The organism is Leifsonia sp. LS1 (assembly GCF_020521355.1).
Lineage (GTDB): Bacteria > Actinomycetota > Actinomycetes > Actinomycetales > Microbacteriaceae > Leifsonia.
On record NZ_BPER01000005.1, the window covers coordinates 112,791 to 169,491 of the forward strand.

The window sequence follows — 56,701 nt, forward strand, 5'->3', positions numbered from 1 at the left end:
CCGGTACGCGACGCGTCGCGACTGGGGCGAGCCCCACTACGAGCGGATGCTGTACGACAACGCCCTCCTGCTCGACGCCTACGCGACCGCGTGGCTGCAGACCGGCGAGCCCTGGGCGGAGCGCACCGCCGACGGGATCGCGGCCTTCCTGCTGGGAGTACTCCGCCGCCCGGGCGGCGGTTTCGCGTCTGCTCAGGACTCGGAGAGCACCATCGACGGCGCCCGTGTCGAAGGCGAGTACTACCGCCGGTCCCCGGCGGAGCGGGGCTCGCTGGAGGCGCCGCCCGTCGACGCGAAGGTGCTCACCGGGTGGAACGGATTCGCCATCGGGGCGCTGGCCCGCGCGGCGCGCATCCTGAACCGTCCCGCCTGGATCGTCGCCGCGACGGAGGCTGCCTCGCTGCTGCTGGGGCGTCACCGTCGTGCCGACGGCACTCTGGTGCGCGTGTCGCTCGGCGAGCGGATCTCGGCGGCGGAGGCCACCCTGGAGGACTACGGGGCGTTGGCGGACGGGCTGCTCGAGCTGTCCCTCGTCTCCGGTGATCCGGCGTGGGCGGATGCTGCGCGCGATCTCGTCGACCTCTGCCTCGACGCCGGCGGGGCCGCGGGAGGCTCATCTCCGTTCGAGGCACCCGGCGGCGGAGACCCGGTGCTGGCTGCCAGCGGCCTCGCCGTGCGGGTGGATCCGTCCGAGGGCGCGTATCCGTCCGGGCTGTCCTCGCTCGCCGGCGCGGCGCACACGCTCTTCCTCCTCACCGGCGAGCGCCGCTACGAGCGCGCCGCCCGCGAGGGGATGCGGCTGGTCGCGGGCCAGGCCGTCCTCACCCCGAGCGGGTTCGGCGCCGCGCTCGGCCTGATGTCGCGCCTGGCCGCCGACGCGATCCAGCTCGTCGTGGTGCTGCCCGCGGGGGACGACCCGACCGCGCACCCCTCCGGACCGGCCGACCCTGCCGGGCTGCTGCGCGCGGTGCGGACGCATCCGGCACCGGTGGTCGCGATCGTCGGCGAGTCCGCGGCCGCGGCCTTCGCCGACGACGGCTTCGAGCTCTTCGCCGCCCGAACCGCCCACGGCGGCCTGCCCACCGCGTACCTCTGCCACGACTTCGTCTGCAGGCTCCCGGTCACCGACCCGGCCGCGCTCGCCGTCTGAGCCCTGCGGACTCCCGCCACCGTGCGGCGATTCCGGAGGTTTCTCTGCACGGGCGCCCGAACTCCGGAGCAACGGCGAACGCAGCGGCGTGTCGCGCGACATCTCCGGAAACGCCGGCGGGGCGCTATGCGCGCTCGAGCTTGTCGAGCATGCCCCAGACGGCTTCGCTCAGCTCGGGATGCTCCAGGGCGATGCGGCGGAGCACGGTGTACTCGAAGCGCGTGAACACGTCGCGACCGGCGGCGGGATGATGCGCCCGCGACTGCTGCTCGCCGAGATCGAACGCCTCGATGGCACCGGCCCGGAGGGAGATGACGACCTGTTCGTCGACGCTCGGGAGGTCGGGGATGAACTGCCAGGGATCCTCGCCCGCCCGGCAGCGGTGCTCGATGATCGCGGAGAGCTCGTCCTGCGCCTGCTGGCGCAGCACTTCGATACTTCGGGGAACGTATTCGGTCATGGACGACCTCCCTCCGCTGACGGTGGAACCGGCCTCGTCGCCGGTACGGTGCGTTCAGCCTAGACGGCAGCGCCGACCGTCGCGAATCGGGGAGTAACGAGGGGTCTACCGCGCGAGCGGGGGAGCCCTCGCGGCGGGTGCGGCCTCAATCCGTCCGCGACAGGAGGTACGCGTTCAGGTCCGCGGCGAGCGCGGCGTCGACGGGGTACTCGCGGTCGTCGAGCGCGTTGATCGGCGCGGCCTGGCGCACGCTGGAGACGAGCCAGAGCGCGTCGGCGGAGCGCAGCTCGTCGGCGGTGATGCGGCGGTACTCCGTCGGGTACCCGCGGTCTTCGAAGAACGCGAACACGGCGGCCTGCGTGGTACCGGCGAGGATGCCCTGGTCGGTCTGCGGGGTGCGGACGATGCCGTCGGCGAGCAGGACGACGTTCGACGTGGGCCCTTCGAGCGCGTAGCCGTCGGAACTGAGGAAGATCACGTCGTCCGCGCCGCGACGTGCCGCCTCTCGGCCAGCCGCTCGGTTGATCGCGTACGACAGGGTCTTGGCGCCGGCGAGCAGCCACGGCGAGGTCTCGGCGACGTCGTGCGGCCAGCCGCGGTCGAGCGTCACAACGCGGATGCCCCGGCGCTGCCGGGAGAAGTCCTCGCCCTCGTCGACGAACACCCAGCCGCTGGGCCGGCCTTCGCCCTCCACGCCGCGGGTGAGGATGAGCTTGGCGTACAGCTCGCCGTCGCCGCCGTTGCGCGACCGGTAGTCCGCGACTCCGGCGAGCACGGCCTCGCGCCACACAGTCGCGTCCGGCTCGGGAAGGTCGAGGAGCGCCGCCGAGTGGGCCAGTCGTCCGAGGTGCGGTTCGAGCGCCTGCGGGTGCCCGTCGATCACGGCGATCGTCTCGAACACCCCATCGCCGCGCGTGATGCCGAGGTCGGTGATGCGGACCTGCGGTGCGCCGACGTCGGCCAGGGCGTAGCCGGGGTCGCCGGCGGCGGGGTCGACACCGTGCTCGTCCGCCGAGGAGGGACGGGTCGGCGCGGTCACGGTCATGAGGGTCGCACGGGTCATCCATACATTGTCCACCGCTCCGCCGCGAACGACCGCTGCGGCTCGGGACGAGCGCGGTGTTTCGGGACGAGCGCGGGGCGGCGCCGCGCCGCGGACGTCCCGAACGCCAGCGATCGCGCGAGCGCCTCGCGGCCGTGCAGGGCGGGTCAGACGGTCTGCCGGATGCGGAAGCCGTCGTCGCCGTCCGTCGCCGCCTCCGAGACGTCCACGGCCCGCACGTCGGAGCCGGGAGGCCCCTGCCGCAGCCACGCGAGCATGCGGTCGACGCGCTCGTCCTCGCCTTCGACCTCCACCTCGACACTGCCATCGGCCCGGTTGCGCGCCCAGCCGGCGACGCCGAGCGTCTGCGCCTGTTCGCGCGCCGACCAGCGGAAGCCGACGCCCTGCACCGTCCCTGTCACGATCGCTCTCCTGCGGATCACACGCCCATTGTGCTCCTGCTTGAATGGTCCGGTGAGCTCACCCGCCGATCGTGCCGCGTCCGTCGCGGCCCTCCGTTCCGACCTGACCGCGGCCGGCTTCACCGTCGCCGCCCTCACCGACCTGTGGGGCGAGGAGGCGGCCGAGGCGTTGCACCGCGGCCAGCGGGTGCCGGCCGAGCGGGCGCTCGCCCGCCGTGAGCCCTCCGCCCTGGGCACGCTCGCGACGCTGTTCGTCCTGGGGCGCCCCCAGCCGGTCGCCGCGGCGGGCGACGCTCTCCCCGGCCTCGGGATCGACGGCGCGCGGGAGCTCGGACTCCTGCGCGTGGCCGACGGTACGGCGAGCCCGTCCGTGGATCTGCGCCCGTACGCGTTCGTCGACGTGCTCGGCGCGGCGGAGTGGTGGATCGTGTCCGACCTCGGTGAGCTCGCGCTGGGACATGCGCTCCCGGAGGATCATGTGCTCGGCGTCGGCGGGGCCTCGATGACCCTCAGCGGGCTCATGCTCCAGCGTCCGGCGCGCACGGCCCTCGACCTCGGCACCGGTTGCGGCATCCAGGCGCTGCACGCGCGGCGGCACGCCGAACGCGTCGTGGCCACCGACATCTCCGAGCGCGCCCTCGAGCTGGCCGCCCTGAACGCCGACCTCAACGACGTGGACGGCATCGAGTTCCGGCTCGGGAGCATGTTCGAGCCGGTGGCCGGGGAGCGCTTCGACCACATCGTCTCCAACCCGCCGTTCGTCATCACCCCGCGCGCCGACGGCGTGCCCGCCTACGAGTACCGCGACGGCGGGATGGTGGGGGACGCGCTCGTCGCCGCCTTCGTCGCCGGCTGCGGCGAGCACCTCGAGCCGGGCGGTGTCGCCCAACTGCTCGGCAACTGGGAGTACCACGGCTACGCCGACGCGCTCGAGCGCGTGCGTGGCTGGATCGACGCCTCCGCCGTCCCGCTCGACGCGTGGGTCATCGAGCGGGACACCGAAGACGCACCGGGCTACGCCGAGACGTGGATCCGGGACGGCGGGACCAAGCCGGGCACCGACGCCTTCGACCGCCTGCTCGCCGCCTGGCTCGACGACTTCGACGCCCGCGACGTGCGGCAGGTCGGCTTCGGCTACCTGCTGCTGCGCCGCTCCGAGGGCGCGCCGACCCTGCGTCGCTTCGAGCGCATCCACGGCTCCCTGGGCGCGAACGAGGCCGGACTCGGCGTCGCGCTGGACGCGGCGCTGGCGGCCCACGACCTGCAGGTCGCCCTCGACGACGGTGGGCTCGCCACCCTCCGGCTCGCGGTCGCCGGCGACGTGACCGAGGAGCGGCACCTCTGGCCCGGTGCGGACGCGCCGACCGCGATCCTGTTGCGCCAGGGCGGCGGCTTCGGCCGAACGGTCTCGGCGGACACCGGCCTCGCGGCCCTCGTCGGCGCGAGCGACGGCGAGCTGAGCGTCGGGGCGATCGTCGCCGCCCTCGCCCAGTTGCTCGAGGTGGACGAGGGGGCACTGCTGGCCGACCTGCTCCCGGCGGTGCGCGGGATGCTGGTCGACGGCCTCCTCACCGTCCCGGCCCAGGACTGAGGGTCAGCCCGCCGCCTTCTCCAGGAGGGCGGCGATGATCTTCTCGTCGGCGGCGGTCAGCTCGACGACCGCGAACGCCGTCGCCCACATGGTGCCCTCGTCGAGCTGCGCCGGGTCGTTGAAGCCGATCGTCGAGTAGCGCGCCGCGAACTTCGTCGCCGGCTGGAAGAACACGATGTTCTTTCCCTCCTTGGCGTAGGCGGGCATCCCGTACCAGGTCTTCGGCGCGAGGGCGGGCGCGTGCTCGGCGACCAGTTCGTGCAACCGCCGGGCGATCGCCTGCTCCTCCGGGGTCATCTCGGCGATCTTCGCCTCGACCTCGGCGGCGTCGGCGGCGGCCCGCTCCTCCTTCGAGAGCTTCTTCGACGCGCGCTTCGTCGTGATCTCCCGGGCGCGCTCCTTCATGGCGGCGCGCTCCTCGGCGGTGAAGCCGTCGGTGTCGTCCTTGGCGGGGCTCATGGCGTGTCCTCCTGGGGGTTCTGGTGAACCCAGCCTCCCGCATCCCGCTCCCGCACGCTTCTCGATTCCTGCTCACCCCTGCCGATTTGGACCACATGTCCGGTAAAGGCGTGCGAAAACCGACTTTTGGTCCACATCGCGCGATGCGTGGCGTGCTACCGCCCGCCCTCCCGCTTCCGGTGCCGCTGCGCCACCGCCTGCTCGCCGTACGGGTAGACCTCGGCGCGCGGGGCGCTCGCGTCGTCGAGGCGGCGGCGGAGGTCGTCGGGCAGGCGCACGTCGGCGGTGCGGAGGGTGTCGTCCAGCTGGTCGACGGTGCGGGCGCCGAGGATGACGGAGGTGACGCCCGGGCGGTCGGCCAGCCAGCGGAGGGCGACCTGCGCGGAGGTCGCGCCGAGCTCGTCGGCCACGGCCGCGAGGGCATCGACCACCTCCCAGGTGCGCGGGTCGGCGTTGCGGGCGTCCCAGGCCTCCATCCCGCGGGTCGGGTTCTCGCCGAGCCGCGTCGCGCCCGTCGGGCTCTCGTCGCGACGGTACTTGCCGCTGAGCCAGCCGCCGGCGAGGGGCGACCACGGCAGGAGGCCGAGTCCGGCGTCGAGGGCGGCCGGCACGATCTCGTGCTCGATGCCGCGGACGAGGAGGTTGTACTGCGGCTGCAGCGTGACGGGCGGGGACCAACCGTGCTCGGCGGCGATCCGCGCCGCCTTGGTCAGCTGCCAGCCGAGGTAGTTCGAGAAGCCGTAGTAGGAGATCTTCCCGGCCGAGACGGCGTCGTCGAGGAAGCGCAGGGTCTCCTCGAGCGGGGTGAGGCCGTCCCAGGCGTGCAGCTGGTAGAGGTCGATGTGGTCGGCGCCGAGGCGGCGGAGGGAGTCGTCGAGTGCGCGGCGCAGGTGGGTGCGCGAGAGGCCGAGGTCGTTCGGCCCGGCGCCCATGGGGAACCGCCCTTTGGTGGCGAGCACGATCTCGTCGCGGCGGCCGTGGTTGCGGGCGAGCCAGCGGCCGATGATCGATTCCGAGACGCCCGAACTGTAGACGTCCGCGGTGTCGACGAGGGTGCCGCCGCCCTCCAGGAAGTGGTCGAGGAGGGCGTGAGAGGTCGGCTCATCCGCCTCCGCCCCGAACGTCATGGTGCCGAGCGCGAGCTCCGACACCATCGTGCCGCTGTTTCCGAGGTTGCGAAGTTCCATGCGGCCGACGCTAGCCCCGGGCGGCGGCCTCCTCTAGCGTTCACAGGGATGAAGCTGCTGCTGATCTCCGACACCCACCTCCCGAAGCGCGCGCGGGCTCTGCCCGATCAGGTCCTCGAGGCGGTCGACGACGCCGACGTCGTCGTGCACGCGGGCGACTGGGTCGACGAGGCGACGCTCGACCTGCTGGAGGCGGCTCGCGCCGCCTGATCGGCGTGTGGGGCAACAATGACGGTCCGGGGTTGCGGGCGCGGCTGCCGGAGGTCGCGCGCGCAGACCTGGGCGGGCTGCGGTTCGCGGTCGTGCACGAGACCGGAGCGGCACAGGGCAGGGAGGAGCGCGCCGACCGCGCCTACCCGGATGCGGACGTACTCGTCTTCGGCCACTCGCACATCCCGTGGGACACGGTGTCGCCGGGCGGCCTGCGGCTGCTGAACCCGGGATCTCCGACGGACCGCCGCCGCCAGCCCGCGTGCACCTTCCTGACGGCATCCGTCGCGGACGGCCGTCTGGCCGACGTACGGCTGGTCCCGGTCAGGAGGGCGTCGGCACGACCGTGAGCACGCGCTCGATGTATTCGAAGAACGACACCATGAAACCGCGGAGGAACGCCTCGGTGCCCTCGTCGGTGACCGTGCCGTCCTCCTCGATCAAGCCGGGTTTGAGCTGCAGGTAGGCCTCGGGAGCGTTCATCTGGGGCGACTGGAGGAAGCTGAGGACGCTGCGCAGCTGCTGCTGCGCGACCGCCGTGCCGATGGCCCCGGTGGAGGCGCCGATCACGGCGGACGCCTTGCGGGCGATCACGTTCTCGCCGTGCGGGCGGCTCGCCCAGTCGATCGCGTTCTTGAGGGCTCCGGGGATGGAGCGGTTGTACTCCGGTGTCACGAACAGGAGGGCGTCCTGTGCGGCGATGGAGGCCTTGTACTCCAACGCGACCGCAGGGAAGTCGCCGTCGAAGTCCCTGTTGTAGAGCGGGAGGCCGCCGATCTCGATCTCGGTGAACTCCAGCTCGGCGGGTGCCAGACGGATCAGGGCGCGGGCGAGGTGGCGGTTGATCGATCGCGAGGAGAGGCTGCCGACGAAGTAGCCGACGCGATAGGGCGGTTGCAGGACGTTGATCGTTGCCATGGGGCCAGCCTGCACCCGGGCGCGGTGCAGCGGAAGCCCCGCCGATGTCGTCTGAGCGGATCGGAATAGGGCATCTTCCCGATGCTCGGGCACCGCCTTAGCGAGCAGTCTGAGGTGGTCGGAACGAGTGAGAGGGATGGACGGATGGGACTGCTCGAGGAGTACGTGGTCGCCCGGGTGAACGCGGCGGACGACGCCCGGCGGATGGCGGAGCGCGAGGTCCTGCGGCAGCGGCGCGAGCGCGTCGTGGTCGTGCGGTGGAGGGAGGCGCTCCTGGCTCGGCGCACCGTGCGGTCGGCGCGAATCGGCGCGCGACGGTCGGCCGCTCCGGGATCGGCGGCGGGAGCCGCGGAGCCGGTCGCCGAGCCGGCGGCCGGCCCCGTGCGCGACCTCGCGCGCAGCGTGCGGTGACGGTCGTTCCGCCCTCCGCAGAGGAGGTCGCGGGAGGTGCCGGGATGTCGGTGGCGCGTGCCAGCATGAGGGCATGCGATCACCGGCGTCGAGCCCCACGATGATCGGGCGCGAGTCCGATCTCGCAGTGCTGCGCGACGAGCTCGCGACGGTCGCCGCGGGCGGCACCCGGGCCGTCGTGATCGGTGGCGAGGCAGGCATCGGCAAGACGCGCCTGCTGACCGAGTTCCTCGACGAGGTGGAGGGCTCCGCCACAGTGCTCCTGGGCCGCTGCGTCGACCTGGGCAGCGACGGCGCGCCGTATGCGCCGTTCGCCGCGGCGCTGCGCCGGCTGATCGAGCTCGTCGGCGTCGATACCGTGCTGGAGGCCGCGGGGCCGGGATCGGCGGGGCTCTCCGCCCTGCTGCCCGAGCTCGCGGACGACGGCACGCTGCCGCCCCGCACGGGAGCGGAGCGGCTGTACGAGCTGATCACGGTGCTGTTCGAGAATCTGTCGGTGTCGCGGCCGTTGGTGCTCGCGGTCGACGACATCCACTGGGCCGACACCTCCACCCTCGAACTGCTCCGGTTCGTGGTGCGGATGAGCGAGCGCGGGCGGGTGCTGGTGCTGCTCGGCTACCGCAGCGACGAGGTGTCCCGCGGTCACCCGCTGCGGGCCTATCTGGCCGAGCTCGAGCGCACGCGGCGCGTGACCCGCTGGGAGCTCGGCCGGCTCTCGCGCGATCAGGTCGCCGCGCAGCTGGAGCTGTTGCTCGGCTGCGTGCCCGACGCCGCGACCGTCGACCAGGTTAACCGCTTGAGCGAGGGCGTGCCGTTCTTCGTGGAGGAACTCGCCGGCATCGACGGCCTCGCGACCGGTGACGACCTCCCCGAGACGTTGCGGGAGCTCCTCCTCGCCCGCTACGAACGGCTGAGCGCGCCCGCGCAGCGCCTGTTGCGCGTCGTCTCCGCCGGCGGGGTGTGCGTCGAGCACGATCTGCTCACCGCGGTGTTCGACGGCACCCCGGAGCAGCTCGACGACGCCGCGCGGGAGGCGGTCGTCGCCAACGTGCTGGCGGCCGACACCACCGAGTACACCTTCCGCAACGCCCTGGTGCGCGAAGCCGTCCACGCCGATCTGCTGCCGGGGGAGCGCACGCGCTTCCACACCCGGTACGCGGAGGCGCTGGAGGCCGCGGGTCCGCAGCGCTCGGCCATCCAGCTGTCGACGCACTGGATGGCTGCGCACGACCTCCGGCGCGCGTTCACCGCGTCCGTCGAGGCGATGGAGGAGGCCCGGCGGTCGTACGCCTATGCGACCGTCGCGGCGATGGGCGACCGCGCCCTCGAACTGTGGGAGCGCGTGCCGGACGCCGAGGCGCTGGGCGGCATGAGCAGGGTCGATCTCCTGAAGCGCACCGCGTCCGCCCTCCGCAACGCGGGCGACAGCGAGCGCGCCCTCGCTCTCGTGACGGCGGCCCTCGACGACGCGGAGACGCTCGACCCGGTGCAGCACGCCCGGCTGCTGCGCGACAAGGCGCAGTACGTCACCAACCTCAACCGGCCGGGCGGCATCGAGCTGCTGCGGGAGGCGCTGGACGTGCTCCCGACGGGTTCGACCGCTCCGGGCGACGGTCTGCGGCCCCAGCTGCTCGCCGAGCTGGCGGCACGGCTGATGTTGTCGGCCCGCTTCGAGGAGGCCGTGGAGACCGCCTCCCGCGCGATCGACGAGCTCGGCGGCACGGGCGATCTGCGCTTGTCCGTCGCCCACAACATCCGGGGCTGCGCGCTCGTCGCCACCGGCCGCATCGACGAGGGCCTCGCGGAGCTCGAACGTGCCCGGGTGGTCGCCGGCGACGACACCGCCGCCCTGTTGCGGCACGCGGTCAACACATCCGACGCGCTCAACGGGCTGGGCCGCTACGCGGAGGCGGTGGCGATCGCGGAGGCCGGCGCCGCGCGGGCCCGGGCGCGCGGTGTCGAGCGGACGTCGGGCGTGATCCTCTCCTCCAACACGATCGAGCCGCTGCTCGCCCTGGGCGACCTCGCGCGCGCCGAAGCCCTCGTCGACCCGGCGCTGGCCCTCGACCCACCGCCGAGCTTCCGCGCGCACCTCCAGCACATGAAGCTGTCGCTGATGCTCTGGCGCGGAGAGGTCGAACCGGCCGACGCGCTCTACCGGCGCTGGCGCAGCGGGCTGCGACTGCAGGGCGACCTGGAGGTGCAGTCGCAGCTCGACCTCGCGAAGATCGGGGCAGAGATCGCCCTCGCCCGCGGCGAGGTCGACGAGGCCTGGCGCGACGCCGCGATCGTGCTCGCCGACGGTCACCGCGTCATCCCGGCGAAGGATCTGCCCCTCCTCGCCACGGCGGCGCGCGCCCTCGCCGACCGCGCCCTCGCCGACCGTGCCGCAGCGCACACGCCCGGCGCCGAGACGCACGAGCGGTTGCGCGCCGACGCGGTCGCGCTCGAGACGGCGGCCGCCGGTCTGCGGTCGTGGCCGACGGCTCCCGTCTGGACCGCGATGATCACCGCCGAACTCGCCACCGCGCGTGCTGTGCTCGCGCGCCTCGGGGAGGCTGCCCATCCGGCCGCCGACGCTTCTCCGGACCCCGGAGCGACCGACGTCTCGGCGGTCTTCGCACCCGCGGTCGCCGCCTGGAGAGCGGCCGTCGAGGTCGCCTCCTCACCCCTGGCGCCCGCGCATGTACGCCCGCTCGCGCTCTGCCGGGCGGCCCGCACGGCGCTCGCCGCCGGGGACCGCGGCTCGGCGGAGCGGCTCGCTGGAGAGGCGGTCGCCGCCGCCGAAACGCACGGCTACGGACTCATCGCGGCGGCCGCCGCAGCTCTGACGGCACCGCGCGGCCCGCGTGCGCTAGCCGGTCTCTCCGGGCCCGGAGCACCGCTCACCGAGCGCGAAGAGCAGGTGCTCGCTCTGATCGAGCAGGGACTGAGCAACAAGCAGATCGGTGAGCGGCTCTTCATCAGCGCCAAGACGGCGAGCGTGCACGTGTCGAGCATCCTGCGCAAGGTCGGGGCCTCGTCCCGCACCGAGGCGGTCTACCGCGCCGGGCAGGCGGTGCGGTAACAACCGGAAGGCGGCTAGCGTTCGGCGGCGGTCGCGCAGAAGATGCAGAGCTCGGCGGTCGGCCGGGCGCGCAGCCGGTCGACGCCGATGGGGCGCACGCAGGTGGCGCACACGCCGTAGGTGCCGAGGCGGAGGCGCTCGCCGGCGGCTTCCACCGCGGCCAGATCGGCGGCGGCGTCCGCCCGAACGGCCTGCAGCCTGCTCCACTCGGAGCTGAGCGTCGGCCCCTCCGGATCGTGCTCGTCATCGGCGGTGGACTCCGATCGCGACGCTAGCAGCGCGCCCAGCGTCTCCGCGATGTGCTCCGACTCGGCGATGTCGTCGTGCCGTCGGCGGTCCAGCATGGCCGCGAACTCATCGAGCTCCGCCTCGCTCAGTCCGCTCACGCCGTAGAGATCGATCCGGCCCGTATCCGTCCTGGTGTGCATCGACGCACTCCTTTCCCCCCGTGAGAGGGTACCCCCGGCTCCGCCCGTAGGCTCGGAGCCGTGCCTTCCTATCGTGTGATCGTGTCCGTCGGTGCGTTGCGCCCGGGCGTCTCGCCGCAGGCCGTCGAGCCCGCGGCGGCCGCCGCTGCGGGGGAGCGCACCGTGGTCGAGGCGTCGAGCGTCGACATCGTCGCGCAGGAGGCGCGCCTGACCGTGCGATTCGTCGCCGACACCGCAGCCGAGGCGGTGAGCATCGCCGAGCACACCGTCGAGCGCATCGCCGCGCTCGCCGAGCCCACGTCCTGGCGTCTCACCGAGCGCGTCGGCGGTCGCTGGTTCCGCCGGGCATGAGAGCCCGGCGCTGCGGCGTCACGCAGCGGCGGGCAGCGCGCCCTCGATCAGCGCCACGATCGCCGGGTCGTCCGGCTCCGTCGTCGGACGGAACCGGTGCACGGCGCCGTCCGGGGTCACGACGAACTTCTCGAAGTTCCACTTGACCTTGCCAGCTTTGCCCGCTTGATCCGGGTGCGTCGTCAGCTCCGCGTACAGGGGGTGCGCGGAGCGCCCGTTCACCCGCACCTTCTCCATCATCGGGAAGGTCACACCCCACGTGGTCGAGCAGTACTCCTTGATGGCATCGGTCGAGCTCAGCTCCTGCAGGAACTGGTTGCTCGGGAAGCCGATCACGGTGAAGCCGCGATCGCCGTAGGTCTCCTGCAACTGCTCGAGCTTCTCGTACTGCGGGGCCAGTCCGCAGCGGGAGGCGACGTTGACGATGAGGATGACCTTGCCGGAGTAATCGGCCAGCGAGGCGGGAGCGCCGTCGATGGTGGTGAAGGGGATGTCCATGAGGCTCATGATGCGAGCGTAAGACAGTCGCAGGTCTTGCGGGGGCGGGAAGCGGTGTGCACAGCGAAGACACAGCGGCCGTTCGCTCCTCCACGTGGGAGTGCCGATGCGCCTGGACGGCGTCGTACGTCAGCTGCAGCGACGGCAGCGGATCGGGGCCGCGCCGCTGCACGATGCGCACGGACAGGAATTCCATCACGGTCAGCTGCGCGATCGTGCTCGACATGGCAGCGTGACGGTTGCGGGCCTCGCTCGCGCCTGCGACCAGCACGGGGTCGGCGAGCCCACGTTCGTCCGGTCCTGTCCACCGGTCGCCGATGTGCCGAATGTAAACAATGTTCCTCGGAATTGATCCCGAGGTAAATTTGCGTCATGGTGTTTCCTGCCGGTCGGCTCGGATCGGCGGGTGCGACGAAGGAGGCGGCCGTGCGGGTGCTGGCGATCGACATCGGCGGAACGGGGTCCCGTGCGTCGCTCACGGGCGAGGACCAGGTCACCGGTCCGGGGGTGAGCGTCGGGCCGGCGGGCATCCGCGTGGCGCCCCTTCTCGACGACCTGCTGGCCGGACTGCCGGCCGAGGGCGTCGCCCGCGCCGAGACCGTCTCGGTCGGGATGAGCGGGCTGCTCGGGCTGACCCCGCCGGACACGGTGCTCGCCGAGCTGCGCCGCCGCTGGCCGCACGCCCGGATCCTGCTCGCCTCCGACGCCGTCACGGCGGCGGCCGCGGCCCTCGGGCTGGACGGGGGAGCGGTGCTGGCGGTCGGGACGGGCGTCGTCGGGCTCGCGACGGACTTCCACGACGTCTGGCGCCGCGCCGACGGCTGGGGGCACCTGCTCGGCGATGAGGGCGGCGGCGCGTGGATCGGGCTCGCCGGCCTTCGCGCCGCCGTGCGCGAGCATGACGGCCGCCCCGGTGGATCGCCGGTCCTCCTGGATGCCGCAACGCGTGCCCTCGGACCGGTCGGCGGATTCCCCGCGCGGCTCTACACCCGGGACGACCGCGCGGGCGTCCTCGCCTCTTTCGCTCCCGCCGTGGCCGATGCCGCGCGCGATGGCGATCCGATCGCCCTCGCCATCTGGCGGGAGGCCGCGGAGGCGCTGGCGGCGACGGCGGAGGCCCTCCTGGCCGCGCCGGTGCGCCGACGGCTCGCCGTGATCGGCGGTGTGACCGGCGTGGGGGCGCTCCTGCTCGACCCGCTGCGCGAGCGGCTCGAGAGCAGGGTTCCGGACGTCGAGCTGGTGACGCCCGCCGTCCGCCCGCTCGACGGCGCCCTGCTGCTCGCGGGCGCGGGCGAGCTCCCCTCAGGAGGGCATCCGCCGTACCTCACGATCGTGCCCGCCGATCCGCCCACCGGCGGTCGTGCCGCCGACACATCCACCCCGCCCGCGCCGACCACCCCGGCCGACCCCGCAGGAGCCTGACCGTGACCGTCTCGACGAAGGCCATCGACCGCCACGCCAGCGCGCACGACGCCTCCCACTACCTGCTCGTCCCCGCCGAGGTGGCGCGTCCCGGATCCGCACGCGAGGTCGCGGACCTGCTCGTCTCCGCGCGCGAGCGGGGGCTGCCCGTCACCTTCCGCTCGGGAGGCACGAGCCTCTCGGGTCAGGGCGTGACCGCCGGCGTGCTCGCCGACACCCGACACTCCTTCCGCGCGGCCGAGGTGCTCGACGGCGGACGACGCGTGCGGGTGCAGCCCGGTATGACGGTGCGGCAGGTGAACGCCCGGCTCGCCCGGCACGGCCGCAAGCTCGGACCGGACCCGGCGAGCGAGATCGCCTGCACCATCGGCGGTGTCGTCGCCAACAACTCCAGCGGCATGGCCTGCGGCATCGAGCAGAACACGTACCGGACGCTGGAGTCGTTGGTGGTCGTGCTCCCGAGCGGCACCATCCTCGACACCGCCGCTCCCGAGGCCGACGACCTGCTGCGCGCCGCCGAGCCCGCTCTGCACGCCGGGCTGCTGGCGCTGCGCGACCGGGTGCGCTCCGACCCGGCCTCCGTCGCGTCGATCGAGCGCTTCTTCGCGATGAAGAACACCATGGGCTACGGCATCAACGCGTTCCTCGACTTCGACACGGCGGCCGACATCCTGACACACCTGATCGTCGGCAGCGAGGGGACCCTCGGCTTCGTCGCCGAGGCCGTTTTCCGCACCGTCGTCGCCCATCCCGCCGCCACGACGGCGCTGGCCGTGTTCGAGACCCTCGAGCAGGCGACCGCCGCGCTCCCCGCGATCGTCGCGACGGGCGCCGCGACCGTCGAGCTGATGGACTCCACCTCGCTCCGGCTCGCTGCGCGCGCCCACGACGCCCCCGCCGAGCTGCGGGACCTCACCATCGACGACCACGCGGCGTTCCTGGTCGAGTTCCACGGTCCGGACGCCGCGGAGGCCGAGGCCGCCCGTGCGGAGGCTGCGTCCGTGCTCGACGCGCTGCCGCTCAGCCTCCCGATGCGGTTCACCACCGACCCGGCCGAGCGCGCCGCGCTCTGGCACATCCGCAAGGGGCTCTACACGACGGTCGCCGAAGCCCGAGCTCCGGGCACGACCGCGCTGCTGGAGGATGTGGTCGTCCCCGTGCCGACGCTGCTCGCCGCCTGCGCGGGGCTCCGCGAGCTGTTCGCCGCCCACGGGTACGAGGACAGTGTGATCTTCGGCCACGCCAAGGACGGCAACATCCACTTCATGCTGAGCGAGCGGCTCGGCGACCAGGCGGGAGTCGACCGGTACCGCGCCTTCACCGACGACATGGTCGAGCTGATCCTGGGCCTCGGCGGCTCCCTCAAGGCGGAGCACGGGACCGGACGCATCATGGCGCCGTTCGTGCGTCGGCAGTACGGCGACGAGCTCTACGCCGTGATGCAGGAGGTCAAGCGGCTGTTCGACCCGCACGGCGTCCTGAATCCCGGCGTGCTGCTGAGCGACGACCCCGACTCCTACCTCCGCGACCTGAAGACGGCGCCGCCCGTCGAGGAGGAGGTGGACCGCTGCGTCGAGTGCGGGTACTGCGAGCCGGCCTGCCCTTCCCGCGACATCACGCTCACGCCGCGTCAGCGCATCGTGCTGCGTCGCGAGCTGCGCGCTGCAGAGCTCGCCGGTGATGACGCCCTCGCCGCCGAACTGCGCGACGACTACGAGTACGCGGGCGTGCAGACCTGCGCGGTGGACGGGATGTGCCAGGCGGCGTGCCCGGTCAACATCAACACGGGCGACCTCGTGCGTCGGCTGCGAGGCGAGTCGAACTCCCGCGTCGCGGCCGGGGCATGGGACGCCGCCGCTGCGGCCTGGGGGCCGGTGAGCCGGGTGGGTGGCGTCGCACTCACGGTCGCGGACGCCCTTCCGGCGCCGCTCGTGCGTGCGGCGACCGACGTCGGGCGCGCGCTGCTCGGAGCGGACACCGTGCCGCGCTACGACGCCGGCCTCCCGCGCGGGGGCAGGAAGCGCGTCCCGCGCCCTGTCGCCGAGCCGCAGGCGGTGTTCTTCGCGGCCTGCATCGGCACCATGTTCGGCGCCGAGGGCGGCGGGATGGGTTCGACGGCGGCGTTCCTCGCCCTGTGCGACCGCGCCGGGGTGGAGGTCGTCGTCCCGGACGGCATCTCGTCGATGTGCTGCGGCACCCCGTGGAAGTCCAAGGGATTCCATGGCGGCCACGAGCGGATGTCCGAGCGGGTGCTCCCCGCGCTGCTTGCGGCGTCGCGCGACGGCGAGCTCCCGGTCGTGTGCGATGCGGCCTCCTGCACCGAGGGACTGGAGGCGCTGCGCGACGCCGCAGTCACGGCGGGCGGCGACTACGCACGGCTGCGTTTCGTCGACTCCGTCGACTTCGCGGCGAACGCGCTCCTCCCCGCCCTCGAGGTGGTGGACGCCCTGCCGTCGCTCGTGCTCCACCCGACGTGCTCGACGGGGCGGCTGGGAGTCGACGGCTCCCTGCGCCGCGTGGCGGAGGCGGTCGCGATCGACGTCACGGTCCCGATCGACGCGGGTTGTTGCGCTTTCGCCGGCGACCGGGGACTCCTGCACCCCGAGCTGACGGCGTCGGCCACGGCACGAGAGGCGGCGGAGGTGGAGGTCCTCGCCTCTGGAGCCGCAGCGGGTACGGTCACCGCCTACGCGTCGGCCAATCGCACCTGCGAGCTGGGGATGTCGCGCGCCACCGGTCAGCCGTACCGGCACATCCTGGAGCTGGTGGAGGAGGCTACGCGACCGACGTCAGAGGCGCCCGCGGGTCCGCAGCCCACTCGCTGAGCGAGCCGTCGTAGACCGCGACGTCGCTCCGTCCGATCACGGCCAAGGCGAGGGCGTCGGCGGTCGCCGCGATGCCGCTGCGGCAGTAGGCGACGATCGGATCGGGCGACGCGAGGGCGTCCGCGAACGCGGCGCGCAGGTCCGCGGGCGGCAGGAAGGTGTTGGTGTCGCGCGCGAGCAGCCGGCCGGCCGGAACGCTCAGGCTGCCCGGGATGTGCTGCGCGGAGAAGTCGCGCGCGGGCAGGCCGCACAGCAGGGTCGCGGCGCGCTCGCCCGCGAGGATCTCGGCGATCGTGCGTGTGTCGGCCCAGAATCCGGGCTGCTCGACGGCGGTGAACGGGCCTGCGCTGGGCGGCTCGACATGGCCGCGTGCGACCGGCCGGCCCTCGGCGCGCCAGGCGACGGCGCCGCCGTCCAGGACGGCGACGCGGGCATGGCCGAACGAACGGAGCAGCCACCAGAGCCGGGAGGCCCACTGGCCGCCGGCGGCGTCGTAGACGATCACGGTCGAGCCGGGGCCGATGCCGACGGACTCGGCGGCGGCCGCGAACTGTGCGGCGTGCGGCCGCGTGAACGGGTACGCGCCGTCCGGGTCGCTGAACGTGCCGAGCAGCTCGGCGAACACGGCGCCGGGGAGGTGTCCGTCGACGAGGTACTGGTCCAGGCCGCTCACGAAGGTCGGTCTGCCGTCCGCCCCCGCGGCGGGGACGACGGTGGCGTCGAGGACGACGAGACCCTCCGATCCGAGGTGGTCGCACAACCACTGGGTCGAGACCAGCGGCCCGGCGAGGGCGGCGCCGATGGCCGTCGGAGGGGCGTCGGATGCGGATGGCGTGCTCACGGTTCCACGCTAGGCGCGGCCGCCGACACCGGCGAGGGGCCCCGAAACGCAGCGTAACCGCGCGGGGGCGGATGCGTCAGCACTCGATGACGTTGACGGCGAGTCCGCCCTCGCTGGTCTCCTTGTACTTGGTCGACATGTCGATGCCCGTCTGCCGCATGGTCTCGATGACGGTGTCCAGCGAGACGAGGTGCGACCCGTCGCCGTGCAGGGCGAGACGCGCGGCGGAGACGGCGGTGGAGGAGGCGATCGCGTTGCGCTCGATGCACGGAATCTGCACGAGACCGCTCACCGGGTCGCAGGTGAGGCCCAGGTGGTGCTCCATCGCGATCTCGGCCGCATTCTCCACCTGGCGCGGCGTGCCGCCGAGCACGGCGCACAGTGCACCGGCCGCCATCGCGCACGCCGAGCCGACCTCCGCCTGGCAGCCTCCCTCGGCGCCCGAGATGGAGGCGTTCGCCTTGAACAGCGAGCCGATCGCCGTCGCGGTGAGCAGGTAGCGGCGGATGCCGTCGAGCGTCGCACCCGGAACGAAACGCAGGTAGTAGTGGGCCACGGCGGGCACGATGCCCGCCGCGCCGTTCGTCGGCGCGGTGACGACGCGACCGCCGGACGCGTTCTCCTCGTTGACGGCGAGGGCGAACGCGTGCAGCCACTCGAGCGCCGTCGCCCGCCCCGGGTCGTCCTGCACGCGTTCCAGGTGCTCGCGCATGGCGGCGGCCCGACGCGGCACCTGCAGGCCCCCCGGCAAGGTCCCCGAGCCAGCCAGGCCGTTCGCGACGCACTCGGCCATCGCCTCCCAGATCAGGTCGAGCCGCTCGCTCGTGCGGTCCTCGCCGTGCAGCGCGGCCTCGTTGCGGCGCGCGACCTCGCAGATCGGGATGTCGAGCCGCTCGCAGATCGCGAGCAGCTCCGCAGCGGTGTCGTAGGGGAGCGGGTGGGAGGCCCGCGCCGCGAGGTCGGCCTCCTCGCCGTCCCGCCGGATGAAGCCGCCGCCGATCGAGTAGAAGGTCTCCTCCCGCAGCGGGAGCGGATCGCGCGACCCGTCGGCCGCGCGGCCCCAGGCACGCAGGGTCAGCGCGTTGGGGTGGCCGGGGAGCCGGGTGCGCGGCTCGAAGTCGATGTCGTCGCGCGAGAAGGGGATCGCCCGCGATCCGGCGAGCGCGATCGTGTCGCCGTCGACATGGCCGCTCCACGCGCCGCGGACGTCCTCCGGCCGGCAGCTCTCCGGCTCGAGCCCGCGCAGACCTGCCACGACCGCGTCCGGCGTACCGTGACCGATTCCGGTGGAGCCGAGTGAGCCGTAGAGGGTGCAGGTCACCTGGTCGATCCGGTCGAGCAGCCCGTCCTCCGCCAGGCGGACCGCGAAGGCGCGGGCGGCCCGGAGGGGTCCGACGGTGTGCGAGCTCGAGGGACCGATACCGATCGAGAACAGGTCGAAGGCCGAGACGTACGCTGTCACTTCCTCAGTCTACGTCCGGGTGTGCGCACGGAATCGGCGTGGGGACGCGGATCGGCGCAGCGATCGTGCGCGTGTGTGGGGTGCACCCAGCCTACGCTCGTCCGCGCGCCGGGCGCTTCCGGCCCCGCCGTCCGACGCTGTCACCCGGTGTAAGAGCCGCGTAAGCCCGGTGCAAGCGGTCCGCGCCACCATCGAGACATCAACCGACCCGAAAGGAAGGACCACCATGACTCGCAGCACCGAATGGGCCGTCGAGGCCCACGGGCTCGTCAAGGTCTTCGGCGACAACCGCGCGGTCGACGGCGTCGACCTGACCGTCCGCGCCGGAACCGTCTACGGTGTGCTGGGCCCGAACGGCGCCGGCAAGACCACCACCATCTCCATGCTCGCCACCCTGCTGAAGCCCGACGCGGGGGATGCGACCATCTTCGGGCACGACATCCGCAAGGAGCAGCAGATCGTCCGCCAGCTCCTCGGAGTCACGGCGCAGTTCGCGTCCGTCGACGAGACGCTGTCGGCCAACGAGAACCTCATGATCTTCGCCCGGCTGCTCGGGCTGAGCGGCCGGGAGGCCAAGGCCAAGACCGCCGAGCTCCTGGAGGAGTTCGGGCTCACCGACGCGGCCAAGCGTCCGCTCAAGAAGTTCTCCGGCGGTATGCGGCGCCGGCTCGACCTCGCCGCCAGCCTGATCGCGCAGCCTCCGCTGATCTTCCTCGATGAGCCGACCACGGGGCTCGACCCGCGCACCCGCGCCCAGATGTGGGACACCATCCGCCGGCTCGTGGCGACAGGCTCCACCGTGCTCCTCACCACCCAGTACCTCGACGAGGCCGACCAGCTGGCCGACCGGATCGCGGTCATCGACCGTGGCCGGGTCGTCGCGGAGGGCACCAGCGACGAACTCAAGGCGTCGGTCGGCGAGTCCTCGCTGCAGCTGCGCCTCGCCGACGCCGCGGATGTCGAGGACGCCCGCCGCGCCATCGCGACCGTGCTGGGCGTCGACGCCGTCGTCTCCCCGGAGGGCGCCCGCCTGACGGCCCCGATGCGGGACGCCGACGCGGTCACCGACCTGTTCATCACGTTCCGCGAGGCGGGAATCCATCTCGCGGAGATGTCCGTGCAGAAGCCGACGCTCGACGAGGTCTTCCTGACCCTCACCGGCCACGGCGTCGAAGACGAGAACGCGGGCGACGAGTCCGCCGCGACCGACACGGCCGCTGTCACCGAAGGAGTCCGGGCATGAGCGCCATCGCCACCATCACCCCGCCGTCCGAGCGGAACCTCAAGAACCACGTCAGCCTGGGCCAGACCCTGGCGAACACGCTGACCATGGCCCGGCGCGGCCTGCTGAAGATCAAGCGGACGCCGGAGCAGCTCTTCGATGTGACGCTGCAGCCGATCATCTTCACGATCATGTTCGCCCTGCTGTTCGGCGGCGCGCTCGCCGGAGGGGTCACGGCGTACCTGCCCTACCTCATCCCGGGCATCCTCGCCCAGACGGTGATCACGACCTCCGTGGTCACCGGCGTCCAGCTCCGCGAGGACATGGACAAGGGCGTGTTCGACCGCTTCAAGTCGATGCCGATCGCCCGCATCGCCCCGCTCTCCGGCGCCCTGCTGGCGGACACCCTGCGCTACGCGATCGCGACCACGATCACCTTCCTCACCGGGTTCGTCATGGGCTGGCGTCCGGCGGCCGGGTTCGGCTTCGTCGTCCTGGCCGGCCTGCTCGTGATCGTCTGCGCCTGGGCGATCAGCTGGATCTTCGCGTTCTTCGGCGTGATCGCCCGCACGGCGGGGTCGGTGCAGGGGATCTCGTTCCTCGTGCTGTTCCCGCTGACGTTCTTCTCGAACGCCTTCGTGCAGGCGAGCACCCTGCCCGACTGGCTGCAGACCTTCGTGAACGTCAACCCGGTCTCGCACCTGGTCACCGCGGTCCGCGACCTCGCCAACAACGGCACCTTCCCGGCCGACGGATGGTGGGCGCTGCTCGGCGCCGCCGTCATCGTGGCGGTCTTCGCCCCGCTCACCGTGCGGGCCTACATGCGCAAGGCGTGAGCCGGGCGCATCCGAGACGGCGGCCGTCGTTCCCTGCGGAGGGGAGCGGCGGCCGCTCTGCGGTGTGCGCTACCGGGTCGGCTTGGCCGTCGTGAGCAGTGCGAGGCCGCGCGAGGAGGCCTCGTCGAGGCTCAGCGCGGCGGTGGCGTCGATCGCCGCCGCCAGCCGGTCGGCGCCCCAGGCGGCCATCACAGGCTTCGCCAGCCGTGCGCGCTGCATGCTGGCCATGTCCTGCCGCGAGTTCAGCCGGGTCGCTATCCCGACCAGTTCGAGCCCGATGCGCACCCACGCGTCGCCGCGGTCGTGCGCCGTGTGCGGGTCGAGCATCCACGCGGCGTAGGCGAGCAGGCCGCTGCCGAGGACGGGCTTGTCGATGTACCAGGTGTTGAGGCGCGTGTAAACGAGCACGCGCACCCGCAGCCGTCGTGCCAGCTCGTCCGTCTCGCTCCACGGCACGCTGCCGGGCGCGATCTCGTCGGGGCTCGCGGCGTGAGCGCGCAGCCGGACCACGAGCTGCGCCGCCCCGAGCATCGTCAGCCACGGATTGGTGAGGGTCTCGCGCTGAGCGACGCCGTCGTCGACGAAGACGCCCACCGCCTCCGCGTAGCGCCGGATGCCCTCGGCGAGATCGCCCTCCGCGAGCGCGATCTCGGCCATGCCGCCGTAGCCGATGCCGTAGTAGTCGACGTAGTCGAATCCGGTGCGGTCGACCTCGACGCTCAGGTACTGCTCCAGCAGCGCCCGGCCGCGGACGGTGTCGCCGACGGTGACGGAGTTGATCGCGATCAGCCAGTCGAGCTGGCGGAGATCGCCGGCGGCCTGCAGCGGAGCGAGCCCGTCGTGCGCGCGCTGCGCCCAGAGGAGCGCCTCCTCGGGGTGCGCCAGCTGACTGTGCAGCTGCGCCAGCGCCTGTGCAGCGGAGGCGGTCGACCAGGCGTCTCCGACCTCCTGTCCCAGGGCGTAGGCGCGCGAGGCCCGCACCAGGCCCTCCTGCAGCTCGCCCGCGTTCTCGTTCAGCTGCGCCAGGAGCAGGTTGCCCACGACGGCGAGCTCGGGATCGCCGGACGCGGCGTACTCGACGAGCATCCGCATCCCCGGCTCCGGTTTGCCCGCCACCAGGATGAGGTTCGTCATCGCGCGCAGCCGCGGGTCGGCGAACGGGCCCACCCGGCGCAGCCGCCGCAGCCGCGCGATGGCGCGGGCGGACGTGCGCAGATCGACGTAGAGGAAGGTGCCGCCGATGACCGTGAAGCATGCCGCAGCGTCGTCGCGCGCGTCGCCCTCCGCCTCCCAGTCCGCGAGGACGCCCAGCACCGACGGCCCGAAACCGAGGACCTCGGAGTGCGCGCTCCGCAGCGACCAGTAGTAGGAGAGCAGGGCGAAGACCGCCGCCACCGTCTCCGGTCGACCGCCGTCGATCGCCGAGCGGAGCACACCGACGAGGTTGTCCTGCTCGGCGGTCACCCGGCCGAAGGTCGCGACCAGCGCGCGCCCGTGCATCGCGCGCATCGCCGATCGCGCGAACGACACGGCCCACGCGTCCATCCCGTCGCGCACGGCCTCCGCCTCGCCCGCCGCCTCCAGCTCGCGGTCGCCGAACTCGCGGACCGTCTCCAGCATCCGGTAGCGCAGCAGGCCGGTCGTGGCGTCCTCCGTCACTGTGACGAGGGACTGCGTGACGAGCGCGTCGAGATCGTCGAGCACCGAGGGCGCGCTCGGTCCGGCCACGGCCTCCGCCGCCTCGGAACTGAAGCCGTCGGCGAAGGCCGAGAGCCGGCGCAGGAGGGCCTGCTCCGACGACGCGAGGAGGTTCCAGCTCCAGTCGATCACGGCGAAGAGCGTGCGGTGGCGCTCCGGCGCGGTGCGATCGCCGCCGGTCAGGAGGGCGAACCGGTTGCCGAGCCGTCGCTCGATCTCGTCGACGGAGAGGGAACGGGTGCGTGCGGCCGCGAGCTCGATGGCGAGCGGCAGCCCGTCGAGGCGGTCGCAGAGGCGGGCGACCGTCTCTCGGGGCAGCACGACACCGGGCCGTGCCGCCCGGGCGCGCTCCACGAACAGCTCGACGGCCGGGCCGTCGTCGGCGCTCGCCAGGGAGTCGAGCGGATAGACGCGCTCCGCGCCGATGGCGAGAGGCGATCGGCTCGTCGCGAGGACGCGGACGTTCGAGGTCGAGTCGAGGACATCGGCGATGTACGCGGCGGCGTCGTCGACGATGTGCTCGCAGTTGTCGACGATGAGAAGCGTCTCGCGCTCCGCGAGCTGGCCGAGGATGCGGGAGTGCAGGTCCACGAGGGCGCCGGGGTCGCCGGGACGCGCGCTGTGCGCCTCCCGGATACCGAGCGTGGAGGCGAAGGCCAGCTCGATGTCCTGGCTGCTGCGCACGCTTGCGAGCTCCACGAAGACGACGGCGGGGAGGTGGATCGCCCGCCGGCCGATCTCCTGCGCCAGCCGGGTCTTGCCCAGTCCGCCCGGCCCGAGGATCGTCACCAGCCGGGAGGTCGCGATCAGGTCCTCCAGCGCGTCCACGTCGTACTCGCGTCCGAGCAGCGCGTTCGGCGCGCTGCGCAACCCGATGCGCACGCGCGCGGGCGGCGCCGGGTCCGGCGCGTCGTCCTCGGCGAGCAACCGCGCGTTGAGGGCCACGAGTTCCTGACCGGGACGCGTGCCGAGACGGTCGAGCAGGGCCTCCTTGAGCTCGGCGAAGGCGAGGAGGGCTTCGCTGCGGCGGCCGGCCGCCGCCAGGGCGGTCATCCGCTCGCGCTGCAGCGACTCGTCGAGGGGGTGCGTCTCGACCAGGATCCGCAGGTCATCCAGGGCGGCGTCGGGGTCTCCCGCGGCGAGGTGGGCGCGGGCGCGCACGAGCAGCAGTTCGTCCCGCAGTGTCTGCGCCGCACGGGCGAGATCCTCTGCGAGCGGTGCGTCGCCGAGCTCGGCGCCGGGTTCGCCCCGCCAGAGCAGGAGGGCCGCGGTCGCCTCCCGGACGGCCGCTGCGGCGTCGCCTCCCGCCAGGAGCCCGCGGGACGCAGCGGCCCGACGCCGCGCCAGCCCCAGGTCCGTCTCGGCGGCGCTCGCCAAGGCGTACCCGCCGGGGGTCGAATCGACGAGGCCGTCCGCACTGGCGGTGCGCAGCCGTGAGACGAGGGTCTGCAGCGCCGCCCGCTCCTGCCGCGGCGGAGCGTCGTCCCAGAGGTCCGCGACGAGCGACGACACCGAGAGGGGCCCGTTCGCGAGCGCGAGCGCGACGACGAACCGCTTGCTCCGTGCGCCGGACGGCTCGGTCAGCGCGCCGCTGCGATCCTCCACCAGCACGGGGCCGAGGACGGCGACGCGGGGGGACGAAGGCGCGGACTCCACCCGCCGAGTTTAGCCAGCCGAGGGCGCGACACGGGTGCGCACGCGCGTAGGCTCGGCCCCATGGCGTTCGACTGGTCGCAGTTCTACGAGCAGCAGGGCGGCCGCGGCGTGCGCCCGACCTTCGCGAGCGCGCTCGAAGCATGGCCGGGAGAGTCGGGCACGGCGATCGACCTGGGCTGCGGAGACGGAGTCGAGGCGCGGCACCTGGTGACCCGCGGCTGGCGGGTGCTGGCGATCGACTCCGACCCCGGTGTGGACGAGCGTGTGCGCGCCGGGCTCACGCCCGAGGAGCAGACCCGCCTCGAGGTGCGCTCGGCCCCCTTCGAGTCGCTCGGCGACCTCCCGGCGGCCGACTTCGTCTACGCGGGATTCGCGCTGCCGTTCTGCGAGGCGGACCGATTCCCGTACGTCTGGGCCGACATCCGCGACGCGCTCCGCCCCGGCGGCCTCTTCGCCGGCGAGCTCTTCGGCCCCCACGACACCTGGTTCGGCCGCCCCCGCATGAACTTCCACGACCGCGCCGGCGTCACCGGCATGCTGACCGGCATGGAGGTCCTCCACCTCGCCGAGGACGACCGCCGCGGCATGTCGTTCGAGGGCCCGAAGCACTGGCACGTGTTCCACATCATCGCGCGGGCGTGATGTCCCGGCGCCGAGGCGGCCGACAATCGGCCGTCTCGCGTCCAGGCGGCCGACTATGGGGCGCCTCGGCGTCGGTGCGGAGGCGGCGCGCGCCTCTCAGCGGATGGTCTTGCGGGCGGTGATCTGGCCGGTGTCGAAGCCGAGGAGGTGCAGGCCGCCGTGGAAGCGGGCGTGCTCGATCTTGATGCAGCGGTCCATGACGACGGTGAGGCCCTTCGACTCGCCGTACTCGGCGGCCTCCTGGTTCCAGATGCCCAGCTGCACCCACACGGTCGGGGCGCCGACGGCGATCGCCTCGTCGATGACGGCCGGGATGTCGCTCGGCTTGCGGAACACGTCCACGATGTCGGGCACTTCCGGCAGCGAGGCGAGGTCGGGATACGCCGGCTCGCCGAGGATGGTCTCGGCGTTCGGGTTGACGAAGTAGACGCGGAAGTCGCTCGACTGCTGCAGGTAGGTGCCCACGAAGTAGCTGGAGCGGGCCGGGTTGGGGGAGGCGCCGACGATGGCGACCGACTTCGCCGACCGCAGGATCCTCAGGCGCTCCTTGGCGTCGGGGCCGACCCACGTGCGCTGCGACTTCAGCAGCTTCGCGAGCGGAGAGTCGGCGGGCAGCGCGCAGCTGAGCCCGTTGACGAGCTGGACTTCGGTGGTGCCGGGGATCTCGGTGGTGTCCTGGATCGCGGCGGTGTCGGTCACGGTCACGCCTCCTTCACGGCCGCGGTGAGGGCCTGGTCCAGATCGTAGATGATGTCGTCGGCATCCTCGATGCCGACGCTGATGCGCACGACGCCCGGGAGCACACCCGCGTCGAGCAGCTGCTGTTCGGTCAGCTGTGCGTGGGTGGTGGAGGCGGGGTGGATGACCAGGGTCTTGGCGTCGCCGATGTTGGCGAGATGGCTGGCCAGGTTCACGGACTCGATGAGCTTCTGGCCGACGGCGCGACCGCCGGCGACGACGAAGCTGAACACGCTGCCCGCGCCGCCGGGCAGGTACTTCTGGGCACGGGCGTGGTGCGGATGCTCCGGGAGTCCCGCCCAATACACCTTCTCGATGCGCGGGTCGGCGTCGAGCCACTCGGCGACCTTCCGCGCATTGTCGACGTGCGCCTGGATGCGGTACGGGAGGGTCTCGACGCCCTGGGCGAGCAGGAAGGCCGAGTGCGGCGCGAGCACCGGACCGATGTCGCGCAGCTGCTCGGCGCGCAGGCGGGTGAGGAACGCGTACTCGCCGAAGTTGCCCGACCACTGCAGGCCGCCGTACGAGGCGACGGGCTCGGAGAAGAGCGGGAACCGCTCGGAGTGCCAGTCGAACCGGCCGCTCTCGACGACCACACCGCCGAGGGTCGTCCCGTGCCCGCCGAGGAACTTGGTGGCCGAGTGGATGACGATGTCGGCGCCCCACTCGATCGGCCGGTTGAGGTAGGGGGTGGCGATCGTGGAGTCGATGGCGAGGGGCACCCCGGCGGCGTGCGCGACGTCGGCGAGGCCTTCGATGTCGGCGATCTCGCCCGAGGGGTTGGCGATCGTCTCCGCGAACACCACCTTGGTCCTGTCGGTGATCGCCGCCGCGTAGTCCGCGGGGTCGGAGCTCTGGATGAACGTCGTCTCGACGCCGAACCGGCGCAGCGTGACGTCGAGCTGGGTGATGGACCCGCCGTACAGATTGGCCGAGGCGACGATGTGGTCGCCTGCGCCGGCGAGCGAGGCGAAGGTGATGTACTGCGCGCTGAGCCCGGACGAGGTGGCGACGGCGCCGAGCCCGCCTTCGAGGCTCGCGATGCGCTCCTCGAACGAGGCGACCGTCGGGTTCGCCAGGCGCGAGTAGATGTTGCCGTACTTCTGCAGGGCGAACCGCGCGGCCGCGTCGGCGGTGTCGTCGAAGACGAACGCGCTGGTCTGGTAGATCGGCAGCGCGCGGGCTCCCGTCACCGGGTCGGGGATGTTGCCCGCGTGGATCGCACGCGTGCGGAAGCCATATTCGCGATCAGCCATGCGCTCACGCTAGCGGACCATCCCGGTGCGGACCGCCGAGCCCCGTAACACGCGTAACAGTGCGAAACGGAAACTTGTCATCGCCATAGTGGTACGCTTGTGCTAGATCGCCGTGCGCGCGATCCCGGACGACGGATCAGTACCCGGTGAGCGACAAGACTGGCCAGGGAGACCGTCGTCATGTCGTGGATCGTCCTCATCCTCTCCGGTGTGCTCGAGGCCGTCTGGGCCACCGCCCTCGGCGTGTCCGAGGGATTCACCCGGATCTGGCCCACCGTCGTGTTCGGTGTCGGCCTCGTCGCCTCGATGGGCGGGCTCGCCTTCGCCATGCGCGAGATCTCGACCGGAACCGCCTACGCCGTCTGGGTCGGCATCGGAGCCGCCCTCACCGTCCTCTACGCCTCGGTCTTCGGCGGCGAAGGCTTCTCACTCGCCAAGGTGCTGCTGATCCTGGGCCTCGTCGGCTGCGTCGTCGGCCTCAAGGTCGTGGAGCAGTGAGGGCGCCGGCGTCGCCCGGAGCCGGAGCGACGTCCGGCAGCGTGCCGGGCGCCGAGGTCGTCCCCGTGCCCGCTCCGCAGGTCTGTAGCGGGGTGATGCCCGGAGACAGCACGCTCGTCCCCCCGACGGCCCAGTAGGTCGGGACGCCGCGTAGCGTGGCGTCGGCCACCTCGCCCGAGGGGATGCAGGACGCCGGTGCGAGAAGGAGCGGCGAGCCGAGCATCCCGGCGGCCGCGGAGATCGACAGCGCGTCAGGGAAGCCGAAGGCGCTGGCGACGAAGGCCTCGTCCGCGAACGGGAAGACCGCTGCGTTGACGGCCTGAGCCGTCCCGAACCGGTCGCTGCCCGCCAGGCGCAGGACCTGGGGCGCCCCGAGCCGTTGGAGGTCGGCCTGGATGCCGGCCGACACGCTGTTGAGACCGCCGACGATGTAGATGCGCCTCGGCGAGAGCGCCGAGATCGCGGCGGAGCTGGCCGCGTCGAGCTGCGCAGCGGCGCCGTTGACCAGCAGGAGGGGACCGTACTGGTAGCCGGCGGCAGAGCCGGCCACCAGGGCGTCGGGGAAGTTCGCGCCGGTCGCGACGAACACGCTCGTCACGGAGCCGGAGCCGAACGCATCCGCCATCACGGCCCGCGAGGTCTGTAGGCGCCGGCGGTGGAGGGCTGGGACCCTGTGACCGGGTACAGCCGTACCCGGGTCGTCGGCGCGGTCGAGCCGGGGACCGCGTACGAGATGGTCCCCGAGACGGTGAAGCCGGAGGCGGCCGCGGCGGGGGAGGCCGAGACCAGCAGGCCGCCCGCCGTGAGCACGGAGGCGGCGAGCAGTGCGGCGAGAGGGCGCGCCGACCGCCGGGCGCGCGGGGAGCGCCTGTGTGCGAGAGTCGCGACCAGGAGAGTACTCGGCGTTCCACCCCGCGCCAGACACCCCGTTCAGGGGAGTGCGAATCTAGGTGCGAAGCGGAGGTCGATGGGTGGCGTGCGCCCTCAGCAGTGTCGTGCCGTCGGGCACGCCGAGCCCCGTGCAGGCGTCCCAGCCTGCGGACGCGGCGAAGGCGCCGTTGGATCCGCTCGTGATGTCGCGGAAACCGTCCGCCACCTGCCCCGCACGGATCGCGTCGTACAGTGCGGGTTGAGCGAGTCCGAGAGGGCGGCCTGTGCTCTGCACGAGGCGTGCGACGAGCGCCGCCCACAGCGGAGCGACGGCGCTGGTGCCGCCGATGACGGTGTCCGTGCCGTCCACCCGCACCCGATAGCCCGTCTGCGGGTCGGCGACGGCGGCCACATCGGGCACGCCGCGTCCGCCGGCCGCCGTCGGCGCAGTCGGGACCCCGACGCCGTCCTGCCAGGCGGGCAGGGCGAACACCGCGCTCACCCCGCCGCCCGTCGCGCCGCCGCCCGGACCGTTGTTCCAGACGGTCTCGCTCGACACGGCACCGGTCGTCCCGTTCGCTTCGAGCCGCGTGCCGCCGCAGGCGAGGGCATGCGGGGAGGAGGCCGGGAAGTCGACGTGGGCACGGCCGTCGCCGACGCGGTCGCCGCTGCCGTCGTCCCCGGCCGCGACGGTCGTCGTCGCGCCGAGTGCGGCCGCATCCCGCAGCGCCTGGTCGAGAGCGGTGCGCGCCTGCGCCGTCCACTGGTCCTCCGCCTGGCCCCAGCTGATGCTGATGGCGGCGGGGGTGGGCTCCGCGTGTGCGGCGGTGGTGACGGCGTCGAGGAAGCCGGCGTCGGTGTTCGGGGCGAAGTAGACGACCAGGGCGGCACCGGGAGCGAGGGCGCCGGCCACTTCGATGTCGAGCAGGACCTCCCCGTCGGCGCCGTTCGGATCCGCCCCCGGCGCGTTGGATCCGCCGTCGACGCCCACCGCGGTGACGGACGGGGTCGCGAGCCCGAGACCGGCGAAGTAGGTGTCGAGGTCCGCCTGCTCGTAGCCGCCGCCGAGCTCCACGATGGCGATGGTCTGCCCCGTGCCGTCGGTGCCGTCGGGGAACGCGTAGACCCTGCCGAGCTCGGGCGGTGTGTAGCTGACCGACACGGCCGCCGGTCGTGCGACGCGGAACTGGGCGCGGGCCTGGGGGCGGTCGTCGAGCCCGAGCACGGCGGTGACGACGCCGTCGAGCGCGCGGGGGAGGCTGAGGGAGCCGCTGCGCTGGCGGTACGGGGCATCCTCCGCGGTCGCGGTCGCGGATTCCGGAGCGGACCGCGCCAGGTCGGTCCCGAAGATGCGCGCGAGCACCCGCGCCGGCCCGCTCACGCGGACGGTGCGCCGTCCCGCGTCCGCCTCCTCGATCGTGACGCCGAGTGCGCCGAGCGTCTCGGTGACGAGGGAGACGTCGGCGGGCGCGGCGCCGTACTGCTCGGCGAGCTCGTCCCGGGTGAGGGGGTGGGCGAGCGCGCTCTCCGGCAGCTCCGCCCGGCGGCGCAGCACCAGCGTCGCCGACACGGGCGCGTCGGGGTCCAGGGCGCCGTGGGCACGGAATCCCGCGCGTTCGGGCCGCTCGCTCCCGGGCAGCGGGACGAGTTCGAGGTGGTCCAGGCGGTCGTCGCCGGGCAGCTCTGCGTCGGTCATACGCCCGGTCTACACCCGGCTGCCGACACGGCCCAGGCCGTACGGAACGGCCGTGCCGTCTCGGCTACACCCAGCTCGGCAACCACATGTGCATCTGCCAGAACCAGAACGGGATCTGCTCGCCCGTCCAGATCGGCCAGAAGTACACGCTCAGCAGGGCCGCCGCCGCGAGGAACACCGCCACCCACGCGATCCCGCGTCGCCGTCGGGGGCGCGCGTCCGTGCGCGAGCCGAGGACGATCGCGATCGTCGCCGCCAGCCCCAGGATCAGGTAGGGCTCGAACGCGATCGAGTAGAACTGGAAGATCGTGCGGTTGATGTAGAGCATCCAGGGCAGGTAGCCCGCGGCGAGCCCGGTCAGGATGAGGCCGACCTGCCACTCGCGGTACCGCACGAGCCGGTAGAGCAGGTAGAACAGAGCGGCCGCGCCCGCCCACCAGATGAGCGGATTGCCGAGTGAGGTGATCGCCGCGGAGCAGCTCGAGACGTCGCAGCCGCCCTGCCCCTGCGTCGTGCCGACGTAGTACATGCTCGTCGGACGGATCATGAACAGCCACGTCAGCGGGTTGGACTGGTAGGGGTGCGGCACGTGCAGGTTGATGCTGTAGTTGTACATCTCCGTCTGGTAGTGCCAGAGGTTCTGCAGCCACAGCGGCACGGAGCTCAGCAGGCCGGTCCACTGCATGTGCGTCGACTCCGCCCAGTGGCGGTAGTAGCCGCCGTCGGTCACGATCCAGCCCGTCCACGTCGCGATGTAGACGAGGAAGGCGATCGGCACCATCAGCACGAACGTGGCGGGAGCCTGCTTGAGCGTCGCCCCGCTGACGTAGAAGGCGAGCCCCTCCCGGCGGCGCGCCACCGCGTCCACGACGACGGTGTAGACGGCGAAGAAGGCGAGGAAGTAGAAGCCGCTCCACTTGACGCCCGCGCACAGCCCGCACAGGATGCCCGCGGCGATCAGCCACGGCCGCCACCACAGCACCGGTCCCCACTCCGGCGAGCGTCCGGCCGATCGAGCCGCCATGACGGAGGCTGCCAGCCGCCGCGCGTGCCAGCTCCGATCGAGCAGGATGCAGCCGAACGCGAGGAGGCCGAAGAACATGACCATGTTGTCCAGCAGGGCGACCCGGCTCATCACGATCGCGTGCCCGTCGATCGCCAGCAGGAACCCGGCGATCGCCGCGATGATCGTCGAACGGAACAGCGCCCGGGCGAGGAGGAACACCAGCAGCACCGCCAGGATGCCGACCACGGCGGTCGCGACGCGCCAGCCGAACGCATTGCCCGCTCCCGTCGCCGCCATCCCCAGCGCGATGATCCACTTGCCCAGCGGGGGATGGGCGACGAACGACGGCGACGACAAGAAGATGTCGGTCTTCCCCGCGTTGAACTGCTCGTCGGCCTTCGCCGGCCAACTGCCCTCGTACCCTAGATGGAACAGCGACCACGCGTCTTTGACATAGAAGGTCTCGTCGAACACCAGCGCGTGCGGCGAGCCGAGGTCCCACAGCCGCAGCACCGCGGCCAGGAGAGTCACGCCGATCGGCGCCCCCCAGTACCAGATGCGCAGGCGCGTGGGCGTGCGCAGGACGCGGGCCCACCAGTCGTCGAGGCGGCTGCCGGTCTCGCCGGGCGCGATGTGCGCGGGGGCGGGATCGGTCACGGGGAGGGAACTCACCAGGCAATCGTACGGGGACGCCGCGGGCGCGGAGCCGTGAGGGCGCCTGACAGACTGAGGGCATGATCATTCTGGCCGCGACCCCCATCGGCAACCTCGGCGACGCCTCCGCGCGTCTGGTCGAGGTGCTCGGCGAGGCACCCGTCGTCGCCGCCGAGGACACCCGCGTCGCGCAGCGTCTGCTCGCCGGCCTCGGCATCGCCAACCGGCCGCGGCTGATCGCCCTGCACGACCACAACGAGCGCGACAGGGCCGCCGAACTGGTCGACCTCGCCCGCGAGCAGGACGTCGTCGTGCTGTCCGACGCCGGGATGCCGACCGTCAGCGATCCCGGCTTCCACCTCGTCGAGGTGGCCGCCGCTGCCGGGGTGACGGTCACCGCCCTGCCGGGACCGTCGGCGGTGCTGACCGCTCTCGCCGTCTCGGGCCTGCCCACGGACCGCTTCACCTTCGAGGGTTTCCTCCCGCGCAAGCCGGGGGAGCGCTCCTCCGCGCTGCGCGCTCTCGCGGCCGAGCCCCGCACCATGGTCTTCTTCGAGTCGCCCAACCGGCTCGCAGCCTCCCTCGCCGCGATGGCGGAGGAGCTGGGCGCCGAGCGCCGTGTCGTCGTGTGCCGTGAGCTGACGAAGCTGTTCGAAGAGGTCCGCCGCGGCACCGCCGCCGAACTCGCCGACTGGGCGGCCGACGGCGTGCGCGGCGAGATCGCGATCGTGGTCGCCGGCGCTCCGGCACGCGTCGTGGACCCCGAGAGCGCGCTGGAGCAGGTGCTCGCCCTCGTCGCCTCCGGAACGCGCCTCAAGGACGCCGCGGCCGAGGTCGCCGAGGCCACCGGTCTCGGCCGCCGCGACCTGTATCAGGCGGCGCTGGAGCACAAGGGCAGGGAGACCCGCTAGCGCCGGACGGCCGTTTGGTTATGCTGTCCGGGTGACCGACTTCTTCTCAGCCGATGCGGACGCCGACCTCGCCGTCGCGCGGATCGAAGAGCAGATCGCCGAGGCCCAGGAGCGTGCGAGGCGCGCGAGCGAGGTCCGGCAGCAGATCGGGGCCCTCCGCGGGCAGGCGACGTCGCCGCGGCGCGAGCTGACCGTCACCGTGGACGCGGGAGGGCGCCTCCTCGGTGTCGACCTCACCGAGGCGGCGTACCGGCACTCGGCACGCGATCTCGGCCGGCTCATCGTCGAGACCGCGAACGCCGCGCAGCGTCAGGCGGGCGCACAGGCGGTGGCCGCAGCGAGCGAGGCGTTCGGCGAGGAGTCGGGCATCGTGGCCCACCTCCGCGACGAGGTCGAGCGGGCGCGCCCGGACGGTCCGGACGGTCCGGGCGACGGCACACGGATCCAGTACTGAGACGACGGTCGGGGGGAACATGGCGGGGAAGAGGATCGCCGTGGATGCGGAGGTCATCCACGCGCACGCGGTCCGTGTGGACCAGGTGGCGGCCGACATCGGCGTCGCCCGGCAGGCGGCCGCCGCCACGAACATGGGCGGCGGCGCGTTCGGTGTGATCTGCTCCTTCTTGGTCGCCCCGGCGACGCTCGCGGCGACGATGGCCGCGTCCGCCATCTCCGCCGCCGAGGGCATGGTCACGCGCAGTGCACGGGAGGTCCGCGGGGTCGCGGCCGACGCCGCCGCGGTCGAGGACGACATCGTGCAGGCGGTGCGCGCGCTCGAGAAGGGGTTGGGGTGACCCGCCGGTGAACGCGAACCCCCTCGTTGCGGCCCCGGTCGACACCGCGACGCCTTTCAGCGGCGCCGGGCTCCTCGATTCCGGCACCCAGCTGGCCTCGGCGATCGAATCCGGAGACTGGGTCGAAGGCGGCATGGCCGCGTTCGCCGCCGCGGCCGACACCATCGCCACCGTCTCCGACCCGCTCGGCTCCCTCATCGCCGCGGGCCTCGGCTGGCTGATCGACCACTTCGAGCCGCTCAAGGGCTGGTTCAACGACCTCACCGGAGACGCCGGCGAGGTGCAGGCCTTCGCGCAGACCTGGACCAACATCCAGAAGCAGCTGCAGGCGTCGGGCGACGAGCTCACGCGCATCCTCGGCGACGTCGACGAGCTCGCCGGCGAGGCGATGGACGCCTACCGCCGATTCCAGCAGGACTCGGCCCAGCACCTCCACGGCGCCGCCACCTGGGCGGGCGCCATGGCGACAGGCCTCGGCATCGCCTCCACCATCGTGCAGGTCGTGCACGACATCGTCCGCGACGTGCTCTCCCAACTCGTCGGCTCCGCGATCTCCTGGGCGTCCGAGGCCGTCCTCTCCCTCGGCCTCGCCACCCCGTGGATCGTCGAACAGGTCTCCACCCGCGTCGCCTCCTGGACCGCCAAGGTCGGCTCCAAGATGACCGCCCTCGTCCGCTCGGTGAAGGCGCTCTCGAAGCTCCTCGACGAGCTGCGCGGGCTGCTGCGCGAGGCGGACGAGCTGTTCGCGTCGGTGCTGAAGGGCGGGAGGGGCGGTGCGCGGGGTGCGGCGCGCGGGGGTGAAGAGCTTCCCGTCTCCCCGGTCCACCGTTTCGCGTCCGACGATGAGGCGGTCGCATACGGTCGCGAGCATTGGGACGGGATTGCCGACGAGCTCACGCCGGCTCAACGTGAAGCCGTGTACGACTACACGCGCGAGTCGCCCGGGCCGAGTGGGGTGACCTACAAGGAGATCAACGGCGCATTGCGAAATGGTCCGCCGTATCCGGCCGACTTGCAGAACCACATCCGCGCGATCGACGAGAGCCTCAACACCCGTCCCCTGAGCGAGAGTGTCGAGGTGACCCGTGGGACGGGAACCTCCCACTGGAGTTTCGACCCGGAGAACGCGGCGGGCAAGGTCGTGAGGGAAGACTCGTACCTGTCGACGTCTCTCGGCGGCCCCGCCGACAGCTTCGCGGGCAAAGATGCGATACTCCATCTGGACGTGCCCCAGGGCACGCCGGCCGCATGGGTCGAGAACCTGTCGCACTTCGGCGGGAGCGAGCGAGAGCTGCTCCTCGGCCGGGGACTGCAGTGGCAGGGCACGCGAGTGGAGTACATCGACGGTCAATTGCATGTCTACGGTGAGGTGATCCGGTGAGCTGGAGAGATTTCGACCTCGCGCCCAAGGTGGTGTCGGGCGCCCCCGAGTACGGCTGGAGGACGGCCAATCCCGTCGACGCCGCTCCGGTGCAGCTCGGCGATGACGTTGTCGGATACATCGCGACGTCCGTCGACGCGACCGAGAATGTGCTCAAGATGTTCACCTCCGCGGCGAACCCCGACTACTTCAACAACGGTTCGCGGTTCTGGCGCGACAGGATCGCAGCCGCGGGTGCGCAGCAGGTGCCGGCACACGACACGTTCCGCGCCTTGCTCGGAACCGACGGGCCTGAGGGCTCCGGTCGGGTGTCCGCGCAGCCGGAGCGGTTCGAGAACACCGATGCCATCGTCGAGCGCCTCGATCCAGGGCGTGTGCGGCCGTCGAGCGCCCGCAGTCGTGAACGCGGCAGCGCACCGACTCGCGACGAGATCGACGCGGTGCTGCGCGGTCGTGGCCGACCCACCGCGGAGATCCAGGCCCGCATCGCCGCCCTCGACGAGGCCACCCACAGACGACCGGCTCCGGACGATGTCGTGGTCGCCTTGCCGTACGACACCTCCACCATCCCCGGCGATGCGGCGGTCGGGACCATCGTGCATGAGCCCACGTACCTGACGTCCACCTTCCTCACCGGCGAGACCCGGATCGACGCGCCCACCAGACTGGTCCTCCGCGTGACGAAGGGCACCCCGGCGCTCTACACGCCGCCCGCGCCAGGCGAGCGCGGAGCAGGCGTGCTGCTCCTCGGACGCGGAATCGACTGGCAGATCACGTCGATCGCTCCGGGCGAGATCCAGGGGACCGTGCTTCGTGCGGAGCCGAGGTCGTGAGCGGCGGGATAGCCATGTCTTCTGTCGGAATCCGCGCGGGAAACACGACCGTGAGGACGCACCTCCCTGTCCTCCAGCGATAGCGGCGTACCACCCGCCACCCTCAGCGCGGCCATCGTCGCCTACATCCGGGCCCCGGGTTCGTCCCTCCCCGGCCGGCATCCCGAGCGCGTGCAGGACGCCGACCTCCTGGCCCGCGTCGAGGAGGTCATCCGCCGCCTCGACGCGATCCGACCCGACGACACCGCAGACGACCTCGCGACGTGGGCGGACGCGCAGGCCGCCGCCGTCGCTGCCGAGTCCGGTGGTCTCTCGCCGGACGCCGTCCGCGCTCTGCGCGATCTGCTGAGTTGGGAGTGGCGGTGACCGCGGTGCCGATGCCTGGTCCGGTAACAGAATCGAGGCGTACCTCCCGCGCCCGTAGGATAGTCAGCATGTCCGACGGCTCTTCGTTCTACATCACCACGCCGATCTTCTACGTGAACGATGTCCCGCACATCGGGCACGCCTACACGGAGGTCGCCGCGGACGTCCTCGCGCGCTGGCACCGCCAGGCGGGCGACGACACCTGGCTGCTGACGGGCACGGACGAGCACGGCCAGAAGATCCTGCGCACGGCGACCGCGAACGGCACGACCCCGAAGGAGTGGGCCGACCGCCTGGTGACGAACGAGTGGCTGCCGCTGCTGAAGACGATCGACATCGCGAACGACGACTTCATCCGCACGACGGACGAGCGCCACGAAGCCAACGTGCAGAAGTTCCTGCAGAAGCTCTACGACGACGGCTTCATCTACGCGGGCGAGTACGAGGCGCTGTACTGCGTGGGCTGCGAGGAGTTCAAGCCGCAGAGCGAGATCGTGGACGGCACGGGGGAGTACGAGGGCCAGAAGGTCTGTGCGATCCACTCGAAGCCGCTGGAGCTGCTGCAGGAGAAGAACTACTTCTTCCGCATGAGCCAGTTCGCGGACAAGCTGCTCGCGCTGTACGAGGAGCGGCCGGAGTTCGTGCAGCCGGAGTCCGCGCGCAACGAGGTCGTGAGCTTCGTGCGGCAGGGCCTCAGCGATCTGTCCATCTCCCGCTCGAGCTTCGACTGGGGCATCAAGGTGCCGTGGGACGAGTCGCACGTCGTGTACGTGTGGTTCGACGCGCTGCTGAACTACGTGACGGCGGTGGGCTACGGCCAGGACGAGGCGACGTTCGACCGTCGCTGGCCCGCGACGCACCTGGTCGGCAAGGACATCCTGCGCTTCCACGCCGTCATCTGGCCGGCGATGCTGATGGCCGCCGGGCTCGACGTGCCGCACCGCGTCTTCGGCCACGGCTGGCTGCTCGTGGGCGGCGAGAAGATGTCGAAGTCGAAGCTCACCGGCATCGCGCCGACGCAGATCACCGACACCTTCGGCTCCGACGCGTTCCGCTACTACTTCATGCGCGCGATCAACTTCGGGCAGGACGGCTCGTTCAGCTGGGAGGACCTCTCGGCGCGCTACCAGGCGGAGCTCGCCAACGGTTTCGGCAACCTCGCCTCGCGCGTGGTCGCCATGGTCTCCCGATACTTCGAGGGCGTGGTGCCCGCGGCCGGGGAGTACGCGGACGCCGACCTCCAGGTGCAGCGCACCGTCGCCGAGGCCACCGCGAAGGCGGACGCGGCGATCGCCCGGCTCGCGATCCACGACGCCCTGACGGCGATCTGGACGGTGGTGGACGAGCTGAACGGCTACATCACCACGCAGGAACCGTGGAGCCTCGCCAAGGACGACGCCCAGCGCGAGCGTCTGGCCACGGTGCTGTACACCGCAGCCGACGGCCTCCGCGCCCTCGCGGTGCTGCTCTCCCCGGTCGTCCCGCAGGCGACCGCGAAGCTCTGGACGGCCCTGGGCGCCGAGGGCGGCCTCGGCGCGCTCGCGGCCCAGCCGCTGCGGCGCGCCGGCGAGTGGGGTCAGCTGCCGGCCGGCACGGCCGTGGCGGCCCTCGAGGCGCTGTTCCCCCGGATCGACGCGGACGCGGTGCCAGGCGTATGAGCGACCCGGCGTTCATCCGGCAGCGGCACGTCACCGACGGCCGCGACCTGGCCTACCCGCCGTTGCCGGAGGCGCTCGTCGTCCCCGTCTACGACAATCACACCCATCTCGAGATCGCCGACGGCGACGTGGCGCTGGACTACCGCGAGCAGCTCGATCGCGCCTCGAGTGTCGGTGTGCGCGGCGTCGTGCAGGTGGGCAACGACATCGAGACCTCGCGTTGGTCCGCCGAGATGGCGGCGGTGGAGCCGCGGATGCTCGCGGCGGTAGCTCTGCACCCGAACGACGCCCCCGACTACGCCGAGCGCGGCGAGCTCGACGATGCCCTCGCGGTGATCGACGAGCTGGCCGGGCGTCCCCGCGTCCGCGCCGTCGGCGAGACCGGCCTCGACTTCTTCCGCACGGAGGAGGGGCCCCGCCGCGACGCGCAGCTGCGCTCTTTCGAGGCCCACATCGAGATCGCCAAGCGCCACGGGATCGCGTTGCAGATCCACGACCGCGACGCCCACGCCGACGTCGTCGCGACCCTCAAGCGTGTCGGCGCACCGGAGCGCACCGTGTTCCACTGCTTCTCCGGCGATGTCGAACTGGCGCGCATCTGCGCAGACAACGGCTGGTACATGTCGTTCGCGGGCACCGTCACGTTCAAGAACGCTCCGACGCTGCGGGAGGCCCTGCGCTCGGCCCCGCGCGACTTGATCATGGTCGAGACCGATGCGCCGTTCCTCACGCCCACGCCGTACCGCGGGCGGCCGAATGCGCCGTACCTGATCCCGCTCACGCTGCGCGCCATGGCGGAGACCATCGACACCGACGCCTCCACCCTCGCCGCCCAGATCAACTCCAACACCGAGCTGGTCTACGGCCGCTGGGACAGCGAGCCCGTCTCCGCGCCGCCGACGTCGCCCATCGGACGCATCGCGTGAGCGAGCTGCGCCTGCTCGGGCCGGCCGAGATCCGTGACCTGGCCGAGCTGCTCGACGTCACGCCGACGAAGAAGCTCGGCCAGAACTTCGTCATCGATGCGAACACTGTGCGCCGCATCGTGCGGGTCGGCGAGGTCGAGGCGGGGGATGTCGTGGTCGAGGTCGGCCCCGGCCTCGGCTCCCTGACCCTCGGCCTGCTCGAGACCGGCGCCCGTGTCGTCGCCGTCGAGATCGACGGCCGCCTCGCCGCGCAGCTGCCGACGACGGTGGCGCAGATGGCGCCCGAGGCGGCGGAGCGGCTCACCGTCGTGCACCGCGACGCCCTCGCCGTCACGGAGCTTCCCGCGCAGCCCGACCGGCTGGTCGCGAACCTCCCGTACAACGTCTCCGTCCCGGTGCTCCTGCACCTGCTGGAGCACTTCCCCTCGCTCCGCTCGGGCGTCGTCATGGTGCAGGCGGAGGTCGGCCACCGCATCGCCGCGCAGCCCGGATCGAAGGTCTACGGGTCGCCGAGCGTCAAGGCCGCCTGGTACGGCACCTGGCGCACCGCGGGCAACGTGAGCCGGCAGATCTTCTGGCCGGTGCCGAACGTCGACTCGGTGCTCGTCGCATTCGAGCGGCACGCGACCCCGCCCGGCGACGAGGCGCTGCGCACGCGCACCTTCGAGCTCGTGGACGCCGCCTTCCAGCAGCGTCGCAAGACCCTGCGCCAGTCGCTGGCCCCGGTCTACGGGGATCCGACGACGGCGGCCGACGCCCTCGAGGCGGCGGGTCTCTCGCCCTCGCTCCGGGGCGAGCAGCTGTCGTTCGACGATTTCGCCCGGCTCGGCGCCGCGCGCGTCTGACGCCGCCACCCGGACAGGTGCGACCGGCCGCCCGCGCGCCCCTGTAGGTTGGAAGCATGGTCGAGCGCGAAGCCGGATGGAGCGGGGACGCCGTGCATGTGCGTGCTCCCGGCAAGATCAACGTCTTCATGCGCGTCGGCGCCGTCATGGACGACGGCTACCACGACGTGGCGACCGCGTACCAGGCCGTCTCGCTGTACGAGGACGTGCGCGCCTACCCCGCCGACGACTTCTCGGTCAGCTTCGGCGGCCCCATCGACACGAGCGGCCTGAAGACCGACGGCTCCAACCTCGCGATCAAGGCGGCCCGTCTCCTCGCCAAGCGCACCGGGTACACCGGCGGCGTGCGGCTGCGCATCGACAAGCGGGTGCCGATCGCCGGGGGGATGGGCGGAGGGTCCGCCGACGCCGCCGCGACGCTGGTGGCGTGCGACGCCCTCTGGGGCACGGACGTCGGGCGCGACGAGCTGCTCGCCCTCGCGGCGCGACTCGGCGCGGACGTCCCGTTCGCGCTCGTCGGCGGCACGGCCATCGGCACCGGCCGCGGCGACCAGCTCAGCCCGGCGCTCGCGACGGGCACCTTCCACTGGGTGCTGGCCCTGCCGGAGTCGGAGCTCAGCACACCCGCGGTCTACCGGGAGCTCGACCGTCACCGGGAACGGCACGCAGCCGACATCGCCCCAGCCCAGCTCTCGCCGAGCGTGGACGCGCACGTGCTGCAGGCCCTGCGAGCGGGCGACCCCGCCATGCTGGCGGAGGCGCTGGCCAACGACCTGCAGGCTCCGGCCATCCACCTCGCCCCGCCGATCGCCGACGTGCTCGAGCTCGGCGAGCTGAACGGCGCGCTCGCCGGCATGGTGTCGGGCTCCGGTCCGACGGTCGCGTTCCTCGCGGCCGACCTCGACTCGGCGCTCGACCTGCAGATCGCACTGAGCGCCGCGCGGATCACGGCCGTGCGGGCCACCGGCCCGGTCCACGGCGCGCGCATCCTGGGCGACTGACGGCGCCGGGCATCATCCTGCGCCCGCGCGGGCGGCCTCCGTGTCGGCGGACCGAGGAGCGAACGGTCACCTGCTGACCGGGTGCGCGGCGCCTCCGCGCGCGGGGCGGCGGCGGGCGATGCCGAGGGCGCGCAGGTCGCGCCGGGAACGCAGCCCGAGCTTGGCGAGGATGTTGCGCACGTGGAAGTTGACGGTCGTCACCGAGACGTACAGCCGCTCGGCGATCTCCTTGTTGGTCATGCCGGCGGCGAGGGCGTGCGCCACCTGGCGCTCGCGGGTGGTGAGTGCGGCCAGCGGGTCGGCCGCGGCATCGGCGGCCGGGGCCGCGGTCTGCAGGGTGTCGAGGAGGTGCGCGCACCGGGCGAGGTACCCGGATGCGCCCAGCCGCCGGAAGGTCGCGGCGGCATCGCTCAGCAGCCGGGTCGCCTCGTCGGCGTCGGCGCCCTGGTCGACCAGGAGGCGGGCGGCGTCGAGCGCGGCCACCGCGCGCGGGAACGGGAACGAGCTGCAGGCCGGATCGTCGACGCCCGCGAGGTAGGCGGCGACGGCGTCCTCCGTGCTGCCCTCGGCCTCCAGCGCGCGGCCTTCCAGCCAGCGGAGGGAGCCGTAGTACGGGCGCCACAGGCCCGGCTCCGCGCAGCGCTCGTAGGCGAACCGGGCCTCCTCCGCCCGCCCGAGCGCGGCGAGTGCATCGACCCGGTAGGTGAGCCAGCCGAGGGTCGAGGCGCGCGTCGCGGCCTCTTCGGCGTCCTGCGTCGCGGCGAGCTGCTCCTCGGGGCGGCCCAGTGCGCGCGCGAGCTCGGCGCGGGCGAGGAACGGCAGGTCGCCGTCGTACGAGCCGGTGATGCGCGGGTCCGCTTGGGCGGCGGCGCGCAGACGCTCCTCCACGGCGTCCGACTCCCCGCGGCCGGCGCGGACCAGGGCCGATGTCCACAGCGCGATGGGCCAGCAGGAGAGGTCGGTCTCGTCGAGTGCGAGGGCGACGGCGGTGTCGGCCAGGGTGACCGACTCCTCCCACTCGCCGACGAGGAAGAGGATGTGCGCGTAGATGGTGCGCGCGAACCCGGCGGTCCAGCTGGACGGGAAGCGGCGCACCAGGTCGTTCGCAGAGGCCAGATCGACGCGCGCGCGCTCGATGTCGCCGCCCAGCACCGAGACGCGGGAGCGCGAGACGAGCGCGTCGACGGCAGCGGGGGACTCGTGGCGGGACAGCAGATCGTCCAGCTCCAGGGTCAGCGGGCCATAGAGGTCGGGGCGTCGCGCGTGCGCCGCGGAGTTGAGCGCCCAGCCCAGGAGGCGCACCAGATGCTCCTCGGGGTGCGCCATCCAGCGCAGGGCCGGATCGGCGACGTCTGCAGGGGCCGGGCAGTCGGCGATCAGCTCGCGGGCGCGGTCCAGGTGGTCGAGCACGGAGGCGAAGTCGCCCATGGCCATGTAGACCTTCGGCAGGGCCTCGGCGACGTGTGTGCGGATGGCGCGCTCGTCGGGCGTGGTGGCAGGTGACGCCTCCAGCGCCAGTCCGAGCGCGAGCGCCCCGGGCGCGTCACGCGAGAGCGTGCGCAGCTCCAGCAGCACGGCGTCGCGCACGGAGGAGGGGGCGATCGCCTCGATGGCGTCGCGCAGGTCGAGTACGCGCTCGTGCATCCGGAAACGCATCGCCAGCAGGCCGATCTCGAGGAGGGCGCGGTCGCGCTCCGCCCCGGTGGCGAGGTGGACCGCGGAGCGCGCATAGCTGAGGGCCTGCTCGGCGCGCCCCAGCTCCGCCGCGTCCAGTGCGGCCGTGAGGAGCTCGTCGACGAGGGTCGGGTCCGTGCGGTCCGCGGCCTCCACCCGATGCCGCAGCGCGCGGTGGCCGGTGAGCACCTCGGCGGCGACGCGGTGCATGGCCACCCGACGGTCGAGGGTCAGCTCGGCCGCCAGAGCGTCGGCCAGGATGGCGTGGGCCGGCTCGACCCACACCACTCCGTCGCGCGGCGCGGCGAGGACCAGCCCGCGGGACACCGCGCCGGGCACGTCGGCCGTGACGCCCAGCCGCTCGGCGATCGTCCCGACGACCGGCAACGGCAGCGGGTCCCGCAGCACGGCCACGATCTCCGCAGCGGTCCGCGCCGCAGGGTCGGCGCCTTCGAGCGCCGACGAGATCGCGGTGGAGATCGGCGTGATCGCGGCGACGGGGATGTCCCACCCGGCCGGATGCAGCGCCTGGGCGAACGTGTCGCGAAGCTGGCCGAGCAGCACGCTCAGCAGCAGGGGAGAGCCCTGCGTCGCCTCGGTGAGGCGGGTGGCGGTGCGGCGGGAGATCGCGTGGCCCAGGATGTGCTGGGCGAGGTCCTGGGTGTCGCCGACCGTGAGGGGGGTGAGCTCGACGCGGGCGTGGTTGACGGTCACCGCGGCGACGTCGTCGAACAGCGACACGACACTGTTCGGCTGCGGGCGGGTGGCGGCGGCGAACAGGAAGCCCTGGTCGGTGAGGCGGCGGACGACGAAGCGGAGGGCGCGTGCCGACGGCTCGTCCACCCACTGCGAGTCGTCGACGATCAGGCACACGGGTCCGGCGACGCCATCGATGGCGTCGAGCAGCAGGCGGCCGACGGTCAGCGGATCATCGCCGGGCGCGGGAGGTCGGATGCGCGCGCCGCTGAGGGTGTTGAGCCCGCGCACCAGGGTCTCGACCGTGGCATAGGCGAGGTCGGATTCGAATGAGTCCGCGTGGACGCGCAGCACCGTCCAGTCGTCGAGCCGTTCGGCGATGTCGGTCAGCAGAGTGGTCTTTCCGAGCCCGGCCTCACCGGTGACGAGTACGGCGCCGCCGCGGTCGATCGCCCGGTGGGCGACGAGCAGGACGGTCTCGCGCGCGCGATCGCGGCCGAAGAGCGGCCTGTCGGCCGTCGGCCGGTCGTCGCTGGTCACGTGAGCCCCCCGTTTCGGGACGGCTGCCGCGGACGGGTCTGGGCGGGTCAGCCGATCCCTTGAATCCTCCCACACCGCGCGACACGCCGAGAGCACCCGTCCAGGGGAGGCTCGCACCGCGAACGGGGTGCCTTCACGCGGGTGCCGTCAGACGGGGAGGCCCTCGGCGATCGTGTCTCCGCCGGGCAACCGCACGATGACGTCCGGGTGGACACCGAGAGCGGCATAGACCTGGTGGAGGGCGGCGACGGCTGCTCCCACTGCGCCGGAGTAGGAACCGAGCCGGGCGGTCACGATCGCAGGCGACACTCGCAGGCTCTGCTCGAGTGCGATCCGGTACCGGTCGAGGGCAGGCGCCAGCGACGTCGCGATCCCGCCGCCCAGCACGATGGTCTGCGGATCGCTCGCGACCGTCACGGCGGCGAGGACGATCGTGAGCGCCTGGTCGAATTGCGCTCGCAGGCCGAGCAGGGCGGGGGGCGCATCGGGAGCGAAGAGCGCCGCGGGCTCCGACAGCGCGACGCCCGCCTCCGCGGCGCGCCGCATGATCCCGCTTCCCGTGACCATGTGCTCGAGCCGGGCGCCGAGCGGGCCGATCGGGAGCTGGCCGAACTCCCCGATCAGCCCCCGCTCGCCTTGCAGGATGTGGCCGTCGATGGCGAGTCCCGCGCCGAGTCCGTACCCGATCGTCAGCATGGCGGCGTTGGGGGAATCGGTGGCGGCTCCGTAGTGCAGCTCGCCGAGAAGGGCATAGTTCGCGTCGTTGTCGAATCCCATCGGCCGACCGAAAGCCTCCTCCACGGCATCGAGGAAGCCCGGCGATTCGACCTGCGGGAGGTTGGGGGCGTTGGACACGGTGCGCTGGCGCCCCACCGCGCCGGGCATCCCCAGGCAGACGAAAGCGATGCGCTCCCACACGTCTCCGGCCGTCGCCCGGGCCTCGTCCGCCAGCCATTCGGCGAGGAGCTGGCCGTCTTCGTGGGCGGGTGTCGGCACCGATCGTCGGGCGATCGGCCGCCCGAGCAGGTCGACGACGAGTATGCGGGTGTTCGTCGCGCCGAAATCCACGCCCATCGCCAATCGCCGGTCGGCGACGATGTCGAGCTCGACGGCGCGTCGGCCGCGGGACTCCGAGATGATCTCGCTCGTCTCTTCGACGACGCCCTCGGCGAGGAGCTGCTCCACGGCACGGGTCACGGTGGCGGGAGAGATACCGGAACGCTCGGCGATGACCTTCCGGCTCGCGGGGCGGGCGGCGAACAGTGCGGTCAGGACGGCCTCACGATTGAGCTGCCGAGTGTCCTGCACCATCGCGCCCTCCTATTCGTGTCAACGTGAACACAAATGTAGCGGAACCCGGCGCGGGTTGGCGCAGAAATCCGGTTTTCACGCGCCCGAAACGCGTTCGACACAAACTCGCGCTTGACTTTGATTGCTCGTTGAAATCAAAATGGTTCAACGAGTCAACGGTGACAGGGTGCGTGCACCCGGGGGACATCACCGCGACAGGAGTCCACAACCCGCTCCCGGAAGGTAACCCATGCACACAGCACGCTCTATCCGACGCCCCGGATTGCGCGCCGCGCTCGTCGGAGCCGTCGCCGTCGTCCTCGCCCTCAGCGGCTGCTCCGCCGGAGACGCCCCGGCAGCGTCCTCCTCGCCTGCGGCCAAACCCAGCCTGGAGTTCGTCGGCCCGAACGGCGAGAAGCCGGGCCCCCTCTCCGATCTCGCCCTCACCGCGGACGAAGAGGCGAAAGTCAAGGCCGGCACGTTCACGGCCGCCTTCGTCTGGCACACATCGTCCGACTTCGTCACCGCGGTCGAGAAGGGTGCGAGGCAGGAGTTCGAGAAGCTCGGCATCAAGGTCGTCGCCAGCACACAGGCCGGCTTCAACGCCGCGACCCAGGCCAACAACGTGCAGACCGTCCTCGCCCTGCACCCGAGCATCATCGTCGCGATCGCCGTGGACCCGACTTCGGCGGCCACGGCCTTCAAACCCGTCGTCGACGCGGGGATCAAGCTCGTCATCATGACGACGCCGCCCGCCGGCTACAAGGCAGGGACCGACTTCGTGTCGATCGTCACCGAAGACCTGGCCAAGGCCGGACGCGACAACGCGGAGATCCTCGGAGACGCGCTCGGCAAGAAGGGGGAGATCGGTTACCTCTCGTACAACGCCAACTTCTGGTTCACCAACCAGCGTGACAAATCCTTCAAGGACTGGATGGCCTACGAGTACCCCGATGTGAAGATCGTCGACGACGAGGGATTCGCGGATGAGACCGCGACCCAGAGCATCGCCGCCGCGATGATCGCCAAGCACCCCAACCTCAAGGGGATCTACGTGTCGTGGGCCACCGCGGCCCAGGGAGTGGTGGCCGCGATCAAGGCATCGGGCCGCACGGATATCAAGGTCGTCACCAACGACCTCGACACCACGCTGGGCGCCGCGATGGTCTCGGGCGACACGGTCGCCGGGATGGTCGGCAACGGTTCGCTCGGCATCGGCAAGGGCCTCGCTCTGGCCGGCGCCTACGGCGTCCTCGACAAGAAGGCCCCCGAGCTCGTCGCCTCCGACCCGACGAAGGTCACCAAGAAGGATCTCGTGTCGGGATGGGAGGCCGACTACGGCACCAAGCCGCCGTCGTCGGTGACCGGCGGCTGACCGACCGGCGGGCGGTCGATCGCCCCCGTCGGCCGCCCGCCCCTGCCGTCACCCGCATTTCGAGATCCCGCACCACAGGAAGAGAGACCGATGACGTACGTCACGACCGTCCTCGGCCCCGTCCCCGCCGACCAGCTCGGCCGGGTCATGCCCCACGAACATCTGCTGTCCCTGGTCCCGGGTCCCTGGCTGACCGGCGCCACCAGGGACGACGCCGTCGAACGCGCCGTCGACGCCCTGGCCGGCCTGCCCGCGCTGGGCTTCCGGACGGTCGTCGATCTCAGCCCCTACAACGTCGTCGGCCGTGACGCGGACGGAGACAACGTCTCGCTGCTGGTCGAGATCGCGTCGCGCACCGGGCTGCACATCGTCTCCGGAACGGCGCTGTACCTCGAGTCCTACGCGCCGGACTGGGCGAGAGGCGCCGATGTCCGCGAGCTCACCGAGCGACTCGTCTCGGACGCGACGACGGGCATCGGCGGCTCCGGCGTCCGGGCCGGGGTGTTCGGCGAGCAGGCGACCAGCCTCGGCGAGATCACGCCGCACGAGGAGAAGTGCCTGCGTGCCGTCGCCCGCGCGCAGCGCGAGACGGGACTCGCCGTCATGACGCATACGACGCACGGCACGGAGGCGCTCGAGCAGCTCGACATCCTCCGCGAGGAGGGCGTCGACCTCGATCGCGTCGTCGTGGGCCACGTGGACACGCAACTGGGAGGCGAGCTTCCTCGCCGCGTGATCGATGCCGGCGCGCGAGTGGCGATCGACACGATCGGCAAGGAGGACTGGGACTTCTTCCTCGGCCCACCCGGGTCGCGCGAGGACGGCGAGTACGAGAAGCGTTCGTTCCATCGTTCGGACTCCGGGCGTGCCGACCTCGTCGCCGCTCTGGTCGAGGACGGGCTGGAGGATCGGATTCTGCTGGCGCAGGATCTCACGGGAGCCGAGGTCTGGATGAATCCCGGCACGCACGGTGTGCAGGGTTACTCGTACCTCGGTGCGGTGTTCCTGCCGATGCTGCGGGAACGGGGCGTGTCCGAGCGCGCCATCGATCGTCTGACCGCGGGCAACCCCGCCGACGTCCTGAGGATGGCATGAGCGCCGCGGCCCGGCCGCTGGTCGTCGGCATCGACCTCGGCGGGACGAAGGTCCGGGCGGGGGTGGCCGCGATGGATGGCGCCCTCCTCCACGAGGTCGTCGAGGCGACGAGGCGCGGCCCCGGACTCCTCGCGCAGCTCGCCGAGCTGATCGGTCGATTGGAGCGCACCGCCGGCGGCCGTGTCGTCGCGACCGCGATCGGCGGCGCCGGTGTGCCGGACGAGGACCAGGGATCGTTCAGTCTCGCCCCGAACCTCAGCGGTCTGGACGGCGTCGGTCTGGTGGGTGAGCTGGAGACCAGGCTCGGCCATCGGGTCGTGATCGAGAACGATGTGAACATCGCCGCCCTCGGCGAGCTCTCCGACGGCGTCGGCAGGAGCGAGCCCAGCTTCGCCTTCGTCGCGGTCGGCACCGGGATCGGCGTCGGCCTCGTGCTCGACGGCCGGCTCTGGAGCGGCGCCGCGGGTGGCGCAGGCGAGGTCGGCTACCTGCCGATCGGCGCCGACCCGCTCGATCCGGCCAACCACCGTCGAGGGGCGCTCGAAGAGCGGCTGGCAGGCGACGCCCTCGCGCGGCGCTACGCCGAGGCGGCGGGGGAGACCGGACCGGTGAGCGCCCACGAGGTGTTCGACCGCGCGGCCGCGGGAGATCCCGCCGCGGTGAGCGCCCTCGACGAGGAGGCGCGTTGGCTCGCCTACGCCCTCGTCTCCCTCGAAGCGGTCGTGGATCCCGGACTGTTCGTGCTCGGCGGCGGGATCGGGGGCCGCGTCGAACTCCTCGCCCCGCTCCGCGCGTGGCTCGTCCGGCTGGGGCGCGCTTCCGTACGGGTGCGCCTGAGCACCCTCGGACCGTCGGCTCCCGTGCTCGGGGCCATCCGGCTCGCCATCGACACCGCGACCAGAAGAGAAAGAGAAGCATCATGACCGTCATCCCCCACCAGGACGGGAGAGCGACCCTCGGCGAGCGGCTGCGCCATTCCGACTGGCGCCAGTACGTCGTCTACATCGGATTCGTCGTCGTCTTCGTCTACTTCGCCATCACCCAGGGCGCGAACTTCCTGAACATGACCACCCTGGTCAACATCGTGACGCAGGCCACGCCGATCACCGTCATGGCGGTCGGTGCGGTCTTCGTCCTCAGTCTCGGTCAGATCGACCTCTCCATCGGATCGACCGTCGCGCTGGCGGCCCTGACCGCAGCGGTGACGCTGCAAGCGACGCACCAGTGGTGGCTGTCCGCTCTCGCCGGGCTCGCCGTCGGCGCGCTGATCGGACTGGTGAACGGCGCCTTCGTCACTCTCGTCCGGCTCCCGTCGTTCCTCGTGACGCTGGCCACGATGGGGCTGGTCGCCGGACTCGCGCAGCAGGCGACCAACCTGCAGTCCGTCCCGGTCACCGACCCCGTCTTCACCTGGATCTTCGGCGCAGGGACCCTGCTCGGTGTGCCGATCCTGGTGTGGTGGACGGCGGTGGTCGTCGCACTCGGGTGGCATGTGCTCCGGCAGCGCCGGTTCGGCGCCCACGTGCTCGCGGTGGGCAACAAGGCGGCTGCGGCGTCGGTCAGCGGCATCCGCACCACGCGCATCACGATGATCGTCTTCGTGATCTCGGGGGCGACAGCCGGGCTCGCCGGGCTGCTCTACGCCGGACGTCTCGCCGGCGCCACGTACACGCTCGGCGGATCCGACCTGATGAGCGTGCTCGCAGCGGTGATCGTCGGCGGCACCGCGCTCACGGGCGGAAAAGGGTCGATGATCGGCGCCCTCGTGGGAAGCCTGTTCATGAGCATGATCAACTACGGCCTCCTCCTCGGCGGCCTCACGGTGGCGCAGCAGATGATCGTTCGCGGCGTCATCATCCTCATCGCGGTGTCCCTCTCCCTCCGCGCCAAGAAGAGCAGTTAGGACCGACCGGATGTTCCTCGACCTTCTCCGACGCCGCAACCCGGACCTCCTGCGGGCCGCGGCCCGCTTCCATCGCTCCGGCGACATCCCCCCGAACACGTATGTGATCGACCTCGATGCCGTCGCGCGCAACAGCGCGGCCCTCGCGGCCGAAGCGTCCCGGCTCGGCCTCACTCCATTCGCCATGACCAAGCAGATCGGGCGCAATCCGGACGCATCCCGGGCGATCGCGGCGGGCGGCATCGACCACGCGGTGGGCGTGGACCTCGAATGCGCCGTCGCCGCAGCCGCCGGAGGCCTGCGCACCGGGCATCTGGGCCACCTGGTCCAGATTCCGCGGCACCGTGCCGCAGAGGCCGCGCGCCTCCAGCCGCTCTACTGGACCGTCTTCAGCGACCGCAAGGCCGCCGAGGCGGGCGCTGCGGCGGTGGCCGCCGGACGGGAGCAGGACGTGCTCGCGCGGATCGTCGCGCCCGGCGATCGCTTCTACCGCGGCCACGAAGGCGGTTTCGCCGCCGAGGACATCGTCGCCGTCGCCGACCGGCTCGACGCGGTGCCCGGGCTGCGCTTCGCGGGCATCACCACGTTCCCCGCCACCCTGTTCGACGCTGAGACCCGCACCGCGCGCCCCACCCCCAACCTCGCGACGCTCACGCGCGCGCTCGAAGCGTTGCAGGCGGCGGGCCGCACCGACGTCCAGGTCAACGCGCCCGGAACCACGTCGGCCAGCATCCTCGCATCGCTCGCGGGAGCCGGCGCCACCCAGGTCGAGCCGGGTCACGGGCTCACCGGCACGACGCCGTTGCACGCGGCGGAGGATCTGATCGAGGATCCGGCGATCGCCTACGTCTCCGAGGTCTCGCACGTTCACCAGGGCGATGCCTACGTGTTCGGCGGCGGCCTCTACGTCGACCCGGTGCTGAGCGGCGGCTCCACGAACGCCCTCCTCGTCGGAGACGGCGTCGATCCGATCGACGCCCCGGAGCTGCGGGTGGACATGCCGGCGGCGGACGCGATCGACTACTACGCCACCGTGCCGATCGACGGTCGCGCGGTGGAGCCCGGCGACACCGCGCTCTTCGGCTTCCGTCCGCAGGTCTTCGTGACCAGGGGGCTCACGGCGGGTATCGCCGGCCTCTCGACCGGACATCCCGTCGTCGCCGGCATCTGGTCGGCCGACGGATCCGCACCACTCACCATCGGCGACGCCCTCGCCGCAACCGGGAGGACAGCATGACCGTACGGACACCCCTCCGGCTGGATGGGATCACCAAGCACTTCGGCGGAATCGTCGCGATCAAGAGGTTCGACCTCGAGATCCAGGCCGGTCAGATCGTCGCCCTGGTCGGCGACAACGGCGCGGGGAAGTCCACGCTCGTGAAGATCATCTCCGGCCTGTACCAGCCCACGGCGGGCGAGATCCATCTCAACGGCGAGCGCACGGCGTTCCGCGACCCGTCCGACGCCCGCGCGAAGGGTGTGGAGGTCGTCTACCAGGACCTCGCGCTGGTCGACCTCCAGCCGGTCTACATGAACATGTTCCTGGGGCGGGAGTTGCGCCGCGCACCGTTCGGCGTCCTCGACCGCCGGAGGATGGCGGCCGAGACGCAGACCCTCGTCGACGAGCTCGACGTCCGGATCCCGTCGGCGCGCGCCACCCTGAGCGACCTCTCCGGAGGCCAGCGCCAGGGCATCGCGATCGCGCGCGCGACGCACTGGGCCAGCAGCCTGGTGCTGATGGACGAGCCGACGGCCGCTCTCGGGGTCGCGGAGACCGCCAAGGTGGAGGAGCTCATCCTCAAGCTGAAGGAGCGTGGCGCGGCCGTCCTGATCGTGAGCCACAACATGGAACAGGTCTTCCGGGTCGCCGATCGGGTGACCGTGCTGCGCCGAGGCACGCAGGTCGCCACCCGCGACGTCGCGGACGTGTCGCACAACGACCTCGTCGCGATGATCACCGGTCTGCAGTCATGACGGCAGGAGCGTGAACGCGAGCCGGGTCGGACTCAGCCCAGCGCCTCCGTCAGCTCGAACCATCGGGTCTCCAGCTCCTCGACCTCGCGCTCCTTCGCGGTGATCGCCTCCATCTCGGTGGCGAGGCCGACGTAGTCGGACTGGTCGTGGTCGGCGAGGGCGGCGCGGGCGGCGCCGATCTGCTCCTGGAGCTTGCCGAGGCGGCGTTCGAGGGCGGCGACCTCCTTCTGGGCCGCGCGCAGGTCCGCCCCGGCGAGCGTCGGGGCTGCTGGGGCGGAGGCGGTGGACGCTGTCGAGCCTGACGCTGTCGAGGCCGCCGCCGGCGCGGCGGCCGTCGCTCCCCGCTTCTCCTCCAGCGTGCGCAGCCGCAGGTACTCGTCCACGCCACCGGGGAGGTGTCGCAGGTGCCCGCTCAGGATGGCGAACTGCTGATCGGTCACGCGCTCGATGAAGTACCGGTCGTGGGACACGACGATCAGGGTCCCGGCCCACGAGTCGAGCAGGTCCTCCATGGCCGCGAGCATGTCCGTGTCGAGGTCGTTGGTCGGCTCGTCGAGGATGAGCACATTGGGCTGGTCGAGCAGGATGAGCAGCAGCTGGAGGCGGCGCTTCTGGCCGCCCGACAGGTCCTTCACCGGGGTGGAGAGCTGGGCCGACGAGAAGCCGAGCCGCTCCAGCAGCTGGGCGGGCGTGAGCGCCTGCGCCTTGGAGCCGCTGCCGATCGTGTACTCGGTGCGGAGGCGGCCGATGACGACGCGAACCGGGTCGTCGAGGTGCTCTTCCAACTCGTCCAGGCGCTGGGTCAGCGTCGCCACGCGCACGGTCTTGCCGCGCTTGACCCGACCGGAGGTCGGCTCGAGCGTCCCCGAGACGAGATCGAGCAGCGTCGACTTGCCGGCGCCGTTGACGCCGAGGATGCCGGTGCGCTCGCCCGGGGCGATGCGCCACTCCACGTCGCGTAGCACGGGGCGCTCGCCATACGAGACGGAGACGTCGAGCAGGTCGACGACGTCTTTGCCGAGGCGCGAGACGGCGAGCGACTGGAGCGCGACGCGATCGCGGATCTCCGGGACGTCGGAGATGAGCGCGTTGGCGGCGTCGATGCGGAACTTCGGCTTGGAGGTGCGGGCCGGCGCGCCGCGGCGGAGCCACGCCAGCTCCTTGCGCGCGAGGTTCTGGCGGCGCTGCTCGATCGCGGCGGCCTGCCGGTCGCGCTCGACGCGCTGCAGGATGTACGCCGCGTAGCCGCCCTCGAACGGCTCGACCACGCGGTCGTGCACCTCCCAGGTGAGCGTGCAGACCTCGTCCAGGAACCAGCGGTCGTGCGTCACGACCAGCAGGCCGCCCGCGGTGGCCGACCAACGGCGCTTGAGGTGCTCGGCGAGCCAGGTGATGGCCTCCACATCGAGGTGGTTCGTCGGCTCGTCGAGCGCGAGCACGTCCCAGTCCCCGACGAGGAGGCGGGCCAGGGCGACGCGGCGGCGCTGGCCGCCCGAGAGCGTGTCGAGGCGGGCCTCCCAGTCGAGGTCGGCGACCAGCCCGGCGATCACGTCGCGCACCCGGGCGTCGCCCGCCCACTCGTGCTCGGCGGCGTCGCCGACGACGGCGTGACCGACGGTGTCGTCGTCGTCCAGGGTGTCCGCCTGGTCCAGCACGCCGATGCGGACGCCGCTGCGGACGGTGACGCGCCCCGAATCGGGCTCGCGGAGCCCCGCGAGCATCCCGAGCAGGCTGGACTTGCCGTCGCCGTTGCGGCCGACGATGCCGATGCGGTCGCCCTCGTTCACGCCGAGAGAGACGGAGTCGAAGACCACTCGGGTCGGAAATTCGAGGTGCAGGGCCTCGGCCCCGAGAAGATGTGCCATGTCCCTTCAAGGGTACAGAGGACGGGAGCTCACGCGGTCCGCTCGAACAGCTCCATCGCCGTGTTGTAGTAGGCGTCGCTGACGCCGAGGCTCGTCATCCCGATCCGCTCGCACACGCGCTGCGACGCCCGGTTGTCCGGATACGTCACCGCGAGGACGCGCGGGCACCCGTCGTCGAGCGCCGCGGCCAGCAGCGACCCCGCCGCCTCCGTCGCGTATCCGCGGCCCCAGTGCGCAGGATGGAAGTGCCAGCCGATCTCGGTGTCGCCGCTGGGGCGCAGCGGTTCGCTCGCGCCGGAGGCGGGCAACGGCTGGAGCATCACCGTTCCGAGCGGTTCGCCGGTCGCGGCGAGCTCGACGACGCGGTAGGCGCGGAACCGGTCCTCGCGGCGGCGCAGCCGGCGTACGAGCGCCTCGGCCTCCCGCAGGTCGGCCATGACCCGCGGGGTGCGGCCGAGGAACCGCTGCACCTCCCAGCGCGAGTACAGCTCGAACGCGAACGTCGCGTCCCCGTCCCGCCAGCGCCGCAGCAGCAGACGGTCGGTGAGGAGATCCGGGATGCGCACACCGTCCACGGTAGCCTCCACCCGTCCCGGGGCCCCGGGTAGACTCCCACCGCATGGGCACCCACACCGTCGTGAACCAGCCTCCGCCGCGCACCGACCTCGACGAGTTCGCCGCGAACCTCCCGCTGCAGGAGGCGGTGCACCGCTACGACGCCGGCTGGGCCGTGCCCGCGCTCGGCGAGTCCGGGCGTCTGGTCGGGTCGGCCGCGTTCCAGGCCGACGCCGAGCGGGCGAACACGCGCGAGCCGCAGTTGCGCGGCTTCGATCGCTGGGGCAACCGCCTCGACGAGGTGGAGTATGACGAGAGCTACCACCGGATCATCCGCTCTGCGGTCGCCGCCGGCGCGCACACGTCGGCGTGGGCCGAGCCGCGGCCGGGCGCGAACGTCGCCCGCGTCGCCACTTTCCTGCTCTTCGCGCAAGTGGAGCCGGGGCACGCCTGCCCGGTCTCGATGTCGCACGCCGCCGTCCCCGCGCTGGCCGCGGACGACGTGCTCGCCGCCGAGTGGGTGCCGCGCCTCCTGAGCCGTGACTACGACGGGCGTCTCGCAGCGGGCAAGACGTCGGCGCTGTTCGGCATGGCGATGACCGAGAAGCAGGGCGGCTCCGACGTGCGCGCCAACACGACGCGTGCGCTCGCCTCAGGCGACGGCCGCTGGCTGATCACCGGCCACAAGTGGTTCTGCTCGGCGCCGATGTCGGACGCGTTCCTGGTGCTGGCGCAGACCGCCGGCGGGCTGAGCTGCTTCGTCGTGCCCCGGGTGCTGGGCGACGGGACGCGCAACGTCTTCCTCATCCAGCGCCTCAAGGACAAGCTGGGCAACCGCTCCAACGCGTCGAGCGAGGTGGAGTTCGACGGGACCGTCGGCTTCCTCCTCGGTGAGGAGGGGCGCGGAGTGCGCACCATCCTGGAGATGGTCAACCGCACGCGGCTCGACTGCATCCTGGGCAGCGCGGCCGGCATGCGCCAGGCCGTCGCCGAGGCCGCCTGGCACGTGCGCCATCGCTCGGCCTTCGGAGCGCGCCTCGTCGACCAGCCTGCGATGACCGCCGTGCTCGCCGACCTGGCGCTGGAGTCCGAGGCGGCGACCGCCGTCTCCCTCCGGTTGGCGCGAGCCCACGACGCCGACGCACCGGACGAGGACGTCGCGTTCCGGCGCCTGGCGACCGCCGTCACCAAGTACTGGGTCTGCAAGCGCGGCCCCGGCCATGCCTACGAAGCCCTCGAGTGCCTCGGCGGCAACGGCTACACGGAGGCCTTCCCGCTCGCGCGCCGCTACCGGGAGCAGCCCGTGATGGCGATCTGGGAGGGCTCGGGCAACGTGATCGCCCTCGACGTGCTCCGGGCGCTCGCGCGGGAACCCGCGAGCCGCGAGGCGTTCGACGCCGAGCTGGCCGCCGCGCGCGGGACGCACCCGGAGTACGGCGCCCACCACGACCGACTCCGCATCGCGCTCGCCGCGGCCGACGAGTCGTCCGCTCGCTCGACCGTCTCCGCGCTCGCCGTCGCACTGCAGGCATCGCTGCTCATCCGTCACGCGCCGCCGGCCGTCGCCGACGCGTTCGTCGCCGCCCGACTCGGCCCCGAGCGCGGGTCGCTGTACGGGGAGCTGCCGCGGGGCGTCGACACGGTGGCGGTCGCGGCGCGGGCGTGAGCGCGCCGCCGGGCTACGGCTTCCCGGCCAGCGCCGGGGTCGCGCCGATGGCGCGGTAGAACTCGCCGACGGCCTTGCGGTTGTAGGCGGCGGAGTCGAAGCGGCCGGCCGGAACCGTGCCGGCGAGGAAGGCGCGCATCCCGTCGGCCACGCCGTCGTCGGTCTGCGGGACGACCAGCCCGCTGCCCGCCGGGAGGGCGTTCTTCGCGGAGGCGAACTCGACCGTCACGATCGGCAGGTCGAGCACGAGGGCCTCCAGGATGACCATCGGCTGGCCCTCGTAGTCGCTGGAGAGCACGAAGCAGTCGGCGGCGGCCATGATGGCGTGCGGGTTGCGCTGCATGCCGGTCAAGAAGGCGGCGTGCTCGAGGCCGAGCTCGGCGATCAGGGCCCGGAGGTCGTCGGCGAGCGGACCGGAGCCGACGATCACGAGACGGGTCTTCGGGTTCTCGGCGTGCACGGCGGCGAACGCGCGCACCAGCCGCGCCTGGTTCTTCTCCGGCGAGAGCCGTCCCACGTTGACGAACGTGGTCACGTCGTCGTCCGCGAGGAGGGCCTCCGCCCACTCGGGCACGGTCCCGGTCTCCTCGTCGAAGGCCACCTCGTGGAGGTCGGCCCGCGCGTTCTCGAGGATGTGCTCGGCGTCGACCGTGTTGAGCGCCGAGAGGAACTTCTCGGGGGCGGCATACTCGGCGAGGGCCTCCCGGTTGATATCGGAGAGTGTGGGCGAGACGGAGACGAGGTGGTCGTACTGCCCGTAGAGGGTGAAGATCTGCGTGAGGCTGTGCAGCATCTTCTTCTCGCCGTTGACCTCGCGGTGCGCGTCGGAGGCGAGGTCGTTGTGCAGCCAGATGGCGCGCTGGGCGTCGGGGGAGTGCAGCAGCAGGGCGGCCCAGAACGGTCCGTAGCCGGAGAAGTCGACCACATAGTCGAAGCGGCTCTCACCGAAGCAGCGGTACCACTCGTCGTCCCAGAGGCGGTTCTGCGCCGGCACGTCCGCGTGCTCCGCGATGCGGCCGCGGCGGAAGTGCAGGTGCCGTGCCAGGTGCAGCAGCTTCGCCCCGTTCATGCCGCCGACGCGCGGGAACTGGCGCACCGCCGGGTGGATCTGCTGCTGCTTGGCGATCGTCGGCCGCGATCGGCTCTGCGCGAAGAACGCCGACACGTCGTACTGGTCGTGATCGAGGTTGTTCAGGAGGTTGAGGGCCGAGGTCGTGATGCCGTTGGGGCGCATCCCGCCCAGGTAGAGCAGGATCTTCCGACGCCCGTCGTCCGCGAGGTCGTCGCGCAGCCGGTAGCCGTCGCGCGCGCCGCGGAACACGATGTCGACGACCCTGTCGGCGGCGTGACCGTCCTCATACGGAGTGAATCGGCGCTGCATGGAGTCGTAGCGCTCGCGGTCCGCCTCCGGTACCCGATCGCCGTCGGCGGCGATGCGGGCGATCGCTTCGCCGACCTCCCGCGCCGACTCGTACACCGGACCGGGCCACTCGTCTGGCTCGAAGTAGAGTCCGCGGGTGCCGGCGTAGTCGGCGAGGTCCGGGGTGAAGAACACGATCGGGCGGCCGGTCCGGAGGAAGTCGAAGAAGATGCTCGAGTAGTCGGAGATCAGCAGGTCCGACGCGCCGAGAACCAGGTTGGTGGGGATCTCGTTCGGGACGAGCAGCCGCTTCAGCTCGGGGCGGTGGGCCGCGAGCGCGTGCACGGACTGGTGGGTCTTGAGGAGCACGACGTACCGGCTGGTGTCGAGCTGCTCCTCGATGCGGTGGATGTGCTCCAGCATCTCGTCGAGGTCGTCGGTCGGCCGCCCGAAGGTCGTGCCCTTCCAGGTGGGCGC

General features: G+C 72.3%; 50 protein-coding genes, 1 pseudogene and 1 riboswitch (2 of these 52 only partly in view). Of the genes and pseudogenes, 29 read left to right on the forward strand and 22 right to left on the reverse strand.

Annotation, left to right across the window (positions count from 1 at the left end):
- Positions 1-1,150: the 3' portion of a thioredoxin domain-containing protein gene (locus LLS1_RS10710; protein ID WP_226655412.1), read on the forward strand. It extends 737 nt beyond the left edge of the window; 1,150 of the gene's 1,887 nt are visible here — the last part of the coding sequence; its start codon lies off the left edge, out of view; the stop codon is at positions 1,148-1,150.
- Positions 1,151-1,274: 124 nt separating this feature from the next.
- Here LLS1_RS10710 and LLS1_RS10715 read toward each other — a convergent pair whose 3' ends face one another.
- The 3 genes from LLS1_RS10715 to LLS1_RS10725 form a co-directional block, all read right to left on the reverse strand.
- Complete coding sequence (locus LLS1_RS10715) at positions 1,275-1,610, reverse strand: hypothetical protein (RefSeq protein WP_223357572.1); 336 nt, start codon at positions 1,608-1,610, stop codon at positions 1,275-1,277.
- A 145-nt stretch (positions 1,611-1,755) separates the two neighbouring features.
- Positions 1,756-2,673 carry an aminodeoxychorismate lyase gene (locus tag LLS1_RS10720; RefSeq protein WP_226655413.1) on the reverse strand — a complete coding sequence of 306 codons (918 nt, stop codon included), beginning with the start codon at positions 2,671-2,673 and terminating at the stop codon, positions 1,756-1,758.
- A 146-nt stretch (positions 2,674-2,819) separates the two neighbouring features.
- A complete protein-coding gene (locus LLS1_RS10725; RefSeq protein WP_226655415.1) occupies positions 2,820-3,095 on the reverse strand; it encodes an acylphosphatase in 276 nt (91 codons plus the stop codon).
- 31 nt (positions 3,096-3,126) lie between these two features.
- Between LLS1_RS10725 and LLS1_RS10730 the strand changes: the two genes are divergently transcribed.
- Positions 3,127-4,665, forward strand: a complete 1,539-nt coding sequence (locus tag LLS1_RS10730; protein ID WP_226655416.1) for a methyltransferase — start codon at positions 3,127-3,129, stop codon at positions 4,663-4,665.
- A gap of 3 nt (positions 4,666-4,668) precedes the next feature.
- Here the strand turns inward: LLS1_RS10730 and LLS1_RS10735 are convergent, their stop codons facing one another.
- Positions 4,669-5,124, reverse strand: a complete 456-nt coding sequence (locus LLS1_RS10735; protein ID WP_226655418.1) for an iron chaperone — start codon at positions 5,122-5,124, stop codon at positions 4,669-4,671.
- A 155-nt stretch (positions 5,125-5,279) separates the two neighbouring features.
- A complete protein-coding gene (locus LLS1_RS10740) occupies positions 5,280-6,311 on the reverse strand; it encodes an aldo/keto reductase (RefSeq protein ID WP_226655420.1) in 1,032 nt (343 codons plus the stop codon).
- 48 nt (positions 6,312-6,359) lie between these two features.
- On the opposite strand from LLS1_RS10740, the pseudogene LLS1_RS10745 reads away from it, so the two are divergent.
- Positions 6,360-6,871 (forward strand): annotated as a pseudogene (locus LLS1_RS10745) (metallophosphoesterase).
- Here LLS1_RS10745 and LLS1_RS10750 read toward each other — a convergent pair.
- Positions 6,846-7,439: an NADPH-dependent FMN reductase gene (locus LLS1_RS10750; RefSeq protein WP_226655421.1), complete on the reverse strand. Its 594-nt coding sequence runs from the start codon at positions 7,437-7,439 to the stop codon at positions 6,846-6,848. The pseudogene LLS1_RS10745 and the gene LLS1_RS10750 overlap by 26 nt on opposite strands.
- A gap of 144 nt (positions 7,440-7,583) precedes the next feature.
- Between LLS1_RS10750 and LLS1_RS10755 the strand changes: the two genes are divergently transcribed.
- Together LLS1_RS10755 and LLS1_RS10760 are read left to right on the forward strand one after the other, a co-directional pair.
- Positions 7,584-7,850 carry a hypothetical protein gene (locus LLS1_RS10755; protein ID WP_223357564.1) on the forward strand — a complete coding sequence of 89 codons (267 nt, stop codon included), beginning with the start codon at positions 7,584-7,586 and terminating at the stop codon, positions 7,848-7,850.
- A 73-nt stretch (positions 7,851-7,923) separates the two neighbouring features.
- Positions 7,924-10,917 (forward strand): helix-turn-helix transcriptional regulator, encoded by a 2,994-nt coding sequence (locus LLS1_RS10760; RefSeq protein WP_226655422.1) that lies wholly within the window; start codon positions 7,924-7,926, stop codon positions 10,915-10,917.
- A 14-nt stretch (positions 10,918-10,931) separates the two neighbouring features.
- On the opposite strand, the gene LLS1_RS10765 is transcribed toward LLS1_RS10760, so the two are convergent.
- The gene (locus LLS1_RS10765; protein WP_226655424.1) at positions 10,932-11,345 is read right to left on the reverse strand and encodes a TraR/DksA C4-type zinc finger protein; all 414 of its coding nucleotides are present in this window, start codon (positions 11,343-11,345) and stop codon (positions 10,932-10,934) included.
- 60 nt (positions 11,346-11,405) lie between these two features.
- On the opposite strand from LLS1_RS10765, the gene LLS1_RS10770 reads away from it, so the two are divergent.
- Positions 11,406-11,696, forward strand: coding sequence for a hypothetical protein (locus LLS1_RS10770; RefSeq protein WP_226655426.1), 291 nt, complete (start codon positions 11,406-11,408; stop codon positions 11,694-11,696).
- 18 nt (positions 11,697-11,714) lie between these two features.
- Here LLS1_RS10770 and LLS1_RS10775 read toward each other — a convergent pair whose 3' ends face one another.
- Complete coding sequence (locus tag LLS1_RS10775; RefSeq protein ID WP_223357556.1) at positions 11,715-12,203, reverse strand: glutathione peroxidase; 489 nt, start codon at positions 12,201-12,203, stop codon at positions 11,715-11,717.
- A gap of 363 nt (positions 12,204-12,566) precedes the next feature.
- On the opposite strand from LLS1_RS10775, the gene LLS1_RS10780 reads away from it, so the two are divergent.
- Together LLS1_RS10780 and LLS1_RS10785 are read left to right on the forward strand one after the other, a co-directional pair.
- Positions 12,567-13,616, forward strand: coding sequence for an N-acetylglucosamine kinase (locus LLS1_RS10780; RefSeq protein ID WP_226655428.1), 1,050 nt, complete (start codon positions 12,567-12,569; stop codon positions 13,614-13,616).
- 2 nt (positions 13,617-13,618) lie between these two features.
- Positions 13,619-16,441, forward strand: coding sequence for an FAD-binding and (Fe-S)-binding domain-containing protein (locus tag LLS1_RS10785; protein ID WP_226655429.1), 2,823 nt, complete (start codon positions 13,619-13,621; stop codon positions 16,439-16,441).
- Here the strand turns inward: LLS1_RS10785 and LLS1_RS10790 are convergent.
- Both LLS1_RS10790 and LLS1_RS10795 read right to left on the reverse strand, forming a co-directional pair.
- The gene (locus tag LLS1_RS10790; RefSeq protein ID WP_226655431.1) at positions 16,392-17,282 is read right to left on the reverse strand and encodes a sulfurtransferase; all 891 of its coding nucleotides are present in this window, start codon (positions 17,280-17,282) and stop codon (positions 16,392-16,394) included. The two genes, LLS1_RS10785 and LLS1_RS10790, sit on opposite strands and share 50 nt — an antisense overlap.
- Positions 17,283-17,358: 76 nt before the next feature.
- A complete protein-coding gene (locus LLS1_RS10795; protein WP_223357552.1) occupies positions 17,359-18,744 on the reverse strand; it encodes an L-serine ammonia-lyase in 1,386 nt (461 codons plus the stop codon).
- Between the two features lie 226 nt (positions 18,745-18,970).
- On the opposite strand from LLS1_RS10795, the gene LLS1_RS10800 reads away from it, so the two are divergent.
- Together LLS1_RS10800 and LLS1_RS10805 are read left to right on the forward strand one after the other, a co-directional pair.
- Positions 18,971-19,987: an ATP-binding cassette domain-containing protein gene (locus LLS1_RS10800; protein WP_226655433.1), complete on the forward strand. Its 1,017-nt coding sequence runs from the start codon at positions 18,971-18,973 to the stop codon at positions 19,985-19,987.
- The gene (locus LLS1_RS10805) at positions 19,984-20,802 is read left to right on the forward strand and encodes an ABC transporter permease (RefSeq protein ID WP_223357550.1); all 819 of its coding nucleotides are present in this window, start codon (positions 19,984-19,986) and stop codon (positions 20,800-20,802) included. The genes LLS1_RS10800 and LLS1_RS10805 overlap by 4 nt, the downstream gene beginning before the upstream one ends.
- A gap of 69 nt (positions 20,803-20,871) precedes the next feature.
- Here LLS1_RS10805 and LLS1_RS10810 read toward each other — a convergent pair whose 3' ends face one another.
- Positions 20,872-24,156, reverse strand: coding sequence for a BTAD domain-containing putative transcriptional regulator (locus LLS1_RS10810; RefSeq protein ID WP_226655435.1), 3,285 nt, complete (start codon positions 24,154-24,156; stop codon positions 20,872-20,874).
- 60 nt (positions 24,157-24,216) lie between these two features.
- On the opposite strand from LLS1_RS10810, the gene LLS1_RS10815 reads away from it, so the two are divergent.
- The gene (locus LLS1_RS10815; RefSeq protein WP_226655437.1) at positions 24,217-24,798 is read left to right on the forward strand and encodes a trans-aconitate 2-methyltransferase; all 582 of its coding nucleotides are present in this window, start codon (positions 24,217-24,219) and stop codon (positions 24,796-24,798) included.
- Positions 24,799-24,894: 96 nt separating this feature from the next.
- Here LLS1_RS10815 and LLS1_RS10820 read toward each other — a convergent pair whose 3' ends face one another.
- Positions 24,895-25,497 (reverse strand): CoA-binding protein, encoded by a 603-nt coding sequence (locus tag LLS1_RS10820; RefSeq protein ID WP_374758260.1) that lies wholly within the window; start codon positions 25,495-25,497, stop codon positions 24,895-24,897.
- A 2-nt stretch (positions 25,498-25,499) separates the two neighbouring features.
- The gene (locus LLS1_RS10825) at positions 25,500-26,792 is read right to left on the reverse strand and encodes an O-acetylhomoserine aminocarboxypropyltransferase/cysteine synthase family protein (protein WP_226655439.1); all 1,293 of its coding nucleotides are present in this window, start codon (positions 26,790-26,792) and stop codon (positions 25,500-25,502) included.
- Positions 26,793-26,893: 101 nt separating this feature from the next.
- A riboswitch (guanidine-III (ykkC-III) riboswitch) is annotated at positions 26,894-26,960 on the forward strand.
- A 12-nt stretch (positions 26,961-26,972) separates the two neighbouring features.
- On the opposite strand from LLS1_RS10825, the gene LLS1_RS10830 reads away from it, so the two are divergent.
- Complete coding sequence (locus LLS1_RS10830; protein WP_226655441.1) at positions 26,973-27,290, forward strand: multidrug efflux SMR transporter; 318 nt, start codon at positions 26,973-26,975, stop codon at positions 27,288-27,290.
- Here LLS1_RS10830 and LLS1_RS10835 read toward each other — a convergent pair.
- The 4 genes from LLS1_RS10835 to LLS1_RS10850 all read right to left on the reverse strand — a co-directional run bounded on the left by LLS1_RS10835 (position 27,271) and on the right by LLS1_RS10850 (position 31,534).
- Entirely contained in the window at positions 27,271-27,915 is a 645-nt protein-coding gene (locus tag LLS1_RS10835; protein ID WP_264186886.1) for a cell wall-binding repeat-containing protein, read from the reverse strand. The two genes, LLS1_RS10830 and LLS1_RS10835, sit on opposite strands and share 20 nt — an antisense overlap.
- Positions 27,915-28,100 (reverse strand): hypothetical protein, encoded by a 186-nt coding sequence (locus LLS1_RS10840; RefSeq protein WP_226655444.1) that lies wholly within the window; start codon positions 28,098-28,100, stop codon positions 27,915-27,917. The genes LLS1_RS10835 and LLS1_RS10840 overlap by 1 nt, the downstream gene beginning before the upstream one ends.
- 136 nt (positions 28,101-28,236) lie before the next feature.
- Positions 28,237-29,856: a protease pro-enzyme activation domain-containing protein gene (locus tag LLS1_RS10845; protein WP_226655446.1), complete on the reverse strand. Its 1,620-nt coding sequence runs from the start codon at positions 29,854-29,856 to the stop codon at positions 28,237-28,239.
- Positions 29,857-29,920: 64 nt separating this feature from the next.
- Positions 29,921-31,534, reverse strand: coding sequence for a dolichyl-phosphate-mannose--protein mannosyltransferase (locus LLS1_RS10850; protein WP_226655455.1), 1,614 nt, complete (start codon positions 31,532-31,534; stop codon positions 29,921-29,923).
- A 62-nt stretch (positions 31,535-31,596) separates the two neighbouring features.
- On the opposite strand from LLS1_RS10850, the gene rsmI reads away from it, so the two are divergent.
- The 10 genes from rsmI (at position 31,597) to LLS1_RS10900 (ending at position 40,231) form a co-directional block, all read left to right on the forward strand.
- Positions 31,597-32,427: a 16S rRNA (cytidine(1402)-2'-O)-methyltransferase gene (gene rsmI / locus LLS1_RS10855; RefSeq protein ID WP_226655457.1), complete on the forward strand. Its 831-nt coding sequence runs from the start codon at positions 31,597-31,599 to the stop codon at positions 32,425-32,427.
- A 31-nt stretch (positions 32,428-32,458) separates the two neighbouring features.
- Positions 32,459-32,881, forward strand: coding sequence for a YbaB/EbfC family nucleoid-associated protein (locus LLS1_RS10860; RefSeq protein ID WP_226655459.1), 423 nt, complete (start codon positions 32,459-32,461; stop codon positions 32,879-32,881).
- Positions 32,882-32,900: 19 nt separating this feature from the next.
- Positions 32,901-33,221, forward strand: coding sequence for a hypothetical protein (locus LLS1_RS10865; protein ID WP_223357540.1), 321 nt, complete (start codon positions 32,901-32,903; stop codon positions 33,219-33,221).
- Positions 33,222-33,228: 7 nt separating this feature from the next.
- The gene (locus LLS1_RS10870) at positions 33,229-34,602 is read left to right on the forward strand and encodes an ADP-ribosyltransferase (RefSeq protein WP_226655461.1); all 1,374 of its coding nucleotides are present in this window, start codon (positions 33,229-33,231) and stop codon (positions 34,600-34,602) included.
- On the forward strand, positions 34,599-35,435 hold the full coding sequence (locus LLS1_RS10875) for a hypothetical protein (RefSeq protein ID WP_226655463.1): 837 nt from the start codon (positions 34,599-34,601) through the stop codon (positions 35,433-35,435). Before LLS1_RS10870 ends, LLS1_RS10875 begins: the two co-directional genes overlap by 4 nt.
- A gap of 171 nt (positions 35,436-35,606) precedes the next feature.
- A complete protein-coding gene (locus LLS1_RS10880) occupies positions 35,607-35,801 on the forward strand; it encodes a hypothetical protein (protein ID WP_226655465.1) in 195 nt (64 codons plus the stop codon).
- 68 nt (positions 35,802-35,869) lie between these two features.
- Complete coding sequence (gene metG / locus LLS1_RS10885) at positions 35,870-37,459, forward strand: methionine--tRNA ligase (protein WP_226655467.1); 1,590 nt, start codon at positions 35,870-35,872, stop codon at positions 37,457-37,459.
- Entirely contained in the window at positions 37,456-38,385 is a 930-nt protein-coding gene (locus LLS1_RS10890) for a TatD family hydrolase (RefSeq protein WP_226655469.1), read from the forward strand. The genes metG and LLS1_RS10890 overlap by 4 nt, the downstream gene beginning before the upstream one ends.
- Entirely contained in the window at positions 38,382-39,230 is an 849-nt protein-coding gene (rsmA, locus tag LLS1_RS10895; protein WP_223357531.1) for a 16S rRNA (adenine(1518)-N(6)/adenine(1519)-N(6))-dimethyltransferase RsmA, read from the forward strand. Before LLS1_RS10890 ends, rsmA begins: the two co-directional genes overlap by 4 nt.
- A gap of 56 nt (positions 39,231-39,286) precedes the next feature.
- On the forward strand, positions 39,287-40,231 hold the full coding sequence (locus LLS1_RS10900) for a 4-(cytidine 5'-diphospho)-2-C-methyl-D-erythritol kinase (RefSeq protein ID WP_226655471.1): 945 nt from the start codon (positions 39,287-39,289) through the stop codon (positions 40,229-40,231).
- Positions 40,232-40,297: 66 nt separating this feature from the next.
- Here LLS1_RS10900 and LLS1_RS10905 read toward each other — a convergent pair whose 3' ends face one another.
- Together LLS1_RS10905 and LLS1_RS10910 are read right to left on the reverse strand one after the other, a co-directional pair.
- Positions 40,298-43,141, reverse strand: a complete 2,844-nt coding sequence (locus LLS1_RS10905) for a LuxR family transcriptional regulator (RefSeq protein ID WP_226655473.1) — start codon at positions 43,139-43,141, stop codon at positions 40,298-40,300.
- A gap of 147 nt (positions 43,142-43,288) precedes the next feature.
- Entirely contained in the window at positions 43,289-44,452 is a 1,164-nt protein-coding gene (locus LLS1_RS10910; RefSeq protein WP_226655475.1) for an ROK family transcriptional regulator, read from the reverse strand.
- 229 nt (positions 44,453-44,681) lie between these two features.
- Here LLS1_RS10910 and LLS1_RS10915 point away from each other — a divergent pair, with 229 nt between their 5' ends.
- The 6 genes from LLS1_RS10915 (at position 44,682) to LLS1_RS10940 (ending at position 50,778) form a co-directional block, all read left to right on the forward strand.
- Complete coding sequence (locus LLS1_RS10915; protein ID WP_226655477.1) at positions 44,682-45,806, forward strand: substrate-binding domain-containing protein; 1,125 nt, start codon at positions 44,682-44,684, stop codon at positions 45,804-45,806.
- A gap of 90 nt (positions 45,807-45,896) precedes the next feature.
- A complete protein-coding gene (locus LLS1_RS10920) occupies positions 45,897-46,901 on the forward strand; it encodes a phosphotriesterase (protein WP_226655479.1) in 1,005 nt (334 codons plus the stop codon).
- A complete protein-coding gene (locus LLS1_RS10925) occupies positions 46,898-47,824 on the forward strand; it encodes an ROK family protein (RefSeq protein ID WP_226655480.1) in 927 nt (308 codons plus the stop codon). The genes LLS1_RS10920 and LLS1_RS10925 overlap by 4 nt, the downstream gene beginning before the upstream one ends.
- The gene (locus tag LLS1_RS10930) at positions 47,821-48,804 is read left to right on the forward strand and encodes an ABC transporter permease (protein ID WP_226655482.1); all 984 of its coding nucleotides are present in this window, start codon (positions 47,821-47,823) and stop codon (positions 48,802-48,804) included. The genes LLS1_RS10925 and LLS1_RS10930 overlap by 4 nt, the downstream gene beginning before the upstream one ends.
- A 10-nt stretch (positions 48,805-48,814) precedes the next feature.
- The gene (locus tag LLS1_RS10935) at positions 48,815-50,041 is read left to right on the forward strand and encodes an alanine racemase (RefSeq protein WP_226655484.1); all 1,227 of its coding nucleotides are present in this window, start codon (positions 48,815-48,817) and stop codon (positions 50,039-50,041) included.
- Positions 50,038-50,778 carry an ATP-binding cassette domain-containing protein gene (locus LLS1_RS10940; RefSeq protein ID WP_226655489.1) on the forward strand — a complete coding sequence of 247 codons (741 nt, stop codon included), beginning with the start codon at positions 50,038-50,040 and terminating at the stop codon, positions 50,776-50,778. The genes LLS1_RS10935 and LLS1_RS10940 overlap by 4 nt, the downstream gene beginning before the upstream one ends.
- A gap of 32 nt (positions 50,779-50,810) precedes the next feature.
- Here LLS1_RS10940 and LLS1_RS10945 read toward each other — a convergent pair whose 3' ends face one another.
- Together LLS1_RS10945 and LLS1_RS10950 are read right to left on the reverse strand one after the other, a co-directional pair.
- Positions 50,811-52,643 carry an ABC-F family ATP-binding cassette domain-containing protein gene (locus tag LLS1_RS10945; protein ID WP_226655491.1) on the reverse strand — a complete coding sequence of 611 codons (1,833 nt, stop codon included), beginning with the start codon at positions 52,641-52,643 and terminating at the stop codon, positions 50,811-50,813.
- 29 nt (positions 52,644-52,672) lie between these two features.
- A complete protein-coding gene (locus LLS1_RS10950; RefSeq protein ID WP_226655493.1) occupies positions 52,673-53,218 on the reverse strand; it encodes a GNAT family N-acetyltransferase in 546 nt (181 codons plus the stop codon).
- A gap of 44 nt (positions 53,219-53,262) precedes the next feature.
- Here LLS1_RS10950 and LLS1_RS10955 point away from each other — a divergent pair, with 44 nt between their 5' ends.
- On the forward strand, positions 53,263-54,864 hold the full coding sequence (locus LLS1_RS10955; protein WP_226655495.1) for an acyl-CoA dehydrogenase family protein: 1,602 nt from the start codon (positions 53,263-53,265) through the stop codon (positions 54,862-54,864).
- Positions 54,865-54,877: 13 nt separating this feature from the next.
- Here the strand turns inward: LLS1_RS10955 and LLS1_RS10960 are convergent, their stop codons facing one another.
- Positions 54,878-56,701, reverse strand: partial view of a glycosyltransferase gene (locus tag LLS1_RS10960; RefSeq protein ID WP_226655497.1) — the 3' portion only. 690 nt of this gene lie beyond the right edge of the window; only the last 1,824 of its 2,514 coding nucleotides appear in the window; its start codon lies beyond the right edge, outside the window; its stop codon occupies positions 54,878-54,880.

What these genes read in the sequence shown, in the direction of transcription:
- LLS1_RS10910 (WP_226655475.1), bottom strand. Translation starts at nt 44,452, where the DNA reads ATGGTGCAGGACACTCGGCAGCTCAATCGTGAGGCCGTCCTGACCGCA.
- LLS1_RS10740 (WP_226655420.1), bottom strand. Translation starts at nt 6,311, where the DNA reads ATGGAACTTCGCAACCTCGGAAACAGCGGCACGATGGTGTCGGAGCTC.
- LLS1_RS10890 (WP_226655469.1), top strand. Translation starts at nt 37,456, where the DNA reads ATGAGCGACCCGGCGTTCATCCGGCAGCGGCACGTCACCGACGGCCGC.
- LLS1_RS10920 (WP_226655479.1), top strand. Translation starts at nt 45,897, where the DNA reads ATGACGTACGTCACGACCGTCCTCGGCCCCGTCCCCGCCGACCAGCTC.
- LLS1_RS10720 (WP_226655413.1), bottom strand. Translation starts at nt 2,673, where the DNA reads ATGACCCGTGCGACCCTCATGACCGTGACCGCGCCGACCCGTCCCTCC.
- LLS1_RS10930 (WP_226655482.1), top strand. Translation starts at nt 47,821, where the DNA reads ATGACCGTCATCCCCCACCAGGACGGGAGAGCGACCCTCGGCGAGCGG.
- LLS1_RS10865 (WP_223357540.1), top strand. Translation starts at nt 32,901, where the DNA reads ATGGCGGGGAAGAGGATCGCCGTGGATGCGGAGGTCATCCACGCGCAC.
- LLS1_RS10830 (WP_226655441.1), top strand. Translation starts at nt 26,973, where the DNA reads ATGTCGTGGATCGTCCTCATCCTCTCCGGTGTGCTCGAGGCCGTCTGG.
- metG (WP_226655467.1), top strand. Translation starts at nt 35,870, where the DNA reads ATGTCCGACGGCTCTTCGTTCTACATCACCACGCCGATCTTCTACGTG.
- LLS1_RS10765 (WP_226655424.1), bottom strand. Translation starts at nt 11,345, where the DNA reads ATGCACACCAGGACGGATACGGGCCGGATCGATCTCTACGGCGTGAGC.
- LLS1_RS10735 (WP_226655418.1), bottom strand. Translation starts at nt 5,124, where the DNA reads ATGAGCCCCGCCAAGGACGACACCGACGGCTTCACCGCCGAGGAGCGC.
- LLS1_RS10775 (WP_223357556.1), bottom strand. Translation starts at nt 12,203, where the DNA reads ATGAGCCTCATGGACATCCCCTTCACCACCATCGACGGCGCTCCCGCC.
- LLS1_RS10945 (WP_226655491.1), bottom strand. Translation starts at nt 52,643, where the DNA reads ATGGCACATCTTCTCGGGGCCGAGGCCCTGCACCTCGAATTTCCGACC.
- LLS1_RS10925 (WP_226655480.1), top strand. Translation starts at nt 46,898, where the DNA reads ATGAGCGCCGCGGCCCGGCCGCTGGTCGTCGGCATCGACCTCGGCGGG.
- LLS1_RS10815 (WP_226655437.1), top strand. Translation starts at nt 24,217, where the DNA reads ATGGCGTTCGACTGGTCGCAGTTCTACGAGCAGCAGGGCGGCCGCGGC.
- rsmI (WP_226655457.1), top strand. Translation starts at nt 31,597, where the DNA reads ATGATCATTCTGGCCGCGACCCCCATCGGCAACCTCGGCGACGCCTCC.
- LLS1_RS10940 (WP_226655489.1), top strand. Translation starts at nt 50,038, where the DNA reads ATGACCGTACGGACACCCCTCCGGCTGGATGGGATCACCAAGCACTTC.
- LLS1_RS10755 (WP_223357564.1), top strand. Translation starts at nt 7,584, where the DNA reads ATGGGACTGCTCGAGGAGTACGTGGTCGCCCGGGTGAACGCGGCGGAC.
- LLS1_RS10800 (WP_226655433.1), top strand. Translation starts at nt 18,971, where the DNA reads ATGACTCGCAGCACCGAATGGGCCGTCGAGGCCCACGGGCTCGTCAAG.
- LLS1_RS10835 (WP_264186886.1), bottom strand. Translation starts at nt 27,915, where the DNA reads ATGGCGGATGCGTTCGGCTCCGGCTCCGTGACGAGCGTGTTCGTCGCG.
- LLS1_RS10805 (WP_223357550.1), top strand. Translation starts at nt 19,984, where the DNA reads ATGAGCGCCATCGCCACCATCACCCCGCCGTCCGAGCGGAACCTCAAG.
- LLS1_RS10935 (WP_226655484.1), top strand. Translation starts at nt 48,815, where the DNA reads ATGTTCCTCGACCTTCTCCGACGCCGCAACCCGGACCTCCTGCGGGCC.
- LLS1_RS10780 (WP_226655428.1), top strand. Translation starts at nt 12,567, where the DNA reads ATGGTGTTTCCTGCCGGTCGGCTCGGATCGGCGGGTGCGACGAAGGAG.
- LLS1_RS10715 (WP_223357572.1), bottom strand. Translation starts at nt 1,610, where the DNA reads ATGACCGAATACGTTCCCCGAAGTATCGAAGTGCTGCGCCAGCAGGCG.
- LLS1_RS10750 (WP_226655421.1), bottom strand. Translation starts at nt 7,439, where the DNA reads ATGGCAACGATCAACGTCCTGCAACCGCCCTATCGCGTCGGCTACTTC.
- LLS1_RS10900 (WP_226655471.1), top strand. Translation starts at nt 39,287, where the DNA reads ATGGTCGAGCGCGAAGCCGGATGGAGCGGGGACGCCGTGCATGTGCGT.
- LLS1_RS10915 (WP_226655477.1), top strand. Translation starts at nt 44,682, where the DNA reads ATGCACACAGCACGCTCTATCCGACGCCCCGGATTGCGCGCCGCGCTC.
- LLS1_RS10825 (WP_226655439.1), bottom strand. Translation starts at nt 26,792, where the DNA reads ATGGCTGATCGCGAATATGGCTTCCGCACGCGTGCGATCCACGCGGGC.
- LLS1_RS10760 (WP_226655422.1), top strand. Translation starts at nt 7,924, where the DNA reads ATGCGATCACCGGCGTCGAGCCCCACGATGATCGGGCGCGAGTCCGAT.
- LLS1_RS10845 (WP_226655446.1), bottom strand. Translation starts at nt 29,856, where the DNA reads ATGACCGACGCAGAGCTGCCCGGCGACGACCGCCTGGACCACCTCGAA.
- LLS1_RS10955 (WP_226655495.1), top strand. Translation starts at nt 53,263, where the DNA reads ATGGGCACCCACACCGTCGTGAACCAGCCTCCGCCGCGCACCGACCTC.